The sequence below is a fragment of the Shimia aestuarii genome (genome assembly GCF_900114635.1).
Classification (GTDB): domain Bacteria; phylum Pseudomonadota; class Alphaproteobacteria; order Rhodobacterales; family Rhodobacteraceae; genus Shimia; species Shimia aestuarii.
On the sequence record NZ_FOTQ01000006.1, the window covers coordinates 1 to 53211 of the forward strand.

Genomic DNA, 53211 nt, shown 5'->3' on the forward strand with positions numbered 1-53211 from the left:
ATGGGCAAGGAAAAGTTTGAACGCAGCAAACCGCACTGCAACATCGGCACCATCGGTCACGTTGACCATGGTAAAACCACTCTGACGGCAGCGATCACGAAGCAATTCGGTGACTTCAAAGCCTATGACGAGATCGACGGCGCGCCGGAAGAAAAAGCCCGCGGCATCACCATCTCGACCGCGCACGTTGAGTATGAAACCGACGCGCGTCACTATGCACACGTCGACTGCCCCGGCCACGCTGACTATGTGAAGAACATGATCACCGGTGCGGCGCAGATGGACGGGGCGATCCTGGTTGTGAACGCCGCTGACGGCCCGATGCCGCAGACCCGCGAGCACATCCTGCTGGGCCGCCAGGTGGGTATCCCCGCCATGGTCGTGTTCCTGAACAAGGTTGACCAGGTTGACGACGAAGAGCTGCTTGAGCTTGTCGAAATGGAAGTCCGCGAACTGCTGAGCGAATACGACTATCCGGGCGACGATATTCCGATCATCGCAGGTTCGGCTCTGGCCGCTCTGGAAGGCCGTGACGACAATATCGGTTCGGAAAAGATCGCCGAGCTGATGGCCGCTGTTGACGCGTACATCCCGCAGCCGCCGCGCGCGGTTGACGAGCCGTTCCTGATGCCGATCGAAGACGTGTTCTCGATTTCGGGTCGCGGTACGGTTGTGACCGGTCGTGTTGAGCGTGGTGTGATCAACGTGGGTGACGAGATCGAGATCGTCGGCATCAAGGACACGCAGAAATCGACCTGTACCGGTGTTGAAATGTTCCGCAAGCTGCTGGACCGCGGTGAAGCGGGCGACAACATCGGCGCGCTGCTGCGTGGTATCGACCGTGAAGCGGTTGAGCGTGGTCAGGTTCTGTGTAAGCCGGGTTCGGTGACGCCGCACACCAAGTTCGAAGCCGAAGCCTATATCCTGACCAAGGATGAAGGTGGCCGTCACACGCCGTTCTTCGCGAACTACCGTCCGCAGTTCTACTTCCGCACCACCGACGTGACCGGGACTGTTCAGCTGCCCGAGGGCACCGAGATGGTGATGCCGGGCGACAACCTGAAGTTCAACGTCGAGCTGATCGCGCCGATCGCGATGGAACAGGGCCTGCGCTTTGCCATCCGCGAAGGCGGCCGCACCGTCGGTTCCGGCGTTGTGTCGAAAATCATCGAGTAAAGCCGAGTTTTTCGCAGAAGAACTCTGACGGGCGAAAGGCGATTTGGCTCACGGGCCAAGTCTGCCGAAAGCCACTCAGAAAAAACCAGCCAAGAGCCGCCTCCCGGGGCGGCTCTTTTGCTTGCAAGAGGGGGTGACTTTTCGACGGCCCTCTGTGTCATCCGGTCGCACGCTGCTAGCGCAGCGACTCCGCTGCGCCTGCATAATTGCCCACGAAAAACCCATTTGTCCCAAGCTGTTCAAGCGAACGGTATGCCGTGGTGCGCCCGGTTGGTATGCCGTGGTATTCATGTAAGTCGTTATTTTTATTTGATTTTTGATCGGTCATTCCTCCTTTTGAATGTATTGCAGCGAGGGAGGAAGACATGGACAAGCTGAACCTGATTGCGTGGCACGGCCGCACGGAAACTGCGTTGGGCGGGGTGTCGACACAGCGCGCAGCGCAAATGCACGCCACCCTTGGTCCCCGAAATACCGCGCCGCCGCGAGATGGTGATCTGTTGCCGCCGCTCTGGCATTGGGCTGCTTTTCCGCCCGCTATTCCGATGGAAGAGCTTGGCGACGATGGACATCCCATGCTGGGGGATTTCCTGCCGCCGGTGAATCTCAAACGGCGCATGTGGGCGGGTGGCATGTTGCGGTTCCGCGCGCCGCTGCGGGTCGGGGATAAACTGCAGCGCAGCTCCCTGGTGCGCGACATCACGGAAAAGGAAGGCGCGGCGGGCCCGATGGTGTTCGTGACCGTGGATCACCAGATATTCGGCCCGGCAGGGCTTGCCATCGAAGAGCGGCAGGACATCGTCTATCTGCAGATTCCCGAAAGCTATGACCCGCCGAAAAAACGCGCCATGCCGGAGGCGCCGGTGCTGCGCCAAGATCATGCGACCCCTGCGACCCTGCTGTTCCGCTATTCGGCGATGACCTTCAATGCCCATCGCATTCACTATGATCTCGATTATGCGCGTGAGGTTGAGCATTACCCCGGTCTGGTGGTGCATGGTCCTTTGCAGGCGACTTTGCTGATGCAGGCGGCCTGTGCGCATAAGGGGCGGGTGCCGGATGATTTCCATTTCCGGGGCGTGCATCCGATGTTCGCCGGGAAAGACCTTGAGATTGCGGCTGTCGAGGAAGACGGGGCGCTAGCGCTTTGCACCGGGCAGGGCGGCCACCAGGGCATGCAGGCCACGGCGATCTGGGAGGATACGCAATGAGCATTCTCAAAGGGATGCGCGTGGTCGAGGGATCGGCCTTTGTCGCGGTGCCGCTGGCGGGGATGACACTGGCGCAAATGGGGGCCGAGGTGATCCGGTTCGATCGTCTGGGCGGCGGGCTGGATGCCGGGCGATTGCCGCTGGCCCCGTCGGGGCAGAGCCTGTTCTGGGCCGGGCTCAACAAGGGAAAGAAGTCGATCGCGGTGGATATGAAAGCGCCCGAGGGACGTGAATTGATCACCCGGATCGTGACCGCACCGGGTGATGATGCTGGGCTGTTCCTGACCAATCTCAGGGTGCGGGGATGGATGGATTACGAAAGCCTGTCGCAGCACCGCGACGACCTGATCATGGTGAGCCTGAGCGGGGACCGTCACGGGCGGCCGCAGGTGGATTACACGGTAAACCCGGCGCTTGGCATTCCCGATATCACCGGGCCCGAAGGGTATCCCGATCCTGTCGCCAATGCGCTTCCGGCGTGGGATCTGATCGCGGGGAACCTCGTGGTGTCGTCTCTGTTGGCGGCTGAGCGGCACCGGTTGCGCCGGGGTGTCGGGCAGAATGTGGACTTGTCGCTCAAGGACGTGGCGGCGGCAACGCTTGGGCATTTGGGTATGATCGGGGATGCGGTTGTGAACGAGGCGCCGCGAAGTAAGTCCGGCAATGCGCTTTATGGCGCCTACGGGCAGGATTTCCTGTGTGCGGATGGCCAGCGCGTGATGGTGATCGGGCTGACGGACCGGCAATGGCGCGGTCTGGTTGAGGCAACCGGCATCGCAGATGAGATCTCGGGGCTTGAGGCCCGGAGTGGCAGATCCCTGCGGGAAGAGGGGGCCCGCTGGGATCTGCGCCATGATATCACCGCGATACTGGCGCCATGGTTCGCCGCACGGCGGCTGGCGGATTTTGCCGCGGATTTTGATCGGCGGGGGCTGACGTGGTCGGTGTTTCGTACGGTGAAAGAGGCGGTGGCGCAGGATCCGGACCTGTCGACGGACAATGCAATGTTCAGGATGTTGCACCAGCCGGGGCTGGGGACGTTTCCCGTGCCGGGTATGCCCGCAACATTCTCGGAGGCGGCGCGCAATGCGCCGGTGGCGGCGCCTGTGCTGGGGGAGCACACCGAGGAAATCCTGTCGGAGGTGGCGCAATTGGATGATACCGAGATTGCGGGGCTATTTGATCGCGGTGTCGTCGCGGATCATTCCAGCCTGCAGGGGCGCGCGGCATGACAGGCTGAGCATACTTTCCCATAGGGCAAGTAGTGATTGCAGTTTCACGGGAATTGCCGGATAGAGGCGTTGCGATGCAGCGCCTCTTTTGCATCCACGGCGCTTGCCCTGACGCCCTTCCCGAAATGCCCATGGGCCGGGAGTTCATGGCCACATTGCCCTGGCCGGGCTTTTAGTTTGTCAGGAAGACATGACCACGAATTCAACGTCCCCAGATGCGCCCGTTCAGGCCATTGATCCCTTTTGGCTGCGCCTGATCAAGCGCAGCGTCCTCGTGCTTTTGGGGCCGCTCTATTTCCTGTTCATTGGGTTCGTCCCGTTGCTTTGCGCACGGCGAAAGGGGTTTCGCGGCTGGTACTGGCGGTTGGTCAAGCGCGCCTGTTCGCGGCTTTTGTGGCTGCTGAGCATTCGGGTGGAGATGTCGGAGGCAAACAAGCGGGATCTGGCGGGGGACACGGACAGTGTCATCGTGATCAATCACCGCAGTCACCTTGATGGGTTCACGTTGATGGACGTGGTGCCGGACGAAAAGTGGTTCACCTTTGCCGCCAAGAAAGAGCTGTTTGATGCGAAGCTCTTGAAGACGGGGTTTCTGGGTGCGGGATTGGTCGAGATTGACCGCAAGAGTGGCAAGGTGGCGATGGAAACGCTGAGCAAAGCGGTTCAGGAGATGCCCGCGCGTCGTTCGGTTGTGTTGTTTCCGGAAGGGACGCGCACGAAAACGCAGTCGCTTGGGGAGTTCAAGGCGGGGGCTGTGCTGGTGGCGCGTGAATCCGGGCGCAGTATTCGCCCGATTGTCATTCTGGATTCAGACCGTTTGTTGCCGCGTGGCCAGTTCATGCCCTTGAGCGGGACGGTGCGGGTGGTGGCGTTGCCGCCGTTTCACTGTGACCCGGAGGCCCCTGTGGACGATGATGTGGCGCGTCTCAGGGCCGAAATGATGGCCGTCTTTGACCAGAAGTGAGTGCTGCGGGTCGGGAGGGAACGTCCCACGGGGCAGTGTCGCCTCTGCCCCGTGGGGTGCGCTTAGCCGACGACCCTGTAGCCGCGCTGGCGCATGCAACTTTTGACGATGTTCTCTTTCTTGGTGTTCTGATCGATCGCGCTGGCGGTCAGACCGGCAAGGGCACCGACGGCGGCGGCGTCGCGTACGTTGTTGCCCTTGTTGTTGAACACCGCGGTGGTCGCAGCTGCGACCCCGGCGCCGGCGGCGGCCTTGCCCCCGGCGTTGCTGTCGAGCGCGCCCTGTGACGCGGCGAGGTTCTGACAGGCCGAGAGATCGGCGTAGTAGTTCGGGCCAACGGCCCCATCGATAACGGGTTCGTAGCTGGCGCCGGTGTTATCGCAGGCGGCCAGAAGCCCGGCGACGGGCAAGGCGAGAATGAGTTTAGCGTATGACATGGTGAAATCCTTGTTCTCCAGCCCGCGCGCGATCGCGCGCGCGGTGTCTTTGCCGTGTAAATGGGAAAGCCGGCGGCGATTCCAAGGGCAGTTCCGGTGCTTCAGCCAATAGTCGCCGATGCCATGCGCGATGGCCCGCGCACGGAGGGGGACCCAAGCGGGCCGGTCACATGACGGTTACGGAAATAACCCTTGCCCCCTGCACCAATCCCAACTATACGGCGCGGGTTCTCAAGGAGAACGTGGCGGCGGGGTGATTCCCGCCGTTTGGGTTCGATGAGGGTTTGCGGTGGTCGCAGGTCCTCCTCTCAACTCCAACGCCTATGAAAAGGCTGACGAAATGCAAAGTCAAAACATTCGCATTCGGCTGAAGGCTTTCGATTACCGTGTTCTGGATGCCAGCACACAGGAAATCGTGAACACGGCAAAGCGCACCGGCGCAACCGTCCGTGGCCCGATCCCGCTTCCGAACAAAATCGAGAAGTTCACCGTTCTGCGTGGTCCCCACGTTGACAAGAAATCCCGCGATCAGTTCGAGATCCGTACGCACAAGCGTCTTCTCGACATCGTTGATCCGACTCCCCAGACCGTGGACGCGCTGATGAAGCTCGACCTCGCGGCTGGTGTTGACGTCCAGATCTCGGTCTAAGGAGGGTATCACGGATGCGCTCTGGAATTATCGCAAAGAAAGTGGGCATGACCCGCTTGTTCATGGAAGACGGCAAGCAGATCCCTGTGACCGTTCTTCATCTGGATGGCCTTCAGGTCGTCGCACAGCGGACAGTTGAAAAAGACGGTTACACCGCCGTTCAGCTGGGCGCCGGTTCGGCCAAAGCCAAACGCACCTCGCAAGCCATGCGCGGCCACTTTGCAGCTGCAAAGGTTGAGCCCAAGCGTAAGCTGGTCGAGTTCCGCGTCGAAGAAGATGGCCTGATTGAAGTGGGCGCCGAAATCACGGCGGAGCACTTCCTGGAAGGTCAGAAAGTGGACGTTTCGGGCACCTCGATCGGTAAAGGTTTTGCCGGTGCCATGAAGCGCTGGAACTTTGGCGGTCTGCGTGCGTCGCACGGTGTTTCGATCAGCCACCGTTCGCACGGTTCGACCGGTCAGTGTCAGGACCCCGGCAAGGTGTTCAAAGGCAAGAAAATGGCCGGCCACATGGGTGCTGCCCGCGTGACCACCCAGAACCTCGAAGTCGTCAAAACCGACGCCGATCGTGGTCTGGTGTTCATCAAAGGCGCCGTTCCCGGTTCCAAAGGTGGCTGGGTCACCGTCAAGGACGCCGTGAAGAAAAAAGCGCCCGAAGGCCTGCCGTTCCCGGCAGCCGTGAAGGCAGCTGCAACCGAAGCACCGGCGGAAGAAGCTCCCGCGGAAGGTGGTGAAGCATGAAACTTGATGTGATCAAACTGGACGGCGGTAAAGCCGGCGACATCGAGCTGAGCGAAGACCTGTTTGGTCTGGAGCCGCGCGCGGACATCCTGCACCGTGTGGTGCGCTGGCAGCGCAACAACGCGCAAGCCGGTACTCACAAGGTCAAGACCCGCTCGGAAACCAGCTACTCGACCAAGAAGATCTATCGCCAGAAGGGCACCGGCGGCGCACGCCACGGTGACCGTAACGCGCCGATCTTCCGCAAGGGTGGTATCTATAAGGGCCCGACGCCGCGTTCGCACGGCCACGACCTGCCGAAGAAATTCCGCAAGCTTGGTCTGCGTCACGCACTGTCCGCCAAGGCGAAAGCCGGCGAACTGGTCGTGATCGACGCTGCAGAAGCCGAAGGCAAGACCGCCACACTGGCCAAGCAGGTTGCAAACCTGGGCTGGAAGCGCGCGTTGATCATCGACGGCGCGTCGGTGAACGAAGGTTTCGCCAAGGCAGCCAAGAACATCGAAGGTCTGGATATCCTGCCGACGATGGGCGCAAACGTCTATGACATCCTCAAGCGTGACACGCTGGTGATCACCAAGGCGGGTGTCGAAGCACTGGAGGCTCGACTGAAATGAGCGCGAAGGCAGAACATTACGATGTGATCCGCAAGCCGATCATCACCGAGAAATCGACCATGGCGTCCGAAAACGGCGCGGTTGTTTTTGAAGTGGCAATCGACTCGAACAAACCCCAGATCAAAGAGGCCGTTGAGGCTCTGTTTGGTGTGAAGGTCAAAGCGGTCAACACCACCATCACCAAGGGTAAGGTCAAGCGTTTCCGCGGCCAGCTGGGCAAGCGTAAAGACGTGAAAAAAGCCTATGTGACCCTCGAAGAAGGCAACACGATCGACGTGACCACCGGTCTCTGATCGTGCCGGGGTGAGAGCCCCGTGCCGGAAGAAACAAGAAGCCCTTCGGTTCGCGCCGAGGGGCTTTTTGTTTCGCGGGGCGTTGCGTCTCTTGCCTCAGAGAGGCACGTCGTCATAGGAGCGCGCCGTCCCGGTCGAGGACATGAGCGTCAGCATCCGTGTGGCTTCGTCGGTATAGTCTTTCATGGCATCCTGAAAGAACTCGGTCTGCAGCTGCAGCAGCTCTGCCGGGGATTTGCAGGACAACATCGCCTTTTGCGTTTCCATGTCCTTTTGCAGGCGCTCTGTCATGAAGCGAACGCTTTCGGCCATGATGTCCTGCCAGACCTTGGCGGCGGCCGGGTTGAAGGCGGCCATCGGGTCGAAAGCGGCTTTTTCGGCGGTTTTGGTGTCTTTGGATTTTGTGGCCATCTTGGGGTCTCCTCATGATGTGGTGCTTGACCTTGGGGAAGGTTCATGGGGAAGTCTAGCACGATGGCGGGGGAGGGGATTTGATTTGGATCGTGTTTTGGGTATTGGCGTTGATCACACGACGATCCTGTCGAAGAACGCGTGTCGTGCTTGTGCCCTGACTATTTTCGAGCCGGATGGGGCACCTTACGTGGCCTACCCGGTCCGTCCGTAGAATGTCATCCGGGCTTCCTCCGACAACGATATGCCCGGTTCCGCATTGTAGGCGAGTACCGCCAGCATGCGCGTTCGACTGCCTTCGTTCGGCGCGACCCGATGGATCGAATTACGGCCCCGGAAGAATACAAGCGTTCCGGCCTCGGCTTTCAGTTCCTTGACTGGCCTGCGACCCGAAAGGATACCGTCTACCGCATCAAATCCCATTTCTCCGGCATCAGCATTCCTTACATTCTCAACATACTCGAACTGCCCGCCCTTTTCAGGGGCCTGAACCATGAGGGTAATTGCAAAAGAGGAGTTGTCAAAATGCCAACCGAGCTCTTGTCCGGTATTGGCGAAGTGCAGATTTATTGATGACAACGGATCGGCGTATTCATACAGCGCCTCCTCCCCGAGAACTTCGCACAAAAACGCCTGAAACAGAACTGAGCTATAGAGCGCTCTGAGTGCAGACCCTTCGGGGATCAGATCATCCGTAATGCAGCCTTTGGACGACGTGACCAATCGGTTGCGCGGATGGTTGGCATCAAAGGCTGGATCCGGTGCACTAAGATAGACGGTGTGCTGTTCAGTCTTGGCATAAACCTTGTCTTGGTTGGCGAGTCCCTCCTCCCGGATCGCGGATATGGCGGCCTCGCGCACGAATCCCGGCATCGTTAACACCCCGGTGGCGTCAAAGGCGGCTTTGCAAGAGGCCCGAAAATCCGTGTCTCCGATAGGATAGGCGGAGAGGTCGACGATATCTTCGAGTGTCATGGTGCGTCCTTGAATGTGTTGGGGTTTTGGCGAGTGAGAGAAAAGGCTAACAACCCAACCATTGAATGAAAATCGATTCATTGCAAATGCTTGGCCAATCGTCACTTGCCACTCACCCCCGCCCCTGCTAAAGACCCTCATCTTCTCGGCCTCAGATTCGTTCTGGGGCCGGTTGTTATTTAGTCGGGCACCTACGGGGGCCTATACCACTGGCACCTTAGTAGTGAGTTTTTTCCAAGAAAACTTGCGGGCGGGGGCCTCAAACATAGCCAGGGGACCACCTCTGGTACTGTAAAACGGAAGACAGAAAGCATGGCACTCAAGTCGTATAAGCCGACGACGCCGGGCCAGCGCGGGCTGGTGCTGATCGACCGTTCGGAGCTTTGGAAAGGACGTCCTGTCAAAGCCCTCACCGAGGGTTTGACCAAGTCGGGCGGCCGGAACAACACCGGACGGATTACATCGCGTCGTCGCGGTGGTGGGGCAAAACGCCTTTACCGGATTGTTGACTTCAAACGGAACAAATTTGATGTGGCGGCCACCGTCGAACGGATCGAATACGACCCGAACCGGACCGCATTCATCGCCCTGGTCAAATACGAAGACGGCGAGCAGGCCTATATCCTCGCTCCGCAGCGTCTGGCGGTTGGTGATCAGGTGATCGCGTCGGCCAAGGCCGACATCAAGCCGGGCAACGCAATGCCGTTCTCGGGCATGCCGATCGGTACCATCATCCACAACATCGAACTGAAGCCCGGCAAGGGTGGTCAGATCGCACGTGCCGCAGGTACGTACGCACAGTTCGTTGGTCGTGACGGTGGCTACGCCCAGATCCGCCTGAGCTCGGGCGAACTGCGCCTGGTGCGCCAGGAATGCATGGCAACCGTTGGTGCCGTGTCGAACCCCGACAACTCGAACCAGAACTACGGTAAAGCCGGTCGTATGCGCCACAAAGGCAAGCGCCCGTCGGTCCGTGGTGTGGTTATGAACCCGATCGATCACCCCCATGGTGGTGGTGAAGGCCGGACCTCGGGTGGTCGTCACCCGGTTTCGCCCTGGGGTAAGCCGACCAAGGGTGCCCGCACCCGCAACAAGAACAAAGCGTCGCAAAAGCTTATCATTCGCTCGCGTCACGCCAAGAAGAAGGGGCGTTAATATATGTCTCGCTCTGTATGGAAAGGCCCCTTTGTCGATGCTTACGTGCTGAAAAAAGCCGAAGCAGCGCGCGAGTCGGGCCGCAACGAAGTTATCAAGATCTGGTCGCGCCGCTCGACGATCCTGCCCCAGTTCGTGGGTTTGACGTTTGGCGTTTACAACGGCCAGAAGCACGTTCCCGTGCTGATTACCGAGGACATGATCGGTCAGAAATTCGGTGAGTATTCGCCGACCCGTACCTACTACGGGCATGCTGCCGACAAGAAAGCGAAGCGGAAGTAAGTCATGGGCAAGGCAAAGAACCCCCGCCGCGTGGCTGACAACGAAGCAATGGCCAAAGTCCGTATGCTTCGCACGAGCCCGCAGAAACTGAACCTGGTGGCCGCGATGATCCGTGGCAAGAAAGTTGAGAAGGCGCTGACCGACCTGACTTTCTCGAACAAGCGGATCGCGCAGGATGTGAAGAAATGTCTTCAGTCCGCAATCGCCAACGCCGAGAACAACCACAACCTGGACGTCGACGAGTTGATCGTTGCCGAAGCCTACGTGGGCAAGAACCTGGTCATGAAGCGCGGTCGTCCGCGTGCCCGTGGCCGTTTCGGCAAGATCATGAAGCCGTTCTCGGAACTCACCATCACGGTGCGCCAAGTTGAGGAGCAAGCCTAATGGGTCAGAAAGTCAATCCGATCGGCATGCGCCTCCAGGTCAACCGCACCTGGGACAGCCGTTGGTACGCAGATACCAAGGACTACGGTGATCTTCTTCTGGAAGACCTGAAAATCCGTGAGTTCATCAAGAAAGAGTGCAAGCAAGCTGGTGTTGCACGTGTGATCATCGAGCGTCCGCACAAGAAGTGCCGCGTCACGATCCACACTGCACGTCCCGGCGTCATCATCGGCAAGAAAGGCGCGGACATCGAAACCCTGCGCAAGAAAATTGCCGCGATGACCGACTCGGAACTGCACCTCAACATCGTTGAAGTGCGTAAGCCCGAGCTGGACGCTCAGCTGGTTGGCGAGTCGATCGCTCAGCAGCTGGAACGCCGTGTCTCGTTCCGCCGCGCGATGAAGCGTGCCGTACAGAACGCCATGCGCATGGGCGCCCTGGGTATCCGGGTGAACGTTGCTGGTCGTCTGGGTGGTGCCGAGATCGCACGGACCGAATGGTACCGTGAAGGCCGTGTGCCGCTGCACACGCTGCGCGCCGACATCGATTACGCCGCATCCGAAGCGATGACCCCCTACGGGATCATCGGGATCAAGGTCTGGATCTTCAAAGGTGAGATCATGGAGCACGATCCGTCGGCACGCGACCGTAAAGCACAGGAACTCCAGGATGGCCCTGCACCTCGCGGTGCTGGCGGTCGTCGCTAAGGAGGAAGAGAGATGCTTCAACCAAAGCGTACTAAATTCCGCAAGATGCACAAAGGCCGGATCAAAGGCCTCGCAAAAGGCGGTTCGGACCTCAACTTCGGCTCTTACGGCCTGAAAGCCACCACGCCCGAGCGCGTGACGGCTCGTCAGATCGAAGCAGCACGTCGTGCCATGACGCGTCATATGAAACGTCAGGGCCGCGTTTGGATCCGTATCTTCCCCGACACTCCGGTCACCTCGAAGCCGACCGAAGTTCGTATGGGTAAAGGTAAGGGTTCGGTTGATTATTGGGCATGCAAGGTCAAACCCGGCCGCGTGATGTTCGAAATCGATGGCGTATCCGACGAAATCGCCCGTGAGGCTCTGCGTCTGGCAGCGATGAAACTGCCGATCAAGACCCGCATCGTGGTTCGTGAAGACTGGTAAGTTGGCGAACGGGTGATCCCGTTCTGTCGCAAAAGATTGAACCCCTGCCATGAAAATGGCGGGGGTTTTTCCCGTTTGAAGTGTGCGGGATTCTGATAGGGTGCGTCTGGGTAGCAGAATGCGGGTATTTGCGTGAAAATCGGCGCAGATGCATTCGGTCTGTGATAGGCTGCGCACAGTTTTGTTTTGGAGGCCTCATGCGCGTAGAAAGCCACCGCACTAGTGTACGTTATATTCTTGATAATTACCCGGATTGCCCACAGCGGGACATGGCGCTCAATATTCTGAGGAAAGGCAATGTCGATCTCGCAGAAGCCTGGCTTGATGCTCTGGACGAGATGATTGCAAAGGGGCAGTCGGCCTTAGCTGCTGACGATACAAAGGTCCGGCGCAGCACCGGATAAGGAATACAAGGGAAAAAGTGTCCCCTCGCATCGGGGGCTGGGCTGGGCTATGACACCGGGATGGCCCAGATCGAATCTCTCTTTGTGACCCGGCTTTACCGCGCCAAGCTCTCTGAATACGGCAAGCCCGTTGATCCTGAGGAGCTGGAGGTGTCCTGTTACTCCATCGCCGAAGATGACGAGGCCGGGCAGGCCTGGTGCGAGGAAAACGGATATCCGGGATACACCTCTTATGCGTCGCTGACGGACCTTGCGTGGCGGTTTCCGATCTTTGCGGATATTGTCGAGGCGCTGGACCAGCATGTTGCGGCTTTTGCCGAAGATCTTGAGTTTGATCTCGATGGGCGAAAGCTGAAGCTTGAAGACCTGTGGATCAATATCCTGCCCGAAGGCGGTACGCACAGTTCGCACTTGCATCCCCATTCGGTGATCTCGGGCACGACCTATGTGTCGATGCCGGGCGGTGCCAGTGCGCTGAAGCTCGAAGACCCGCGTTCGGGCCGCATGATGGCGGCGCCGGTTCGCAAGAAGGATGCGCGGCGCGATCTGCAACCGTTCATCTATATGAAGCCCGAGGTCGGGGACGTCCTGCTTTGGGAAAGCTGGCTGCGCCACGAAGTGCCCATCAACATGGCCGAGGATGAGCGGATTTCGGTGAGCTTCAACTATAAGTGGGAATAGTGCGGGAGTCTCAATATCCAACGCATTTGTCTCGACATCCAATACGCCAAGTGGACGTGAATGCCATATTTCTTTCATCAGACAACAAACAACCCGATGGAAGGAAATCAAGATGTTCACCAAGGCCGCAGTTTTCACCGCCGCAACCCTGTTCACCGCATCGATGGCCGCTGCATTTCCGGCAGATCTTCAGAATGGTGATGCCACCAGCTCCGTCGAAGTCAGCTCCAGCTACGACGTCGCCGATACGCGCGGCATGGATAACCGCCAGGATCGCCGTGACACACGTCAGGATTGCCGTCAATCCGAAGGCGTCGGCGCCGACAAACGCCAGTGCAAACAGAATGGCCGTGGCTGACCCCTCACTCCTTTGCGAATTCCACCCCGGCTGCTGTTCGTAGCCGGGTTTGCTTATTGCGTCAGTGCGCTAAGGTGAGGACATGATGACCGCACGCAGCGAGCGCTTTACATTTGTCAGCCAGAAATTGCAGTCCGAACTGGGATCTGCGGTGCAACAGCGTTTGTTGCGGCGTGTCGGTCGCGCGCCGGGGATGCGCACGCTTGCCACTGTGATGCAGGAGGCCGAGCTTGTGCGCCTTGCCTGTCAAGAGGCGCAGGACCCGACACTGGCGGCGCGGCTCGGTGCCCAGTTTCGTGATGCGCAGACCCTGGTGGCCTATGTGTCCCGGAGCGCACGGAGTTTGCGCGAGGCCGTAACCTATGCAGCGCAGTTCATTTCCCTGTCGGACGACACGCTTGAATTGACCTTGCAAAAGGTTGGCGAAATGGACGTGTTGCAGCTGCGGTGCACCCAAAACGCGCTGGCGCTGAACCACCGTTACCAGGAATTTCTGATGTTTGCGTTGCTGACCCGGATCCGCGCGGTTGCCGGACGTATTCTGCGACCGCAGGCCGTGCTTCTTGCCCACCCGCTGCCGGATGGCAGGGAAACCTTCGAGCACATAGCCGGGTGCCCGGTGCATTTCGGGGCCGAGGCAAATGGTATTCATTTTGTGCAGGGTGCCCTGGATGCGAAGCTCGACACACATGACCCGGCACTTGTGGATCATCTGCGCGCTTTAGGGGATGCGAAACTGTTAGAACAGGCGCGCCCCAAGATGTCGTTGAGCGGCCGCGTCGAGCGCATGTTGATTGACGCTTTGCCGGGGTCTTTTCTGGGGGCGGACGAGGTGGCTGCCCGTTTGGGGATGACGCGCCGAACTCTTGTGCGAAAGTTGACCGCAGAGGGGACTTCGTTTCGCGACTTGTCCGCTGCGCTGAGATATGCGCTTGCGCAAACCTATCTGCGAGAAGGTTTTGGCGTGTCGGAAACCTCATTCCTTTTGGGGTATGCTGATCAGGCGACGTTTTCGGCCGCCTTTCGAAAGTGGTCGGATACAACGCCAACGACTTTTGCCAAGAGCGGCTGACAGTCCCGGTTGCTTCAAATCATTTGGCGCCAGATGCGCGGGGGTGCAGGATAGTCTTGGGTAACCAATCGAGAGCCAATGACCGGTTTTGACACGAGTTTCATTACTGAAGGGTGGGCAGGGCATTTGTCCTACCTTCTTTTGGTATTGTCGATGCTCATGCGCCGGATGCTGTGGCTGCGGATTTTCGTGATTGCATCGGCCCTCGCTGGAATCGCGTTTGATCATTTCTGGCTGAACAATCCGGTGGGCGTGTTCTGGCAATCGCTGCTGGTCATCGTAAATCTCGCCGAGTTGACCATCCTCTGGCGGAATGACAGGAAAGCCGTGTTCTCGGAAGAGGAGAACAGGTTCCGGGCGCAGTTCCTGTTGGCCTTGTCCCCCGGTCAGACGCGCCGGTTTCTTGATCTGGGACGGTGGGAGGATCTGCCGGAGGGGCGGGTTCTGACGGTCGAGGGAGTTCAGCCCGAATTCCTGTGTTACCTGTCGGACGGCGAAGTGGCAGTTCACACGGACGGGCGGTTGGTGCGTGTCGTTGGCGGCGGGCATTTCATCGGAGAGATGTCTCTGATCGGGGAAGAGGTTGCCGCGGCGACAGTGATCCTGCAAACGCCGGCGCGGGTCTGGCGGATCGAGCGGGCCAAGGTGGTGCGCCTGCGCCAGACGAACCACGCGACAATGGCGGTTCTGGAAGCCGCATTTGCGCGCGACATGCGTACGAAGCTTATGTTTCAGAACGCCCGGACGGAGGGCGGCTCTTCGGTGTGAAGGGCGTTTCCGACGACCGGGAGGTTAACCCGTGCCAGTATGCGCAGCGAGTTTCAGATCGCGCGTAATCCGTTCGATAAAATCAACTTGACGCCTTGGGGACACGAACGCGCGTTTGGAAACCTCGAACAATTCGAACATGACCAGCACGGGCGTACCATCCCGGTAAACAAGGCCGACTTCCTCGATTTGATTTCGAATGTCGGTTGAATGATCCTCGACCAGCCCGGCAAGACGGCCGGTGATCGCGATGCCAAAGATACCGCCACCAAAATAGGCGATCATGGGGGCATGGTGGCGCATCGCATCCGAGATGCATTCAGCAATATCGGTGATCTGATCGCAGAACTCATGCGACGTGCATCTTTCATAGATGTCGACGATATTCGTAACCGTCAGGATTTCCAGCCGTGTTCGGCTGAACTCCAGCCGCCCCATCTGGGCGAGGTAGTTTTCAAAGGCATGAACGCGCAGAACGCCATCCACATCATTGATGGGCAGTGCGTCTTCGAGCGCAAGTTTGGGAAGGTCGCCATGGCTCGTATCCTCGGCTGCATGGGCGACGGCGTTCCTGTCCAGCTGTTCGGCCTGGAACGACGCCCGTTCTGCGAGGCTGATCCTGAGTTTGATATCCTCGAATTGGAACGGTTTGGTTATGTAATCGGTAGCTCCGGCAGCAAAGGCGGCATCAACGTGCGACTTGCCCGACATGGCCGTTACCATGATGATCGGTGTAAAATGGTATTCGGGCATGGACCGGATCAGCGCACAGAGTTCGACCCCGGTCATTATGGGCATCTGGATGTCCAGCAAGAACAGGGAATAGGGCCGGGAGGCAGTTTCCAGCAACTCGAGAGCGTCCGCACCGGAGGTGGCGGTATCTATGTCCTGGTGTCCAAATGCTTCGAGAGAAGCCGACAGAATGGACAGAATATCCGGATCATCGTCGACGATCAGTATTTTCATAAATCCTCTCCTATATGCGCGGCGAGGGCCGGGCGAAATACCTATGGCAGCATGGTCAACTAATCGAGCGGATGCACTACAACATCAGGGAAAGTTTACGATAGGTAAATACTCGCATAAATTGCATTGAAGGCAAGGCCGATTTTTTGCGGGATTGGTCGTGTGGTGTTTTGTTGCACTATGTGCCATGCAAGATCCGGCAACCGGATATCAATCTACAAGTGTGCGGCGTGGATGTTCCTTTCCTTACCAGCGGGCTTTTTCTTCAAGGCCCCTTGCCAACCCCACCCGTGACCCGTATAGAGCGCCATCTCACGGATTCCCGTTTCGACGGGATTCGTGTGTTTGTCATTTGTCCATCAGGTGCAAGGTCACCCCTCACATAACCCAGGGGGCCTTCTGATGTATGAGAAAGGAAGAGGCGCATGAACGCCAAAGAACTGCGTGAAAAAACGCCGGATCAGCTTCGTGAAGAGCTGGCCAATCTGAAAAAGGAAAGCTTCAACCTGCGTTTCCAGGCCGCCACCGGCGCGCTTGAGAACCCGGCGCAGATCCGTAAGGCGCGTCGCAACGCGGCCCGCGTGAAGACGATCCTGAACGAAAAAGCAAAAGCAGCCGAGTAAGAGGAGCCGAATAGATGCCCAAACGTATCCTGCAAGGCACCGTGACCTCGGACGCCAACGCCCAGACCATTACCGTGTCGGTCGAACGTCGCTTCACCCACCCGGTTCTGAAGAAGACCATTCGTAAGTCCAAGAAATACCGGGCTCACGATGAGAACAACGCCTACAAAGTAGGGGATTCTGTTCGCATTATCGAATGCGCACCGCGTTCGAAAACCAAACGCTGGGAAGTTTTGGAAGCCTAAGAGTCTCTTCACAGAGGCTCCTGGCGACTAGACTTAACAGTTAGTCGAAACCCTGGGGGCAACGCCACGCATCGGCGCCCCAAAGGTCGGGAGAAACCACATGATCCAGATGCAAACCAACCTGGATGTTGCTGACAACAGCGGCGCGCGCCGTGTTCAGTGCATCAAGGTTCTGGGTGGTTCCAAGCGTAAATACGCATCCGTGGGCGACATCATCGTCGTCTCGGTCAAGGAAGCCATTCCGCGTGGTCGCGTTAAGAAGGGTGACGTCCGCAAGGCCGTCGTCGTACGCACCGCTAAAGAAGTCCGTCGTGAAGATGGCACCGCGATCCGTTTTGATCGCAACGCAGCCGTTATTCTGAACAACAACAACGAGCCGGTTGGTACCCGTATCTTTGGCCCGGTTGTTCGTGAGCTGCGCGCCAAGAACTTCATGAAGATCATCTCGCTCGCGCCGGAGGTGCTGTAAGATGGCTGCTAAGCTGAAAAAAGGCGACAAGGTCGTCGTTCTGGCCGGTAAGGACAAGGGCAAGGAAGGCACCATTGCTTCCGTTGACCCGAAAGCCGGCAAAGCTGTTGTGGACGGCATCAACATCGCCATCCGCCACACCCGCCAGACCCAGACCGCACAGGGCGGCCGCCTGCCCAAGGCCATGCCGATCGACCTGTCGAACCTGGCAATCCTGGACGCAAATGGCAAACCGACCCGCGTTGGCTTCCGCATGGAAGGCGACAAGAAGGTCCGCTTTGCCAAGACCACGGGGGACGTGATTGATGCTTGATAACACCGACTACACCCCGCGTCTCAAGGCCGCGTACAAAGACACCATCCGTGCCGCTCTGAAAGAAGAGTTCGGCTACAAGAACGACATGCAGATCCCGCGTCTGGAAAAAATCGTTCTGAACATCGGTTGTGGTCGTGCGGCTGTCAAAGACAGCAAGAAAGCCAAGTCCGCACAGGCAGACCTGACCCTGATCGCCGGTCAGAAAGCTCTGACCACCGTGGCAAAGAACTCGATCGCAGGCTTCCGCGTACGCGAAGGCATGCCGATGGGTGCCAAGGTGACGCTGCGTGGCGACCGTATGTACGAATTCCTCGATCGTCTGATCACCGTTGCGATGCCGCGTATCCGCGACTTCCGTGGTGTGAAGCCGAGCTTTGACGGCCGCGGCAACTTTGCCACCGGTCTGAAAGAGCACATCGTGTTCCCCGAGATCGATTTCGACAAGGTCGATGAGAACTGGGGCATGGATATCGTGATCGCCACCACCGCTGAAACCGACGCCGAAGCCAAGAGCCTGTTGAAGCATTTCAACATGCCCTTCAACGCGTGATCGGGAAGGAAAAGAGACATGGCTAAAAAAGCAATGATCGAACGCGAGAAGAAGCGCGAGCGTCTGGTGGCGAAATACGCAGCCAAGCGCGCCGAGCTGAAAGAAATCGCGAATGACGAAAGCCGCCCGATGGAAGAGCGTTTTAAAGCGCGTCTGAAACTGGCGAAACTGCCGCGCAACTCGTCGGCAACCCGTCTGCACAACCGCTGCCAGCTGACCGGCCGCCCCCACGCTTACTATCGTAAGCTGAAGGTATCGCGGATCGCTCTGCGGGAACTGGGCTCGAATGGCCAGATCCCCGGCATGGTGAAATCGAGCTGGTAAGGAGAGAACGATATGAACGATCCTATCGGTGATATGCTGACCCGTATCCGCAACGGCCAACTGCGTGGCAAGTCGACCGTGTCGACCCCCGCATCGAAGCTGCGCGGCTGGGTTCTAGATGTTCTGGCCGACGAAGGCTACATCCGCGGCTACGAAAAGTCTGAAGAGAACGGCCACCCGGCGTTCGAAATCAGCCTGAAGTATTACGAAGGCGCTCCTGTCATTCGCGAACTGAAGCGGGTTTCGACCCCCGGCCGTCGCGTTTACATGAACGTCAATGACATCCCCGTTGTCCGTCAGGGCCTCGGTGTGTCGATTGTCTCCACCTCGAAAGGTGTGATGTCGGATGCAAGCGCACGCTCCAACAATGTTGGCGGCGAAGTGCTCTGCACGGTGTTCTAAGGAGAAGCAGATGTCTCGTATTGGTAAAAAACCGGTCGAGCTGCCCAGCGGCGTTACTGCCTCTGTCTCCGGCCAGACCATCGAAATCAAAGGTCCGAAGGACACCCAGTCGTTCACCGCAACTGACGATGTCACGATTGCAGTGGAAGACAACGTTGTGACCGTGACTCCGCGTGGCATGTCCAAGCGTGCACGTCAGCAATGGGGCATGTCGCGTACCATCGTTGCCAACATGGTAACCGGCTGCACCACCGGCTTCAAAAAAGAGCTGGAAATCCAGGGTGTTGGTTATCGTGCGCAGATGCAGGGCAATGTCCTGAAACTGTCGCTTGGCCTGTCGCATGACGTCAACTTCGAAGTGCCCGCGGGTATTACCGTGACCGCTCCGAAGCCGACCGAAATCATCATCGAGGGCACCGACTCTCAACTGGTGGGTCAGGTTGCAGCGAACATCCGCGAATGGCGTAAGCCCGAGCCCTACAAAGGCAAAGGTATCCGCTATAAAGGTGAATTTATCTTCCGCAAGGAAGGTAAGAAGAAGTAAGGACCAGACAGATGGCAAACAGCAAACGGACACTGTTCCTCAAGCGCCGCCTGCGCGTCCGGAACAAGCTTCGCAAGGTAAACTCGGGCAAGATGCGCCTGTCGGTACACCGTTCCAACAAGAACATCAGCGTTCAGCTGATCGACGATGTGAACGGCGTGACCCTGGCATCGGCATCTTCGCTGGAGAAGGATCTTGGCATCATGGGCAAGAACAACGTGGAGGCCGCCGCAAAGGTGGGCGCCGCGATTGCCGAGCGCGCCAAGAAAGCCGGCGTCGAAGAAGCATATTTCGATCGCGGCGGCTTCCTCTTCCACGGAAAGGTGAAGGCTTTGGCCGACGCCGCGCGTGAAGGTGGCCTGAAGATCTAAGATCTGTGGGGGACGTTCGCGTCCCCCCGATGATCCGGGGGCCCTCTGGCCCACCAGGATTGGACAAAATCAGGCGCAAAGCGCCAAAAGTTTATGGAGTGCCTCATGGCAGAACGTGAAAACCGCCGGGGTCGTGGCCGCAACCGCGAAGAAGAAACCCCGGAATTCGCCGATCGTCTCGTTGCGATCAACCGTGTGTCGAAAACCGTGAAAGGTGGTAAGCGTTTTGGCTTTGCCGCACTCGTGGTTGTTGGCGACCAGAAGGGCCGCGTTGGTTTCGGCAAAGGTAAAGCGAAAGAGGTCCCCGAGGCCATCCGCAAAGCCACCGAACAAGCCAAGCGCCAGATGATCCGCGTGCCGCTGCGCGAAGGCCGCACCCTGCACCACGACATCGAAGGCCGTCACGGCGCCGGTAAAGTGGTCATGCGCACCGCGCCGGAAGGTACCGGGATCATCGCCGGTGGTCCGATGCGTGCCGTTTTCGAAATGCTGGGCGTCAAGGACGTTGTTTCGAAGTCGATCGGTTCGCAGAACCCCTACAACATGATCCGTGCCACCATCGACGGTCTGCAGAAAGAAAGCAGCCCCCGTCACGTGGCAGCACGCCGTGGCAAGAAGGTTGCCGACATCCTGCGCAAGGATGACGCACCGGCTGCCGAAGCCGCTGAAGCGTAAGGAGACAAGCACATGGCCAAAACCATCGTCGTCAAGCAGGTCGGTTCGCCGATCCGCCGTCCGCAGGACCAGCGCGCCACTCTGATCGGCCTGGGCCTGAACAAGATGAACCGTACCCGTGAGCTGGAGGATACTCCTTCGGTCCGCGGCATGATCAACAAGATTCCGCATCTGGTGGAGATCATCGAAGAAAAAGGCTGAGTCCTTTTCTGACGGTTTGAGAAATTGAGCGCCCCGCAGGACACTGCGGGGCGCTTTTCATTTCCCACAGTGTATTTGATTGCCTTGTTATGCGTTTGCTGCATGGCGGGCTTGCTTGGGTGATACTTGTTGCGCCCAATAATCAGCCTTATCTGAGCCTCATCGCTGAAACAGCAATCAAACGCATCGGGTTGACAGAGGTTTGTCCCCGAACCGACCAAAAGGAAATTGACAATGGCTTATGCAAGCACTTCGCGTGCCTCCTCGGGCATTCTTGAAACCATCCGCTCTGCAATCGCGTCGCTGTTCAGCGGCTTTGCCCAGCGTTCGGTGTACAACCGCACCTATAACGAACTGTCGCGCCTCACGGATCGCGAACTGGAAGACATCGGCCTGCACCGCTGCGACATCAAGGCGACCTGCACGGCGGTTGCGTATCGCTAAGTCGCTCGGACATGACTATCTTTCAAACGCCCTCGGACATGTCCGGGGGCGTTTTGTTTTTGCCGGCGGTCTTTTCGGTTGCAAAAAAGACAGGGATCGGCGCGGGCACACCTTTCACGGCGTATGGACCCAGGCGATTGTCCAGAAGGTCCACCCGCCGCGCTAAGTCTTCCGACATGAGGATGGTTTGGCCGGTCTCGGCGCACAGCGCTTCGATACGGGCGGCAAGGTTGACGGCTTGTCCCATGACGGTGAAATCAAGCCGCCGCTCCGAGCCGATGTTGCCATAAAGAACGTCCCCAAGGTGCAATCCGATGCCGAAGCGGAGATTCCGCGTCTGTTGTGACGAGGCATCCAGGGCGGCCTGCAAGGCCTTGTGTCCGGCATTGACCGGATTGTCGGTCACCGGAAAGATGGCGAGGACCCCATCCCCCATGAATTTCAGGATTTCGCCGCCATTTGCGCGTACGGCGGTGTCAAGGAGGTCGAAATAGGCGTTGGCGATGGCGACGGATTCCTCGACGGGGAGTTCCGCGTTCATCTGGGTCCAACCGCGAAGGTCACTGATCAGGATTGCGGCGTCGAGATGATCGACGTGCCCCCGCGTGATCTCGCCCCCCAGAACCCGTTTCGCGGTGCCGGGGCCAAGGTAGGATGTGGCCACCGCTTCGGACAGGATGGACAGGCGCATGACCTCGACAAGTGGCGCGGTGGCGAGGGCGACGTCGCAGAATCCGCGAATATGGTCCGCGCTGAACCCGTCCGCCGCGTCAGTGACAAAGATCATAATGCCGCTCAGGTGGTCGCCAAACCGAAGCGGCAGGCCAAAATAGTCCGTTGCGCCGCGTGCGCGCAATTCGAGAAAAGCAACGTGATCGTCAGACGTGAGCGCCGTCAGATCCTGACGCACGGGTGCACGGGTTTGAATGATCCGGGCCATGGGGCTTCCGGCGTAAGCGCTGCGTTGTTCGAGGCCGTGCGGGCTTGCAAAAACATCGTTGGTGGCGGCGTCACGGTCCCAAATCGTGCTTACCGCGGTCATGAGCGGATGGACCGTCCGCATGGCCAGCCGAACGCGCAGGAGGGGCACTCCGTCCTCGGCAATCCGGTCGGCCAACGCCAGAGTCAAAGCTTCGAGATCAGGTATGTCGGGGCCGACGCTGAGAAGCCAGTCGGTGATTTTCGCGTGATTCCAAGCCATGGTCCAAGAGTAGCCCATCAAGAGGCGGCGCGCATCGGCCCCGGTGAATTTCAGGGTGCTTGCATCGGTGCGCCGCCTCGTCTATACGCGCCCGGTGGCGTGCTGCGCCACAGAATCAACAAGCAAGAAAAGCCGTGTTTGACCCGCTTACGCTTCAGGGGTCAGTTCCGGCAAAGGAGAAGCGATATGAAACTGCACGAACTTCGTGACAATCCCGGCGCAACCAAGAAACGTATGCGTGTTGGCCGTGGCCCCGGCTCTGGCAAGGGTAAAATGGGTGGCCGTGGTATCAAGGGTCAGAAATCCCGTTCGGGTGTGGCAATCAATGGCTACGAGGGTGGCCAGATGCCGCTCTACCAGCGTCTGCCCAAGCGTGGCTTCAACAAGCCGAACCGCAAGAAATTTGCCGTTGTGAACCTGGGCCTGATCCAGAAGTTCGTCGACGAAGGCAAGCTGAACGCCGGCGAAACCGTGACCGAAGAAGCGCTGGTGGCCTCGGGCCTCGTGCGCCGCGCTCTGGACGGTGTGCGCGTTCTGGCCAAGGGCGACGTGACCTCCAAGCTGAACATCGAAGTGACCGGTGCTTCCAAGTCGGCCGTTGCGGCTGTGGAAAAAGCAGGCGGCTCGCTGACGGTCAAAACCGCGCAAGCGGCTGAATAAGAGGTTGTGAGCGGGTCCGCATCCGCTTACATACCCTACCAAGTTTTCCTAACGCCGCCTGACCGGAAAACGGTTCTGGCGGCGTTTTCATTCTAAGAGAGATCCGCATGGTATCTGCAGCTGAACAAATGGCGGCCAACACGAGCTGGGCCGCGCTTGGAAAAGCAACCGACCTTCGCAATCGCATCCTTTTCACGCTGGGCCTGCTGATTGTCTATCGTCTGGGTACCTGGATTCCGGTGCCCGGCATAGATGGGCTCGCGCTGCGCGAATTCATGGAAGGCGCGGCGGCGGGTCTCGGGGGCATCCTGTCGATGTTCACCGGGGGCGCACTGGGCCGGATGGGGATCTTTGCCCTCGGCATCATGCCTTATATCTCGGCCTCGATCATCGTTCAGCTTCTCGGCTCAATGGTGCCTGCTCTTGAGCAGCTCAAGAAAGAAGGCGAGCAAGGCCGCAAGAAAATGAACCAGTACACCCGCTATGGCACGGTGGCGCTGGCAACTCTGCAGGCCTACGGTCTTGCCGTGAGCCTTGAGGCCGGTGAGCTTGTCACCGATCCGGGCATGTTCTTCCGGTTCTCGTGCCTTGTGACGCTGGTTGGGGGCACCATGTTCCTGATGTGGCTGGGTGAGCAGATCACCGCACGCGGCATCGGTAACGGGATCTCGCTGATCATCTTCGTTGGTATCGTTGCAGAATTGCCTGCGGCTCTGGGTCAGTTCCTTGCCTCGGGGCGCTCGGGCGCGATCAGCCCGGCGGTAATTATCGGCGTGATTGTCATGGTTGTGGCCGTGATTGCTTTCGTGGTGTTCATGGAGCGCGCGCTGCGCAAGATCCATATCCAGTATCCGCGCCGTCAGGTGGGCATGAAAGTCTATGACGGTGGCTCGAGCCATCTTCCCGTCAAGGTCAACCCGGCAGGTGTGATCCCGGCCATTTTTGCCAGCTCGCTTCTGCTGCTGCCGACGACGATCTCGACCTTCTCGGGGGCGCAGACCGGCCCCATCATGTCGACACTTCTGGCCTATTTCGGTCCCGGCCAGCCGCTGTACCTGTTGTTCTTCGTGGCGATGATCGTGTTCTTCGCCTACTTCTACACCTTCAATGTCAGCTTCAAGCCTGACGAAGTGGCGGACAACCTGAAGAACCAGAACGGCTTTGTGCCCGGCATCCGCCCCGGCAAGCGCACGGCGGACTACCTTGAATACGTGGTTAACCGCATTCTTGTGCTTGGCGCGGCCTATCTTGCGGCAGTTTGTCTCCTTCCGGAGATTCTGCGTGGTCAGTTTGCGGTTCCGTTCTATTTTGGCGGGACGTCGGTTCTGATTGTGGTCTCGGTGACGATGGACACCATTCAGCAGGTTCAGAGCCATCTTCTGGCCCATCAGTATGAAGGGCTGATCGAGAAATCGCAGCTGCGCGGAAAAAGCAAGAAGCGCGGCAAGAAGGGAGCTGCTCGTCGATGAATATCATTCTGCTTGGCCCGCCGGGTGCCGGTAAAGGAACCCAGGCCGCGTTTTTGGTCGAAGATCGTAACATGATCCAGTTGAGCACTGGAGACATGCTGCGTGAAGCCAAGAGCAGCGGTTCGGAAATGGGCAAGCGCGTTGCCGAGGTCATGGATAGGGGCGAGCTGGTCACGGACGAGATCGTGATCGGCCTGATCCGTGAGAAACTGGAAGGCGACAAGAAGGGTGGTTTCATCTTTGACGGGTTCCCGCGCACTCTGGCACAGGCCGATGCGCTGGGGGCGTTGCTGGACGAGATGGGCGAGACACTGGACGTTGTGATCGAGATGCAGGTCAATGACGACGTACTGGTCGATCGCATCGTGAACCGTGCCAAGGAAGCCGTCGCAGCGGGTGGTACGGCGCGTGCGGATGACAACGAGGAAAGCCTCAAAGTGCGCCTGATGGCGTACTACAAGCAGACCTCGCCGCTGATCGGATATTACCATGCCAAGGGTAATCTCAAGGGTGTTGACGGTCTGGGCGAGATTGCCGAAGTCAAGGCCAGCATCGCGGGCGTGCTCGGTTGATGACCGACGACATCGGGAAACACTCAAAGAGCGGCTTGGGAAAGCGGCTCTTTTTCATTTTTGGTGGCATTGGCCTCCTGTGCCTGATCGGGCTCTTGGTGTTTGGCCATTACTTCAGAGAGTATGCGTACCGCTGTATTGATGTGACGGCGGATACCTACATTCATGATGCGACGGAACGCGCAGCCGAATGTGGCTGATTTCGCAAACCCGTAGTGGATGAAAAAGGGCCCCGGCGCGATGCGCGGGGCCCTTTTCCTTTTCCGGCCGCAGCGTCTAGTGGTGCTTGCGCTCGGCCTTGAGACCGCGCCAGATTGACCAGCACATCAGCAACAGGACCAGCGTGAAGGGCAGGCCGGTTGAAATCACCATGGCCTGAAGCGAGGCAAGGCCGCCCCCGATCAGGAGGGCAATGGCGACGGCACCTTCGAAGATGCACCAGAACACGCGCTGGGGCACCGGGGCGTCGACCTTGCCACCGGCGGTGATCGTGTCGATCACCAGCGAGCCGGAGTCCGAGGACGTCACGAAGAAGACCACGACAAGGATGATACCGATGAAGCTGGTGATGCCTGCGAGGGGCAGTTCGGCCAGCATCTCGAACAGTTTCAGCTCGAGAGGCGCGTCCTTGACTGCCGTGACACCGTCATTGATGAACTGGGTGATCGCGGTGCCGCCAAATACAGACATCCAGAGCACGCAGACAAAGGTCGGGATCAGCAGTACGCAGATGATGAATTCACGCACGGTGCGACCACGGCTGACACGGGCGATGAACATGCCGACAAAGGGAGACCACGAAATCCACCACGCCCAGTAGAAGGCGGTCCAGCCCTGGCTGTAATTGGCGTCTTCGCGGCCGAACGGGATCGACAGCGGCACGAGGTTGGCAAAGTAGGATACGATGCTGTCCCAGAAGAGCGCGAGAAGGGCTGCGGTGGGTCCGACGATCAGCACGAAGATCAGGAGCAGGAAGGCCAGCCCCATGTTGATCTCGGACAGAACCTTGACCCCGCCATCCAGTCCACGCACCACCGACACCAACGCGATGGCGGTGATCCCGGTGATCAACAACACTTCGGATGTAGTGCCAACCGGCAGACCGAACAGGAGATTGAGCCCGGCATTGGCCTGCGTCGCGCCGTAGCCAAGGGAAGTGGCCAGGCCAAACAGCGTAGCAAACACCGCCAGAATATCGATGATATGCCCGGTCCAACCCCAGACCCGTTCACCGAAGATCGGATAGAAGGCCGAGCGGATCGTCAGCGGCAAGCCCTTGTTATAGGTGAAGAGCGCCAGTGCAAGGGCGACAACCGCGTACATGCCCCAGGGGTGCAAGCCCCAGTGGTAGATGGTCGCTGCCATGCCGAGCGAGACCGACGCGGCCTGATCGCCTGCAGCAGCGCCAAGCGGCGCCCAGTCGGTGCGCACGCCGCCTTCTTCGGAGATACCGCCGAGCGAGGTGGAAAAATGGCTCATCGGTTCGGATACGCCATAGAACATCAGGCCGATGCCCATACCGGCGGCAAAGAGCATCGCGAACCACCCCGGATAACTGTAATCCGGCGTTGCTTCTGCCCCGCCAAGGCGGATCTTGCCATAGGGGCTGATGATCAGGAACAGGCAGAAAATGACAAAGATGTTGCCCGCGCCAAGGAAGAACCAGTCAAAATTGCTGGTCAGCCATGGGCGCAGCGCGCCAAAAATGGATTCCGCCTGTTCCGGCAAGGCCAGCGCGTAAAACACGAAGGCGACGATGGAGAGCCCGGAAATCAGGAAGACCGGGTTGTGAATGTCGAGTCCGAACGGACCCACCTGGGTTTCGATATTGTCCTGACCAATCTCGTATTGGGTATCGATCAGTTCCGACGCCCCTTCCGGGTTCGGTATCCCCTGATCGTTGCTGGTATCGGCCATGGTTGGCCTCCTCTCATAGGGTATGGATGAATGGAAATGTCTGTTTCCGCCGGGGCGCGATCAGCGCACCACGAGCACCGAGACCTTGGCGTGCCCGGCAATTGTGCCGCCATTCGAAGGCCAGATGTAATCGGTGAGGTTGGGAATATGGCTTGCCATGACCACAAGGTCCGCTCCGGTATCCGAGACCGCCTTGAGCAGGGTTGGATCCAGATCAATGGTCGGATCGTGGCTGGTGACGGCGTGCGCGCCGGTGGCAATGCCACGTGCGGCCCCTTCTTCCTTTGCAAACGCGTCGAGTTTCGCTGCGAACTCCTCTGGCGTGTGGGCCACCGATCCGGGCGTGTTCGCCGTCACGGCAACATAGGTCACGCGCGAACCATAAAGCTTGGCAATATCCGCGGCACATTTGAGCGCCCTGTCCAGTCGCCCGACATGGGCAAGATCGACAGGGACCATGATGTGTTCAAACACAATTTCTCCCCTTTTTTTCTGGCGCGTGGCGCAATGGGGCGGAAGCCGGCACAGGGGCGGGTCAGTCCCGATGCGCGCGCGCGGTTCACTTGCATCGGCCTTTTGGTGGGCCAATGGAGCCAGCCTAGCGACGAAAATGCCTAAGAAACGGGCAGACCCGGCCAATCGGTGCCAAAATGCGACGTGTGGGGGACGGATTTGGTAAGGGAACAGCCGCGCACAGGAGGGGGCGCCGGTGAATGCCTTGACCAGTGGACGTGCAATCTCGGGAGTATGCGGGGGATTCCACGCGCGTTTGCGGCGCGGATGATACTACTTGACGATGTCCTTGAGGGTGTTTTTGACAAGCCGGGGAACAAAGATGTGTTCGCGGTCCTTGAGGTACGTCTTGGAAAGCAGATCAAAGACATCGCGCGACAGGATCACCGGGAGGTACTGATCGCGCGCGCGAGAAACGATCTGGTGCTCGGTTTCGAAGTCCGAGATGTCATAGCCCACGGTAAGCGTGCCATCGCGGGTCGGCGTGTATCCCAATAGCGAAAGCCGATGGTAGAAGCTGGCACTGTATTTTTCGACGCCCTGAGCCGATGCCCTGAAGTGGATTTGGCGTCCGTCGGCAATCTCGATGATCCGCAGAAGGACGATGTCGGTCGGATCGGCAATGATGACGTCGTCGTATTCCCGCCCGATGCTGCGCAGGCTGACGTCATCATTGAAATCGCTGAGCTCGCCTTCTCGGCTGGCGGTCATGAAACAGCTGGATTGTTCCTGATCCCCGACTATGACGATGCGCTTGGGTGCATATCCAAGTTCCTGTTCGTAAGAACGGATACGGCGGACAGCGATTTCGACGCGATGTGGTGGCATGTCGTAATCTTGGGGGCCCGGTAGGAACAATTGATCGTCCTTGACCGGGAACAGAACATATTCGCCAGCCTCGGAGGTGTTGATCTGGTCGAGCACTCGCTCAAATCCCGCATCGCCCTCGGCGGGGGCGAACTTGCCCCAGAGCGGCGTATAGGCGGGGCGCACGGATGAAAGCGTCAAGCCAATCATCGGATCGTCGAGGGTCAGGCTTTTGCCGACCTGATCTCCATCTCCGACAAACAGCAACGAAAACCCCGGTGGGAAGGAATACCGGGCGGTTCCGGCGTCGATCTGGCTGCGCAGCTTTTCCTGTGCGCCTCCGACATGGTCCTTCCAGTTGTTCTTGTTGATGCGGCGCCAGAGTTGCCGCAGGCCAACCACGCCAAAAGAGTAGATGATGATATTGGGCACATGATACATCAGGTGCTGTTTCTTGACCGGCTTGCCGATCAACCCCCAGACATAATCAAGAGCCTTGGCCAGCCGCTCTGGCAAAAGAAAGAAACCCGGCAGAACCTCGATCAGCCATTCGCCAACCTCGGGAAAAATGACGAGGACTGACGCGAAGAAGAGCGATATCCAAGCCGCAACCCGCAGCATGAACTTGCCGAATGTCGATGTTTCCGGAAAGCTGTGATCGAGAAACGATGTGACCTGATCTGCGGCGATACGGTCGCCGTTGCGGACCTGTCCGGCAAGCTTGATGAGGGTTTTCTTGGTAAGGGGAGCTTCCATGGCGATTGGTTCGTTCCGGGTCATATCTGCGGAGGCAAGGCTGGTAAAAAAGTTTCAAAAACCGTAATTCTCGCGGCCCGTGACTATGAACCGGGTTCGGGCCAGCTTTGGTAATGTTGGCGGGGATCGGCCGCAAGTGCAAGGGCTGGGTTGACCCGCGGGGCAGGGGATGTAGAAGGCCCCGGACCCGATGCCCATTACGTCATGGGAAGTTTGTCGCCCGCACCCTCTTGACGTATTGGGAAAAACCCCATATCGACCCCCATCCCTTCGGGGAATCGTTTTTGCGGACAGGATTCGTCTGTCTGCAGACCACCTCGTAAATGCTGGACCTGCCGGCGGTTCTCGCCAGGGTCAAGTGTTGTGAAAAAAGGTTCCGGGGCTACGGAACCGCAACGAAAAGGAAAGTGACACGTGGCACGTATTGCCGGCGTAAACATCCCGACCCACAAACGGGTCCCGATCGCCCTGACTTATATCACTGGTATTGGCCCCGCATCGGCCAAAGAAATCTGCGCCTCGGTGAACATCGACGAAACCCGTCGTGTGAACGAGCTGAGCGACGCGGAAGTTCTGGCCATCCGTGAGCACATCGACGCCACCTACACCGTTGAAGGTGACCTGCGTCGTGAAGTGCAGATGAACATCAAGCGTCTGATGGACCTTGGCTGCTACCGCGGCCTGCGTCATCGCCGCAACCTGCCTGTCCGCGGTCAGCGCACGCACACCAACGCGCGCACCCGTAAAGGCCCCGCCAAGCCGATCGCCGGCAAGAAGAAGTAAGGAGGGTTTAGGACAATGGCACGCGATAAGACTCGTATGAAGAAAAAAGAACGCAAGAACATTGCTTCGGGCGTTGCGCATGTGAACTCGTCATTCAACAACACCAAGATCCTGATCTCGGACGTGCAGGGCAACGCGATCTCGTGGTCGTCGGCCGGCACCATGGGCTTCAAAGGTTCGCGGAAATCGACCCCCTACGCCGCTCAGATGGCTGCAGAAGATGCAGGCAAGAAGGCACAGGATCACGGCGTCAAAACGCTGGAAGTCGAAGTTCAGGGCCCCGGTTCGGGTCGTGAATCGGCTCTGCGCGCACTGGCTGCAATCGGCTTCAACATCACCTCGATCCGTGATGTGACCCCGATCGCACACAACGGCTGCCGCCCGCCGAAGCGCCGCCGCGTATAAGCACATATTTTTCTTTCTGGGGCCGCGTGTTTTTCACGGCCCCAGTTTGTCGTTTGAAACCTCGGGCGTCTGGCTCTTTTTGGACATGGGAGACAGGCAGGAATGGAGGGACGCATGATCCACAAGAATTGGGCAGAACTGATCAAGCCGACCCAGCTTGAAGTCAAGCCGGGCAACGATCCCGCGCGTCAGGCTACCGTCGTGGCCGAGCCGCTGGAACGTGGCTTTGGTCTGACCCTTGGCAACGCGCTGCGTCGCGTTCTGATGTCGAGCCTGCAGGGCGCGGCGATCACCAGCGTTCAGATCGACAACGTGCTGCACGAGTTTTCCTCTGTGGCCGGTGTACGTGAAGACGTGACCGACGTGATTCTGAACCTCAAGGGCGTGAGCCTGCGCATGGAAGTCGAAGGCCCCAAGCGCCTGTCGATCAATGCAAAGGGTCCGGGAGAAGTCACCGCTGGCGACATCAGCGACAGCGCAGGTATCGAGGTTCTCAACAAGGACCACGTGATCTGTCACTTGGATGACGGCGCCGATCTTTACATGGAACTGACCGTCAACACCGGTAAGGGCTATGTGTCGGCCGACAAGAACAAGCCGGAAGACGCCCCGATCGGTCTGATCCCGATCGACGCGATCTATTCGCCGGTCAAGAAGGTCTCCTATGACGTTCAGCCGACCCGTGAAGGCCAGGTTCTGGACTATGACAAGCTGACCATGAAGATCGAAACCGATGGCTCGATCACGCCGGAAGACGCCGTGGCGTTTGCCGCACGCATCCTGCAGGACCAGCTGTCGATCTTCGTGAACTTCGACGAGCCGGAAGCGGCTGGTCGCCAGGAAGAAGACGATGGTCTCGAGTTCAACCCGCTGCTGCTGAAGAAAGTGGACGAGCTGGAACTGTCGGTGCGTTCGGCCAACTGCCTGAAGAACGACAACATCGTTTACATCGGTGATCTGATCCAGAAGACCGAAGCCGAGATGCTGCGCACGCCGAACTTCGGCCGCAAGTCTCTGAACGAGATCAAGGAAGTGCTTTCGGGCATGGGGCTGCACCTTGGCATGGATGTCGAGGACTGGCCGCCGGACAATATCGAAGACCTCGCCAAGAAATTCGAGGATTCGTTCTAAGGATCGGTTAGGTGCGTGCGAGCACGCACCCTACCACCACGCCGTAGGGTGCGTGATGTCACGCACTGTTGGTTAAATGCCCGGGAGAGCCGGGGAAAGCATGGGCAAATCCGCCCCAAGGAGAGCGGCTGACACGCATCGGCCGCCAGACAAAGCAAAACCGCCCGTAGAGGGCAACAATTGGAGTAAGACACATGCGTCACGCACGAGGCTATCGCCGACTGAACCGTACCCACGAGCACCGCAAGGCGCTCTTTGCAAACATGGCCGGCTCGCTGATCGAACATGAACAGATCAAGACGACCCTTCCCAAGGCAAAAGAACTGCGTCCGATCATTGAAAAGATGATCACGCTTGCCAAGCGCGGCGACCTGCACGCCCGCCGTCAGGCACGTGCCCGCCTGAAAGAAGATCAGTACGTCACCAAACTGTTCGACATCCTTGGCCCGCGCTATGCCGACCGCCAGGGTGGTTATGTCCGCATCATGAAGGCCGGCTTCCGCTATGGTGACATGGCACCGATGGCAATCATCGAATTCGTGGACCGCGATGTGGACGCCAAAGGCGCCGCAGACAAGGCCCGCGTCGCGGCCGAAGAAGCGGCCGCTGACGAAGAATAAGTTCTCTCGGGAGTTTCCCGTTTGACTGGCCCCCGCCTGCGTCGCAGGTGGGGGTTTTCTTTTGCTTGCGAGGCCGAACAGGGTGGTGGGGTGGCTTGTAAATCTTTGACGCGCTTTGCATATCTCTTGGCAAAGGCCGAGAGGAGAGATCATGTTCCGAATTGCCGTGACCGCATTGGCCATTTCGCTGGCCGGGATTGCCGGGGCCGAAACCAAGGTGCCCCAGAACCAGACAGAGATTGCCCTTGGATTTGCGCCGCTTGTAAAAGAGGCCGCGCCCGCCGTGGTCAATATCTATGCCAAGCGCGTGGTCAACGTGCGCAACAGCCCGTTTGGCGGCGATCCCTTCTTTGAAAACCTGTTCCGGGATTTTGGAAATGCCCGCCCGCAGGTGCAGAACTCGCTGGGGTCTGGCGTGATACTGAGCGATGACGGAATTGTGGTGTCGAACTATCACGTGGTCGGCATGTCGACCGATATTCGCGTGCACCTGAAGGATCGGCGCGAGTTCACGGCCAGGGTTCTTTTGGCTGACGAAGAGGCCGATCTTGCGATCCTGCAACTGGAAGACGCGCGCGATATGCCGTTTCTGAACCTTCGCGACAGCGATACGGTTGAGGTCGGCGAACTGGTTCTGGCCATTGGCAACCCTTTCGGGGTCGGTCAGACCGTGACCAGCGGGATTGTTTCAGGGTTGGCGCGTTCCGGCGTGGCCACGGGCAATGCGCGCGGGTACTTTCTGCAGACCGACGCGCCGATCAACCCGGGGAACTCCGGCGGTGCGCTGATCGACATCAACGGCGACCTGATTGGGATCAATACGTCGATCCTGACCCGCTCGGGTGGTTCGAACGGGATCGGCTTTGCGATTCCCGCGCGGCTTGTGGCGCAGTTTGTCGAACAGGCGCGCGCCGGGTTCACAACGTTTCAGCGTCCGTGGGCCGGGATGTTTGGACAGCCCGTGGATGCGGACATGGCACAGGGGCTTGGGCTTGAGCGGCCGGGCGGGATCGTCGTGTCCGACCTGCACCCGGAAAGTCCGTTCCACAAGGCAGGTATTACCCCCGGAGACGTGATTTTGGAGGTGGACGGCCAGCCGGTGAACACGCCTTCGGAGATGATCTTCCGCATGTCGGTGGCCGGTTTGGGAGAAGAGGCGGATATCCTGATGGTGCGTGACGGCGACGAAGATCACCGCAAAGTTCAGCTTGATGTGGCACCCGAGACCCCGGCGCGCGAAACCGTGACGACGGGGCGGCGCTCGGCTGTGCCGGGGCTGGTCCTGTCGAATATCAATCCGGCGGTATTGGGCCAGTTTGGTTTACCGCTGAGCATTGAAGGTGTTGTTGTGGAGCAGCCCGGCGAGATCGGGACACGGATGGGGCTGGCGCCGGGGGATGTGCTGCGTGCGATAGATGGTACCGAGATTGCGACCACCCGCGATGCGGATCAGGCTTTGCGCGCGGCGAAGAAGCGGCTTACGCTGGATGTGCAGCGTGGCACGCAGCGCGTTGTGATGCGTTTCAGACTGTAGGGCAGATGGCTGATCTTTTTGACATGACACCCGAACCTGCGGAGGGCGGAAAGGAAGCGCCCCGCCCGCTGGCGGATCGATTGCGGCCCCGCGCCTTGTCCGAGGTGATCGGGCAGGATCAGGTGTTGGGGCCGGAAGCGCCCCTGGGCGTGATGCTGGCGTCGGGGTCTTTGTCGTCACTGGTATTCTGGGGGCCGCCGGGCGTGGGTAAAACCACGATCGCACGGCTTCTGGCGGATGAAACGGACCTGCATTTTGTGCAGATCAGCGCGATTTTTACCGGCGTGCCGGAGCTGCGCAAAGTCTTCGAAGCGGCCAAGCTGCGGCGGGCCAATGGCAAGGGTACCTTGTTGTTCGTGGACGAAATTCACCGGTTCAACAAGGCCCAGCAGGACGGGTTTCTGCCGTATATGGAAGACGGCACGATTCTTTTGGTGGGGGCGACAACAGAGAACCCGTCTTTTGAGTTGAATGCCGCCTTGCTCAGCCGGGCGCAGGTGCTGGTGCTGGAGCGGTTGAGCCTTGCCGATCTTGAACGTCTGGCGCAGCGCGCGGAAGGGGAACTGGGGCGCGGATTGCCCCTGGACGGCCCGGCGCGCGAGGCGCTGTTGGAGATGGCCGATAGTGACGGGCGTGCGCTGTTGAACCTGATCGAGCAGGTGATGGCGTGGAAAGTGACCGGCAAGCTGGATACGGACGCGCTCTCGACCCGGCTGATGCGGCGGGCGGCCAAGTATGACAAGTCGGGAGATGAGCACTACAACCTGATTTCCGCCCTGCACAAATCGGTGCGCGGATCGGACCCGGATGCGGCGCTTTATTGGTTTGCCCGAATGCTTGAAGGTGGGGAAGACCCGCGGTTTCTGGCGCGGCGGCTGACCCGGATGGCGGTGGAAGATATCGCGCTCGCCGACCCGCAGGCGCAGTCGATCTGTCTTGGCGCGTGGGAAGCCTATGAGCGGCTGGGTTCGCCCGAAGGGGAGCTGGCATTGGCACAGGCGGTGATCTACCTCGCGCTCGCCCCCAAGACCAATGCAGGCTATGCGGCGTACAAGGCGGCACGAGCGTTGGCAAAGAAAACCGGATCGGAGATGCCGCCCAAGCATATCCTGAATGCGCCGACCTCGCTGATGTCGGAGCAGGGTTATGGCGCCGGGTATCAGTATGACCACGACGCCAAGGACGGGTTTTCGGGGCAGAACTACTTTCCGGAGGGGGTGAAGCGGCCGGTGCTCTATTCCCCGGTCGAGCGTGGGTTTGAGCGTGAGTTGAAGCGGCGGCTGGATTATTTCACCAAGTTGCGGTTGCAGCGGGATGTTTAATGGGGGCGCTGCCCCCGTCGCAGCGCGGCTGCGACTCCCCCGGGGTATTTCTGGAAAAAGAAAGTCAGGGGTGCTGCGCTTGACATCCGGCGTGGCGCGCGCGATGGACCGGGCATGGTGACATCTTTGGCATATGTGGCGCTGGGCGGCGCGATGGGCGCGAGCCTGCGATACCTTGTAGGACTGGGCGTCGTGCGTCTTGTCGGGCACGGGTTTCCAATGGCGATCATCACTGTGAACATCCTCGGGTCGTTCCTGATGGGAATGTTCGTGGTCGCTGCTGCATATCGCGGTTTGACGCATTTGTCGCCGCTGGTGATGACCGGGTTGCTTGGGGGCTTCACGACGTTCTCGGCGTTTTCGCTTGAGGCGGTGAACCTGTTTGAGCGGGGGCAGGTTGGGGCCGCGGTAAGCTATGTGCTGATCTCGGTTTTGGGATCGATTGGCGCGCTGGTCCTTGGAGTCATTGTCGCGCGAGGAGTATTTGCATGAACCGTGTACAGACAATCATCGTCGGTCCGGGTGATACGGATCAACGGCTGGACCGCTGGTTCCGGCGGATGTTTCCGCATGTTGGGCAAGGGCGGATCGAGAAGATGTGCCGCAAGGGGGAAATCCGCGTCGATGGCGCGCGGGCCAAGGCCTCGACGCGGCTGAGCACCGGGCAACAGGTGCGCATTCCGCCGCTGCCGGAACCCGGGGAGCGGCCCGAACCGGGCAAGATGCGGATCTCGGACAAGGACGCGCGGATGATCCGCGACTGCGTGATCTATCGCGATGACCACATCATTGCGCTCAACAAGCCGCCAGGTTTGCCCACGCAAGGTGGCAGCAAACAGACCAAGCATGTGGACGGATTGGCCGAGGCGCTGACATTTGGTTACGAGGAAAAACCCCGGCTTGTGCATCGGCTCGACAAGGACACGTCCGGTGTTCTGTTGCTTGCGCGGACTCGGCCGATGGCGGCGGCGCTGACAGCGGCGATCCGGCATCGGGAGACACGCAAGATCTATTGGGCGGTGGTGGCCGGGGTGCCAACACCGTATCTCGGCGAAATCAAGTATGGGCTGGTCAAGGCGCCGGGCCATGGCAAGCGCGGTGAGGGCGAAAAGATGCATTGCGTGCATCCACGCGATGTAGAGTCCACGTCCGGTGCCAAACGTGCGATCACGCAATATGCCACGCTCTACCGGGTGGCGAGCCGCGCGGCATGGGTGGCGATGGAACCGATCACCGGGCGCACACACCAGCTTCGCGCCCACATGGCCGAGATCGGGCATCCGATCATCGGGGATGGCAAGTATGGCGGTTCCGGGCAGGAAAACCTTGGCGATGGTTGGGGCGCGCATCTAGGTGGGATCATCAGCAACAAGCTTCATCTGCACGCGCGCACAATGCGCTTTGAGCATCCGGTGACCAAGAAGCTGATCACGGTGGAGGCGCCGTTGCCCGAGCACATGGAGCATACGTTCGAGACCTTTCAGTGGACACCGGACCTCGCTGCGGATGATCCGTTCGAGGCGCTGCAATGAGCGATTTGCGCCTTGTCGTCTTCGACGTGGACGGGACGCTCGTGGACAGCCAGGCCGATATTCTGGGGGCCATGATGTCGGCTTTCGAGGCTGTCGAAATCGCCGTACCGGAGCGTGAAGACGTGCTGGGTATCGTCGGGTTGTCCCTGCCGGAGGCGATGGAGCGTCTGGCGCCGGACGCACCTGCGCGCATGCGGGAGAAAATGGTTGAGGCCTACAAGTCGAGCTATATGCAGCGGCGTCGGGATGCGGGGACGCAAGTGTCGTCGCCCTTGTATCCGGGGGCGGCGGCTGCACTCGCACGTTTGCGGGCCGTGGACGAGGTTCTGTTGGGGGTGGCCACCGGCAAATCCCGGCGGGGTCTCGATAAGCTGATCGAAGGGCATGGTCTGCAAGGGATTTTCGTGACCGAGCAGGTGGCCGACCATCATCCCTCGAAACCGCATCCAGCGATGCTGCATGCGGCGATGCGGGAAACGGGTGTCGCTGCAGACGCGTCGGTGATGATCGGCGATACGAGTTTTGACATGGAAATGGCACGGGCTGCGGGGATGCGGGCCATCGGGGTCAGCTGGGGCTATCACGACCGCAAGGCCTTGCAGGCGGCGGACGTGGTGATCGACCGGTTTGACGACCTGGACCGGGCCTTGGAACAGATTTGGGAATGACGGAATGAGCGGCTGGGCAAAAAAGCGATTCTGGAAGGAAGCATCGGTAGGCGCCGAGGAAGACGGGTATTCGGTGCAACTTGACGGGCGGGCGCTCAAGACGCCGGCCAAGGCAAGCCTGATTGTCCCGACCGAGGACATGGCGCAGGGTATTGCCGCGGAATGGGACGCGCAGGAAGGGGAAATCGATCCGACGACCATGCCGGTCACACGGTCGGCGAATGCCGCAATTGACAAGGTCGCGATCCAGCACGCCGAGGTCGCGGACATGTTGGCTGAGTACGGGGGCAGTGATCTGCTTTGTTACCGTGCCACTGCGCCGGAAGAACTGATCGCCCGGCAGGCAGAGGCCTGGGACCCGCTGTTACGCTGGGCGTCCGAGTCTCTGGGGGCCGACCTGAGGGTTGTCGCAGGGGTGGTCCACGAAGCCCAGGACCCGGCGAGCCTTGGGCGGTTGCGCGAACGGGTTCATGGGTTCAACAATTTCGAACTGGCCGCCTTTCACGATCTGGTCAGCCTTTCGGGTTCGCTCGTAATCGGCTTTGCAGCGACTCGGAATGAGCGGCCAATCGAAGAGCTTTGGCGGCTCTCCAGAATCGATGAAACCTGGCAGGAAGACCAATGGGGCGTCGACGAAGAAGCCGCTGCGCAGGCCAAAACCAAAGAACTGGCATTCCTGCACGCCCATCGCTTTTTCAATATGTCGCAAAAATAAACTGAATTGTCTGATACTTGCGTGGCGGATTGTTTGGCGCAAGCAATGATTGAATTCGTTGATGGAGCCCTTGACGTTTCGCGATGAATGCGCCCAAACTGTGACAGTGGGGTGTAGGGGCTTGTGTCCCGTTGCCTCCTATACGGCTATCCAAGGCCGACAATCCGCCCGAAAACGGGTGGAACATCAGGAAGAGGTAAAAATGAAAAAATCCGTAATTTTTGGTGCGCTGACCGTAGCGGGCCTGGCTGCTGGTGCTGCGGCCGCTGGAACGCTTGACGATGTAAAAGCGCGCGGCAAGCTGAACTGCGGTGTGACCACCGGTCTGGTCGGCTTTGCTGCACCGGACGCGAATGGCGAGTGGGGCGGCTTTGACGTCGGTGTTTGCCGCGCGGTTGCTGCTGCTGTTCTGGGGGATCCCAAAGCTGTTGAGTTCGTGCCGACCACCGGTAAGACCCGTTTCACCGCGCTGGCGTCGGGCGAGATCGACATGCTGGCCCGCAACACCACCTGGACCTTCTCGCGTGACGTGGACCTGAAGTTCACCTTCGTGGGCGTGAACTATTATGACGGTCAGGGCTTCATGGTTCCCAAGGAGCTGGGTGTGTCCTCGGCCAAGGAACTGGACGGCGCAACCGTTTGTATCCAGACCGGCACCACAACCGAGCTGAACCTGGCGGACTTCTTCCGCTCGAACAACATCAGCTATGAGCCGGTTCCGATCGAAACCAATGCAGAAGCACAGCAGCAGTACCTTGCCGGTGCCTGTGACGTGTACACCACCGACGCTTCGGGCCTCGCGGCAACTCGCGCGACCTTTGAAGATCCGTCGGCGCATGTCCTGCTGCCCGAGATCATTTCGAAAGAGCCGCTGGGCCCGCTGGTCCGTCACGGCGACGACAACTGGGGTGACGTTGTGCGCTGGACGCTCAACGCTCTGATCACTGCAGAAGAACTGGGCGTGAGCTCGGCAAATATCGGCGAAATGTCCGCCGGCACCAACAACCCCGAAGTGAACCGTCTTCTGGGCAGCGAAGGCAACTTGGGCGAAATGCTCGGTCTGTCGGCTGACTGGGCCAAGAACGCCATCATGGCGAGCGGCAACTATGGCGAACTGTTCGAGAAGAACATCGGTGAAAACACTCCGATCGGTCTGGCCCGTGGCCTGAACGCTCAGTGGACCGATGGCGGCCTGATCTACTCGCCGCCCTTCCGGTAAGATCCAATCAATGAAGGGCGCGAAGGAAACTTCGCGCCCTTGTCACATAAGGTGACACAACAAACCAAAATTCGGCCACGGCACAACGTTGTCAAAGAATACTCAATCGGCCGAGTAACGGGGAAGTATCCAAATGACCACTTTGACCGACCCTCCCAAGGCGTCGTTCCGGCTGTCTATGCTCATATACGACACCCGGTATCGTTCCTTGACGATCCAGGCTGTCGCGATGCTGGGCTTCATGTTGCTGGCGGCCTGGCTGCTCAACAACACGCTGACCAACCTTGCCACGCTGGGCAAACCCATCGACCTCGGCTTTCTGGGCGAACCTGCGAGCTATGACATCAACCAGCGCCTGCTGGATTATAATAGTCGCGACACGCATCTGCGTGCCTCCTTCATCGGATTGATCAACACGCTTGTCGTCGCTGTCCTGGGCTGTATCACGGCCACGATCGTCGGCGTTTTGGTAGGTGTCCTGCGCCTTTCCAAGAACTGGCTGGTTGCCAGGATCATGACCGTCTACGTGGAAATGTTCCGCAACGTGCCGGTGCTGCTCTGGATCGTGCTGGCGATGGCCATCCTGATCGAAAGCCTGCCCGCGCCGCGCGCATTCAGGGGGGACAACCCGGAAGCCACAATGAAGGTTTTCGACAGCGTGGCGATCACCAATCGCGGGGTTTACGTCCCCGAGCCGCTGTTTTCCAACAGCCTTGGCAGTATCCACCTGTTCGGTGACTCGTCGCTGCGTTTCGACGTTTCCCTGGATCTCATGGCTATTCTGGTCGTTCTGATTGCCAGCATCTTTGCCGTGCGCAAGGTTACGTCCCGCGCCGCCCACATTCAGGAGACGACAGGGGTCCGGCCCAAGACGTGGCACGTCAACCTTGCCATCCTGTTCGTGCCGATGATCGCGCTTTTGGCGGTGTTGGGCTTTCATCTGGGCTATCCGGAGTTGAAGGGTTTCAACTTCACGGGCGGTACCCATATGCGCAACTCGCTCATTGCACTCTGGCTGGCGCTGTCGCTCTATACGGCGGCCTTCATTGCCGAGATCGTGCGGGGTGGTATCCTTGCCATCAGCCATGGTCAGACCGAGGCGGCAAACGCGTTGGGCCTGCGTCCGGGCAAGACGATGCGCCTCGTGATCCTGCCGCAGGCGCTGCGGGTGATCATTCCGCCGATGATCTCAAACTATCTGAACCTCACCAAGAACTCGTCGCTGGCGATCGCGGTGGGCTACATGGATATCACGGGTACGCTGGGCGGCATCACCATGAACCAGACAGGCCGCGAGCTTGAATGCGTTCTGATGCTGATGGGCTGTTACCTTCTCATTAGCTTGAGCATCTCGATGGTGATGAACTGGTACAACGCACGCGTCGCATTGGTGGAGAGATAAGATGAGTGATCAAGCTTTTGTCCGCACCGAAATGCTCCCTGAAAAGGAGCCGCCGGCGTCGACCGTTGGTATCGTCGGCTGGCTGCGTGAAAACCTGTTCTCGGGCTGGTTCAACTCGATCCTGACCGTCGTGGCGCTGGGGTTTATCTACTATGTGCTCTCTGGGCTGGTGCCGTGGGTTTTCCAATCGGTCTGGAACGCGGACTCGCTGAATGAATGTCGCGAGATCATGACCGAGACCTGGGGCAGCACACATGGGCATGCCTGTTGGGGCGTGGTGAACGAGCGCTGGTTGCAGCTCTTGTACGGGTTCTATCCGGATCATCTCTACTGGCGCGTTAACCTTGCGCTGGTGCTGACGCTGGTTGCCCTGGCGCCGGTGCTGTTCGCGGAGCAAAGCCCACGCCAGCTCTGGTACCTGACTGCGGCCTATCCGTTCCTGATGCCCTGGCTCTTGTGGGGTGGTTCGATCTGGGGGCCGATCATGGTGGCTGCCGGGTTTGCGATCGGCTATCTGGGATACCGCATTCTGGTGCCTGTCGCGGGTGGCCTTGTCGCGATCATCGCGGCGTTTGCCCTACCGATCATCTGGTGGCTGTTCCTTGCGGGCGGCGTGGCCGGTGCCATTGACAGCGTCATCCCGATCGGGATCGAGGCCGTCGAGAGCCGCAAGTTCGGGGGCTTCATGCTGGCCGTGTTGCTCGGGATCGTAGCGATTGGCTGTTCGTTGCCCATCGGCATCGTCCTGGCACTGGGCCGTCAGTCGGACCTGTTCATCGTCAAGACGCTGTGCGTCGGGTTCATCGAGTTCATCCGGGGCGTGCCACTGATCACGCTGTTGTTCGTGGCATCGCTCTTGCTGAACCTGTTCCTGCCGCCGGGCACCAACTTTGACATCATCTTGCGGGTGATGATCATGATGACCCTGTTTGCCGCGGCCTATATGGCCGAGGTGATCCGGGGTGGTCTCGCCGCGCTGCCCAAGGGCCAGTACGAGGGGGCTGACAGTCTTGGTCTCAACTACTGGCAGGCGCAGCGTCTGATCATCATGCCCCAGGCGTTGAAAATCTCGATCCCTGGCATCGTGAGCACGTTTATCGGCATCTTCAAGGATACCACCCTTGTGTCGATCATCGGGCTTTTCGATGTGATCGGTTTGTCCAACGCCATCCGGGCCGATACCGCGTGGAACGGCATCTACTGGGAACTCTTCGCGTTCATCGCGTTCCTGTTCTTCATCGTGTGCTTCTCCATGTCCCGCTATTCCATGTACCTGGAGCGCAAGCTTCATACAGGTCACTAATTAGGAGTTCATGAAATGTCTGAACTTATGACTGACCGCGAGATTGACCGCTCCAAGATGCACGTCTCGGACAATGTCGCGATTGAAATCACCAATATGAACAAGTGGTACGGATCGTTCCACGTTCTGCGCGACATCAACTTGACGGTGAACGAGGGGGAGAGGATCGTGATCGCCGGGCCGTCCGGCTCTGGGAAATCGACCCTGATCCGCTGCATCAACCGTCTGGAAGAGCACCAGCAGGGCAGCATTGTCGTGGATGGGACCGAGTTGACCTCGGACCTGAAAAACATCGACAAGATCCGGTCTGAAGTTGGTATGTGCTTCCAGCACTTCAACCTGTTCCCGCACCTTACCATTCTGGAAAACTGTACGCTGGCCCCGATTTGGGTGCGCAAGACGCCCCGTAAAGAGGCGGAAGAAACGGCAATGCATTTCCTTGAGAAGGTGAAGATCCCCGAACAGGCCGACAAGTATCCCGGCCAGTTGTCCGGTGGTCAGCAGCAGCGTGTGGCCATTGCCCGCTCGCTGTGCATGCGTCCGCGCATTATGCTGTTCGACGAACCGACCTCGGCGCTTGACCCGGAGATGATCAAGGAGGTGCTCGACACCATGATCGAGCTCGCCGAAGAGGGCATGACCATGCTCTGCGTGACGCACGAGATGGGCTTTGCCCGTCAGGTGGCGAACCGCGTGATCTTTATGGACGCGGGTCAGATCGTGGAACAGAACGAGCCGGAAGAGTTCTTCAACAACCCGAAGAGCGACCGGACCAAGCTGTTCCTCAGCCAGATCCTCGGTCACTGATCATATTGAAAATAGAAAGAAAAGGCGGGGTTTTCCCCGCCTTTTTCACGTTCGGACCAATTCACGTGGAATGACGAATTCTTCGACATTGCCGGTGCCAAAGGCAACATCCTGCCAATGGTCTATATTGAAATTGAAGACGGTTGTGGCGCCGGTCGGGTAGTCGAGAAAACGGGGATGAGAAGGCAGCTTTGCAGCCAGTCTTTGCGCGAATTCTCCGTTTCCCGGATTGTGCCCTATCATCATGACCTTGGACCCCTTGGCCTGCTTCAGGACGTGGAGCATTGTAACGGCCTCTGCCAGATAGAGTTCCGGAAAACTCTCGGGTGCCAGATCAAAACCCATCAGGTCAAATGTTTCCAGCGTGCGTTGCGCCGAGGAGGTCAGCACCTGATCCGGTTGCATGTTTTCACCGCGCAACCAGTCCCCCAGAGCCTTGGCAGATTCACGGCCGCGTTTGTTGAGCGGGCGGTCGTGATCGGAAAGCGTTGGCATGCTCCAGCTTGATTTTGCGTGCCGGGTGAGGATGAGCTTAAGGGCCATTGGTTAAGAAAGCCTGCATATGAAGCGCGGATTGTGCCTCTACCCTGCCATAGCCCTGCGAAACGGGGCAAGCGCGGCGGGCCGCGCAGCCCTGCGACATGCAACTGCCCTGACGATTTTGGGTGAGGTATGCGCGACAGGCGTCAACGTCATAAGCGCCGCCGGAAAAGGCGTCTACGGGGCAGGATGTGCGGCAAGGCTGCGCCGTGCAGGTAGTGCAGGGATTGGGCAGAGGGGCTGGCAGGTCAAGCGTTTGCTGGAAGGCCAGCGCGCCGCGGAAGCTTACGAAAAGACCCGCAGTGTCGTGTGCGAGGAGGGATATTGGAGAGGGGTGACACCGCCCGGTGCGCAGGGCCCATTGGTAGAAGGGCTGATAGGGCGGCCCGCCATAGGGGAAAAGGGGATGGGCATTGAAGGCTACGGCAAGGCTTGTGATGACGCGTGAGGACCAGCGGTCGACCGGGTTGGGCGTGCCGTCGAGATACTCGGATTGAGCTGTGAAGGCCTCCCAAAAGCCTGGCTCGCGCGGGCCGAACATCAAGAGCGTGCCAAAGCCGGAGAGATGTTCGTCGTCAGGAGCGGGGTGAAATCCGCCAAGGATTTCAAGATGTTTGGCCCGAGCAGCCTTTTCGATCAAGGCATAGGTCATTTGCGGAAGAACGGCAGGGCAAGGCTCCAGCCAAGTTTGTTGGGGCGTTTGTCCTGCCATTGCAGGCCGATGGTCATGCCCTCATGGCCCTTGGCAGGTTGGGCGATATAGGTGCCGAAAAGGCGATCCCAGATCGACAGGGCAAAGCCGAAATTGCTGTCATGTTCGTGGCGGTGAATCGAATGGTGGACGCGGTGCATGTCCGGCGTAACCAGCACCAGCCGCAGGGCACGATCCAGCGGCAGGGGTAGCTTGATATTGGCGTGGTTGAACATGGCGGTCCCGTTCAGGATGATCTCGAACAGGATGATGGCAAGGGCCGAGGGGCCAAGCAAGTAGACAAGCCCGATCTTGAGCAGCATGGACAGGGCAATCTCGACCGGGTGAAAACGGATGGCGGTGGTCACATCGATGTCGCGATCGGCATGATGGACCCTGTGCAGACGCCAGAGGAACGGGATTTTATGGGTGACAAGGTGCTGAAACCAAATAGCAAAATCAAGGATCAGGATGGCGAGGACAAGTTCGATCGGTCCGGGCAGAGCGATGAGGTTGAAGAGGCCCCAGCCCTGTTGGCCCGCATCCACAGCCGCACCAACGGCAAGAAGCGGCAGGGCCAAAGCCAGCACGCGCAGGGTTACCGTGTCGATGATGGAGAGCGCCCAGTTGGTCAGCCAGCGGTGCCCGCGCGGCTGGGAGCGGGCGCGGCGCGGGGCGAGGGCCTCGATAGTGGCGAAGAGGGCAAACAGGCCGCCAAAGATGGACAGTCGGATCAGGGTTTCATGTTCCATGCAGGGCCTCATGTGCCGGGGATGGCACATGATATATTCCACCCGAAGAATATTTAAACCCCTCGCGTGATCAGTCGCCCCGGATCAGCGACCCTGCACCGTGTTCGGTGAAGAGCTCAAGCAGGCAGGCATTGGGGGCGCGGCCATCAAGAATGACCACGGCGCGTACGCCGCCTTCGATCGCGTCCAGTGCGGTTTCAGTCTTGGGGATCATGCCGCCCGCAATCACACCTTCGGCTGTAAGGTCCCGGATTTGCTGGGCTTTCAGCTCGGTCATGACGTCACCTTCGGCGTTCTTGACCCCTGCGACATCGGTCAGCAGAAGCAGGCGGTCCGCCTTGAGCGCGGCGGCAATCGCACCGGCGGCTGTGTCGCCATTGACGTTGAAAGTTTCCCCGTTGCGGCCCGCGCCAAGCGGGGCAATCACCGGGATCGTGTCATTGGCAAAGAGATCCTTGAGGAATTTCGGGTTCATCTCGGCGGGGGTGCCGACGAATCCGAGATCGGGATTGGTCTGGTCACAGACCATGAGGTTGGCGTCCTTGCCTGAAAGACCCACGGCCTTGCCGCCCTGACCGTTGATGGCCTGAACGATGCGTTTGTTGACGACACCGGAGAGCACCATCTCGACCACCTCGACGGTGGCCGCATCGGTGACACGTTTGCCGTTGACGAATTCCGATTTGATATCAAGGCGTTCCAGCATCGCGTTGATCATCGGGCCGCCGCCATGCACGATTACCGGGTTGACGCCGACCTGCTGCATGAGCACCACGTCGCGGGCAAATTCTTCCATGGCTTCATCGCTGCCCATGGCGTGGCCGCCGAGCTTGATGACGACAATCGCATCCGTGTAGCGCTGCAGGTAGGGCAGGGCCTGGGACAGGGTGCGGGCGGTGGCGATCCAATCGCGGTTCATGTCTTGTTTCTTCATCTCGGCTGACCTCTTTGGAGGAAGTAGTTACCGATTTGCTAAGGTGCTGCCAAGTGCGCGTTGCCGTCGCGGCAGGAGAGCGAGGTGCGAATCGGGTGTAAAGAGTTGGGTTAACAGAGAAAAGGCGCTTCGGTATCGCGTCGGCATCACGTCGGTATTGCGTCGGTATTTTTGCGCAGGGTTTGCGGGTTAAGGCTGCGGACGCATCATTCGCGGAGGGAAGGTGACGGGATGTGTGAAATTTCGGGCGAGAATTTCATCGGACGGGAGGGGGGCGCTGCCCCCGTCGCAGCGCGGCTGCGACTCCCCCGGGGTATTTCCGGAAAAAGAAAGAAGGGGGCTCAGCGCGCGGCGTGGACCTTGCGCAGGGCATATTTCAGGTCGGATTGCAGGGCGTCAAAATCGCGGGCGGCGGTTTCGGTTGCGCGGCCGATCAGAACGTAGTCCCAGCCCGGTTTGCCGTGGACGGGCAGGACCAGCCGGGCAATTTCGCGCAGGCGGCGTTTGGCGCGGTTGCGGGCGACGGCGTTGCCGACCTTTTTCGAGCAGGTGAAGCCGACGCGGATCATGTCGGGCGCAACGTCTTCGTTGTCGCGGCGCGGGCGGGCCTGAAGCATCATGGCCTTGGTGCCCTGTTTGCGGGCCCGGGCGGCGGCGACGAAATCGCGGCGCTTTTTCAGGACCTCCAGACGCGCAGAAACCGCCGGAGGCTTTGTCCCCGGGCTCTGTGAGCCTTGTGCGGGGGCCTCCGGCGGTGTCATCTGCGTCAGAACGTCAGATCGGTGAGCTTATGCGCTCAGCGACTTGCGACCGCGTGCGCGGCGTGCGTTCAGAATCTTGCGGCCTGCTTTGGTGGCCATGCGCGCACGGAAGCCGTGGCGGCGTTTGCGAACCAGGTTCGAGGGTTGATAGGTGCGTTTCATCGCTCCGGTCTCCGTATTATCAGGGCGCCCAGGCGAGGAATCGCGGGCCCATGTGCTATTCGAAGCCCGGTCTATAGGCGGGTGCCGGACTTATGTCAAACGCGAGATGGCGGTTTTGCTACAAAAAAGCAAGCCCAGGGATGCGGGATTGTTACAGTTCGCCGGGTTGGGGCGATTTTCTTCACGAAACCGGGGTTTTGCGATCAAGGAGCCGTGAGTTGACTGTTGTTTCCCGGTTGGTTGGCGCATTTTGAAGCCACAGGTCAAAAGACGGAAAGAAGATGGTTCAGGTGACGGAAACGGACAGAGACGAGAAAACGGGATGGGGACGGCTGGTGCCGTTGCTGGCGATTCTCGCCGTTGCGGTTCTGGGCGCGTTCACGTTGAAGGATGTGTTGAGTTTCGAAAGCCTGAGCCAGCATCGCGAGGCGCTGATTGCGTATCGGGATACGCATTACCTCGGGGCCGTGCTGGTCTTCATGGCGGTTTACGTTGCCATAGTGAGCTTTTCGCTGCCCGGTGCAACGGTGGCGACGCTGACCGGGGGGTTCCTGTTCGGCACTTTCCCCGGTGCTCTGTTCAATGTCGGTGCGGCCACGGTGGGTGCGGTGGTGATCTTTCTGGCTGCGCGCTGGGGGCTGGGTGAGCGGCTGGCAGCGCGGATGGATGCGTCGGAGGGGCGTGTGAAGGCGATCAAGCGGGGCATTGATGAAAACCAGTGGTCGATGCTGTTCCTGATCCGGCTTATGCCGCTGGTGCCTTTTTTCGTGGCGAACCTTGTGCCTGCGCTGGTTGGGGTGTCGCTGTGGCGGTTTGCCCTTTCCACCTTTGTCGGGATCATCCCCGGCGCGCTTGTCTACACGTCGGTGGGGGCGGGGCTGGGCGAGGTTTTTGCCCGCGGAGAGACACCGGACCTTGGGGTGATCTTCGAGCCGCATATCCTGTGGCCGATCCTTGGGCTTTGTGCGCTTGCCGCCCTGCCGATGGTGATCAGGGCCGTGCGTGGCCGGGAGGCGCTTTGATGGAAGAGATCAAGACCGATCTGCTGGTTATCGGGGCCGGGTCCGGGGGGTTGTCCGTGGCGGCGGGGGCCGCGCAGATGGGCGCGCGAGTCGTGCTGCTGGAAGGGCACGAGATGGGCGGGGATTGCCTTAACTGGGGCTGTGTGCCGTCCAAGGCGCTGATTGCGAGCGGTAAGGCGGCGTTTGGGCAGGCGCATGCCCGCGCCTATGGCGTGGCCGATGTGACGCCCCAGGTGGACTATGCGGCGGCCAAGGCCCATGTGGCGGACGTGATTGCGCAGATTGCCCCGGTCGACAGCCAGGAACGCTTTGAAGGGTTCGGTGTGCGGGTGATCCGGGACTATGGCCGTTTCGTTTCACCCAGGGTGGTGGAGGCCGGGGGGCACAGGATCACGGCGCGGCGGGTGGTGATTGCCACCGGGTCGAGCCCGCTGGTGCCGCCGGTGCCGGGGCTGGAGGATGTGCCGTACCTGACCAATGAAACCTTGTTCGAGTTAAAGGAAAAGCCCGACCACCTGTTGATCATCGGCGGTGGGCCGATCGGCATGGAGATGGCGCAGGCGCATGTGCGGCTGGGCTGCAAGGTGACGGTGATCGAAGGGGAACGGGCGCTGGGCAAGGATGACCCGGAAATGGCGGCGTTCGTGCTTGCGGCGCTGAGGGGCGAAGGCGTGGAGATAGCGGAAGGCGCGATGGCGGCGCAGGTGTTGTCGGAGCAGGGCCGGATCACGGTCGAGACCAAGGATGGGCGCAGCTTTACCGGATCGCATCTTTTGATGGCAGTGGGGCGCAAGGCCAATACCGACAGGCTGGACCTTGGGGCGGCGGGGATCGAGACCACCCGGACCGGGATCAAGGTGGACGCCGCGCTGAAGACCACGAACCGGCGGGTTTATGCGATTGGAGATGTTGCGGGGGGCATGCAGTTTACCCATGTGGCCGGGTATCAGGCCGGGGTGATCATCCGGTCGGCGCTGTTTGGGCTGCCGGCCAAGGCGCGGACCGACCATATTCCCTATGCGACCTATACCGACCCGGAGCTTGCGCAGATTGGTCCGACCGAGGCCGAGGCGCGTAGGGTTCATGGAGACCGGTTGACGGTCGCGCGATTCGAGTTCGATCACAACGACCGTCTGATTGCCGAGCGCAAGGCGAAGGGGCTGATCAAGGTGATGGTGGTCAAAGGGCGGCCCGTGGGCGTGTCGATTGCTGGGCCGCAGGCCGGGGAACTGATCAATCTCTGGGCCCTGGCGATTGCCAACAAGCTCAAGATGTCGGCGGTGGCGGCGATGGTGGCGCCCTATCCGACCGTCGGGGAAATCAACAAGCGGGCGGCAGGGGCCTATTTCTCGCCGCAACTGTTTGATAATCCTAAAGTCAAACGGGTGGTCGGGTTGGTACAACGCTGGCTGCCCTGAACCGGGATAGGCAATAGGTCATGCTCAACACGCTTTCAGGCCGTTTCCTGATTCTGACCGTCATCTTCGTGATGCTGGCGGAAGTGCTGATCTTTGTGCCATCCGTGGCGCGGTATCGCGAGGATTACCTGCTGTCGCGGTTGGAGCGGGCGCAGATCGCGTCGCTGGCGCTTTTGGCGGATGACATGATCGACGCCGAGCTTGAGGAAGAACTTCTCAAGAATGCCGAGGTCTATAACGTGGTTCTGCGGCGGGACGAGGTGCGCCAGCTGATGCTGAGCAGCCCGATCCCACGCCCGATTGATGCGACCTATGACATGCGCAATGCCGGAGCCGTCGAGTTGATCCGGGACGCGATGATGCAGCTTTTTCACAGCGAGGACCGGGTGATCCGGGTGATCGGAGCGCCGGTGCGCGAGGCCGGATTGCTGATCGAGATCACCATGGCGACCAGCGGACTGCGCATGGCGATGTTGGATTACGGGGTGCGTATCCTTGTGCTGTCGGCGGTGATTTCGGTGGTGACGGCGTTCCTGTTGTTCCTGGCGGTGCGGGCGATTCTCGTGCGCCCGATCAAGGGTGTGGTCGGGTACATGCAATCCTATGCCGCCGCGCCGGAGGATGCGCGCCGCATCATCCAGCCGACCGCCGGTGTGAGCGAGCTGCGGGAGGCGGAAGAGGCGCTGCAGAGCCTGCAGATCGAGCTGACCGCGGCGCTGAAGCAGAAGGAGCGGCTGGCGCAGCTGGGCGGGGCTGTGGCCAAGGTGAGCCATGACCTGCGCAATATCCTCACGTCGGCGCAGCTATTCACCGACCGGATCGAAACCAGCGAGGACCCGCTGGTGCGCCGCCTTGCGCCCAAGCTGGTGAATTCGATCACCCGCGCGGTGCATCTGTGCGAATCGACTCTGGCCTTTGGCAGGGCCGAGGAGCCGCCCCCCAAGCTGACCCGCCTGCCATTGCTGAATGTCGTGTCGGATGTGTTCGAGGGCGAACGGCTGGCAGTGGGGGAGAATGACTTGAGCTTTGCCGAAGATGTTCCGGCGGGGCTGATGGTGCGCGCCGATGCGGAACAGCTTTACCGCGTGATTTCGAACCTCGTGCGCAATGCGCGTCAGGCAATCGTGGCCACCGGCAAGCCGGGCGAGATCGCCGTGAGCGCGCATGAAGACGACATGGCATGGTTCATCGAAGTGCGCGATACCGGGCCGGGCCTGCCGCCCAAGGCGCAGGAACACCTGTTCCAGCCCTTCCAGGGCGGGATTCGCAAGGGCGGGTCGGGTCTTGGGCTGGCGATCTCGGCCGAACTGGTGCGCGGACACGGCGGAACCCTGACATTGAAGGGCACCGGGGAGGACGGTACGTGCTTTGAAATCTGCCTTCCCAAGGGGGATGTGGCAGATCAATGAATTTTCTTGAATTTTGCCCTTGCATACCCCGGGCGTTGGGACTAAATCCCACTCCACCGCGCTCTGGTAGCTCAGCTGGATAGAGTACTTGACTACGAATCAAGGGGTCGGGGGTTCGAATCCTCCCCAGAGCGCCATTACCTTTCCATTGAATGTCATACGGCCCTGACCCACGTGTCATGACGTGACCCAATTCACGATTTTGTCCGTGTAGTCTGTTCCTGCTGAGCGGCCACGTGGCGCAGGCGGGAAGGAGCGCGGCAATGCTATTTGGCATGGGTGATATGGCCCGCAGGCGCAGCTGATGGAGTTGCCCGATGAGAAGGGCGGCGCTTTCCCTATGACGGCCTGGGGGCTTGCCCTAATCCCCTGATCCAAAGGAAAAGTGCGGCCAGCTACAATCGGGTCCAAATGTTGCCTGAGAATGGTGAGCGGCAACTCGGTCAGAGCGCGGCGAAAGCGGGCTGTGAGCCCGAAGTCGACGTTTTTTCGCTTCGCGTTCCTGACGCTCAAAAAGCTTTGCGGTTGGGTGATGGCCCGCTAACGTGGAGTTACGGACAGGGGAGAAGTCCAATGCAGACAGTCCAAACCGAACGTCACCGCGATTATCTTGGCCCGGTCACGAATACCGACATTTGGGATGAATTTCAGCTGCGGCCAAATGACGTGATTGTTTGCACGCCCCCTAAATGTGGCACGACATGGACGTTGAATATCGTCATGATGCTGATACATGGCAGGGTCGTTCCGGATGCCGGCAACAGAGAAGAAGCACCTTGGCTCGATTGTGGATTTCGCGACCGAAAGGCAATCGCCGCAAAGCAAGCCAGCCTGACGCGTCGGCGCTGCCTCAAAAGCCATACGCCCATGGACGGCATCTCATATGGTTCAGAGCCAACCTATATCGTTGTGTATCGTCATCCGGTCGATGCCCACTTCTCGTTTCGTAGCCACGTTGAGAACATGAAAGATGCTGGCCCTCTTTTAGAGATGTTCCCCGACGATATACGGACAGGTTTCAACAGATTTGTTGAGGGACCACTGACCGATACGGGCACGGATGATCTTACTGTGCACTCCATTATACATCATTACCAGCAGGCCAGAGCGCGTGAGGGCAAGGGGAACGTGCATTTCTTCCATTACGCCGATTTGAGCAAAGACCTGCACGGACAGATTGCGCGGCTTGCTCGAATTTTGGAAATCGATCTGTCACCGGAAACACTGACTGCGCTGACAGAGGCAAATACATTTGCCAGTATGCGCAAGGTAGTCGAAGCCAGCGAAAGACGCTTTCACAAAGATTCGCCCTTCGTGGACCAAGCGAAGTTCTTTGCGTCCGGCACATCCAATAAGTGGGAAGGCCGCCTTAGTGATAATGAATTCGCACGCTACCATGAAAGCTGCGCTTCGCTCCTGTCGCCCGAGCACGCTGCCTGGTTGAACTGGGGGGATCAGCGAGAACCGTGAGGCTGTCGTAATTTGATATGACGCCTCGGTCATACACAAACGCTTAACAGAATCTTCGTCCCGCTCAGCATTGTCATGAGACGGCGCCAGCGAATGGCGGCTTCGTCCACATAACCGCCAATGCTTGTGTCGCGCGCAGCGCTTTGATTTGCGGGACTTTGCCGCCGTTGCGACCCGTCACAACACAAGCCAGCGCCCGACCGTGGGTGGGCGCCGCCGGGACGGGTTATGAGTGCATGGCCCGGGCGCGGTCGCGGAGCTGGAATTTCTGAATCTTGCCGGTCGAGGTCTTGGGCAGGGTTTCGAACAGGACCGCCTTGGGGGCCTTGAACCCCGCGAGGTGGGTGCGGCAGAAGGTGATGATCTCGTCGCCGGTGGCCGCGGCCCCGTCGCGCAGTTCGATGAAGGCACAGGGGACTTCGCCCCATTTCTCGTGTGGCATGGCAACCACGGCGGCGGCTTGCACGGCGTCGTGCCGGTAGAGCACCGCTTCGACTTCGACCGACGAGATGTTCTCGCCGCCCGAAATGATCACGTCCTTGAGGCGGTCGCGGATCTGGACATAGCCGTTTTCATGCTGGACCGCGCCATCACCGGACCAGAACCAGCCGTCTTCGAAAGCCTTCGCCGTGGCCTCGGCGTCTTTGTAGTAGCCCGCCATGACCGTGTTGCCCCGGATGGCGATTTCCCCCTGCGAAGTGCCGTCACGCGGGACGGGCGCGCCTCTGTTGCGGTCGATCACCGTGACCTCTTCGACCATGGGGAAGGCAATGCCCTGCTGGGCCTGCAGTTCGGCCTGTTCCGCCGGGGTGAGGGTGTTCCAGTCCTCCTGCCAGAGGCATTGGGAGATGTGGCCATAGGTTTCCGTCAGGCCATAGACCTGCATGACGTCAAAGCCCATGGAGCGGGTCTTTTCCAGAACCGAAGGCGGCGGTGGCGCCCCGGCGGTCAGGACGCGGATTGCCGGATCGAACGGTGCGGCGTCGCTTTCGGCTTCGGCCAGCATCTGCAACACGATGGGGGCGGCACCGAAATGGGTCACGCCGTGGGTGCGGATGGCCTCCAGGATCAGGTGGGCCGCTGGCGCGCGGGTGAATACCACGGTGGCCCCGAGCATGGCCATCAGCCATGGGTGCCCCCAGCCGTTGCAGTGAAACATGGGCACCACCGACAGGTAGACCGGGTAGGGGGGCACCTGCCACGCGGTCCCGGTGCCGAGCGCCATCAGGTAGGCGCCGCGATGGTGGTAGACGACGCCCTTGGGCCGCCCCGAGGTGCCCGAAGTGTAGTTCAGGGCAATGGCATCCCATTCGTCATCGGGCAGGGCGATGGGCATGGGATTGGCGGCGGTCAGGTCGTCATAGGTCGGACCACCAAGCGGGGCTTCGTCCACCGCGTTCGGATCGACGATTTCAACCACCGGCAGGGTCCGGCCCAGCAGCGCGAATGCCTTTGACAGGAGCGGAGCAAGCTCGCGGTCCACGATCACCAGCTTGGTATCGGCGTGATCCAGGATATAGGCGATAGTGTCCGGTTCCAGCCGGGTATTGAGCGTGTTGAGCACCCCGCCGCAGAGCGGCAGGGCAAAGTGCAGTTCGAAGAGTTCCGGGATGTTCGGGCTGAGCACCGACACGGTGTCGCCCTTTT

At 59.6% G+C, this 53211-nt stretch carries 68 protein-coding genes and 1 tRNA gene (1 of these 69 only partly in view); 53 read left to right on the forward strand and 16 right to left on the reverse strand.

The window, feature by feature from the left end; translation table 11 throughout:
* Positions 1-1176: an elongation factor Tu gene (gene tuf / locus BMZ35_RS13920; RefSeq protein ID WP_093094480.1), complete on the forward strand. Its 1176-nt coding sequence runs from the start codon at positions 1-3 to the stop codon at positions 1174-1176.
* Between the two features lie 175 nt (positions 1177-1351).
* Here tuf and BMZ35_RS20960 read toward each other — a convergent pair whose 3' ends face one another.
* Complete coding sequence (locus BMZ35_RS20960; protein ID WP_165610089.1) at positions 1352-1504, reverse strand: hypothetical protein; 153 nt, start codon at positions 1502-1504, stop codon at positions 1352-1354.
* A 37-nt stretch (positions 1505-1541) separates the two neighbouring features.
* On the opposite strand from BMZ35_RS20960, the gene BMZ35_RS13925 reads away from it, so the two are divergent.
* The 3 genes from BMZ35_RS13925 (at position 1542) to BMZ35_RS13935 (ending at position 4583) form a co-directional block, all read left to right on the forward strand.
* Positions 1542-2387 (forward strand): HTD2 family dehydratase, encoded by an 846-nt coding sequence (locus BMZ35_RS13925; RefSeq protein ID WP_242654805.1) that lies wholly within the window; start codon positions 1542-1544, stop codon positions 2385-2387.
* Entirely contained in the window at positions 2384-3619 is a 1236-nt protein-coding gene (locus tag BMZ35_RS13930) for a CoA transferase (protein ID WP_242654807.1), read from the forward strand. The genes BMZ35_RS13925 and BMZ35_RS13930 overlap by 4 nt, the downstream gene beginning before the upstream one ends.
* 190 nt (positions 3620-3809) lie before the next feature.
* On the forward strand, positions 3810-4583 hold the full coding sequence (locus tag BMZ35_RS13935; protein ID WP_093094481.1) for a lysophospholipid acyltransferase family protein: 774 nt from the start codon (positions 3810-3812) through the stop codon (positions 4581-4583).
* A gap of 62 nt (positions 4584-4645) precedes the next feature.
* On the opposite strand, the gene BMZ35_RS13940 is transcribed toward BMZ35_RS13935, so the two are convergent.
* Positions 4646-5020 (reverse strand): glycine zipper family protein, encoded by a 375-nt coding sequence (locus BMZ35_RS13940; RefSeq protein WP_093094482.1) that lies wholly within the window; start codon positions 5018-5020, stop codon positions 4646-4648.
* A gap of 340 nt (positions 5021-5360) precedes the next feature.
* Here BMZ35_RS13940 and rpsJ point away from each other — a divergent pair, with 340 nt between their 5' ends.
* From rpsJ to BMZ35_RS13960, 4 genes are read left to right on the forward strand one after another with little or no spacing between them, the layout of a single operon-like run.
* Positions 5361-5669, forward strand: a complete 309-nt coding sequence (rpsJ, locus tag BMZ35_RS13945; protein ID WP_093094483.1) for a 30S ribosomal protein S10 — start codon at positions 5361-5363, stop codon at positions 5667-5669.
* Between the two features lie 14 nt (positions 5670-5683).
* A complete protein-coding gene (rplC, locus tag BMZ35_RS13950; protein ID WP_093094484.1) occupies positions 5684-6409 on the forward strand; it encodes a 50S ribosomal protein L3 in 726 nt (241 codons plus the stop codon).
* Positions 6406-7023 carry a 50S ribosomal protein L4 gene (rplD, locus tag BMZ35_RS13955; protein ID WP_093094485.1) on the forward strand — a complete coding sequence of 206 codons (618 nt, stop codon included), beginning with the start codon at positions 6406-6408 and terminating at the stop codon, positions 7021-7023. Before rplC ends, rplD begins: the two co-directional genes overlap by 4 nt.
* Positions 7020-7316: a 50S ribosomal protein L23 gene (locus BMZ35_RS13960; protein WP_093094486.1), complete on the forward strand. Its 297-nt coding sequence runs from the start codon at positions 7020-7022 to the stop codon at positions 7314-7316. Before rplD ends, BMZ35_RS13960 begins: the two co-directional genes overlap by 4 nt.
* 96 nt (positions 7317-7412) lie before the next feature.
* Here the strand turns inward: BMZ35_RS13960 and BMZ35_RS13965 are convergent, their stop codons facing one another.
* Positions 7413-7727 carry a phasin family protein gene (locus tag BMZ35_RS13965; protein WP_093094487.1) on the reverse strand — a complete coding sequence of 105 codons (315 nt, stop codon included), beginning with the start codon at positions 7725-7727 and terminating at the stop codon, positions 7413-7415.
* 195 nt (positions 7728-7922) lie between these two features.
* Positions 7923-8702, reverse strand: a complete 780-nt coding sequence (locus BMZ35_RS13970) for a HalD/BesD family halogenase (protein ID WP_093094488.1) — start codon at positions 8700-8702, stop codon at positions 7923-7925.
* A gap of 312 nt (positions 8703-9014) precedes the next feature.
* Between BMZ35_RS13970 and rplB the strand changes: the two genes are divergently transcribed.
* The 10 genes from rplB (at position 9015) to BMZ35_RS14015 (ending at position 14939) form a co-directional block, all read left to right on the forward strand.
* A complete protein-coding gene (gene rplB / locus BMZ35_RS13975; RefSeq protein WP_093094489.1) occupies positions 9015-9857 on the forward strand; it encodes a 50S ribosomal protein L2 in 843 nt (280 codons plus the stop codon).
* Between the two features lie 3 nt (positions 9858-9860).
* Positions 9861-10139 carry a 30S ribosomal protein S19 gene (rpsS, locus tag BMZ35_RS13980; RefSeq protein ID WP_093094490.1) on the forward strand — a complete coding sequence of 93 codons (279 nt, stop codon included), beginning with the start codon at positions 9861-9863 and terminating at the stop codon, positions 10137-10139.
* 3 nt (positions 10140-10142) lie between these two features.
* On the forward strand, positions 10143-10523 hold the full coding sequence (rplV, locus tag BMZ35_RS13985; RefSeq protein WP_093094491.1) for a 50S ribosomal protein L22: 381 nt from the start codon (positions 10143-10145) through the stop codon (positions 10521-10523).
* Positions 10523-11230 carry a 30S ribosomal protein S3 gene (gene rpsC, locus BMZ35_RS13990; protein WP_093094492.1) on the forward strand — a complete coding sequence of 236 codons (708 nt, stop codon included), beginning with the start codon at positions 10523-10525 and terminating at the stop codon, positions 11228-11230. Before rplV ends, rpsC begins: the two co-directional genes overlap by 1 nt.
* 12 nt (positions 11231-11242) lie before the next feature.
* Positions 11243-11656 carry a 50S ribosomal protein L16 gene (gene rplP / locus BMZ35_RS13995; RefSeq protein ID WP_093094493.1) on the forward strand — a complete coding sequence of 138 codons (414 nt, stop codon included), beginning with the start codon at positions 11243-11245 and terminating at the stop codon, positions 11654-11656.
* A gap of 197 nt (positions 11657-11853) precedes the next feature.
* On the forward strand, positions 11854-12060 hold the full coding sequence (locus tag BMZ35_RS20790) for a hypothetical protein (RefSeq protein ID WP_131814382.1): 207 nt from the start codon (positions 11854-11856) through the stop codon (positions 12058-12060).
* Positions 12061-12120: 60 nt separating this feature from the next.
* Positions 12121-12741 carry a 2OG-Fe(II) oxygenase family protein gene (locus BMZ35_RS14000; protein WP_093094494.1) on the forward strand — a complete coding sequence of 207 codons (621 nt, stop codon included), beginning with the start codon at positions 12121-12123 and terminating at the stop codon, positions 12739-12741.
* 112 nt (positions 12742-12853) lie between these two features.
* Complete coding sequence (locus BMZ35_RS14005; protein ID WP_093094495.1) at positions 12854-13099, forward strand: hypothetical protein; 246 nt, start codon at positions 12854-12856, stop codon at positions 13097-13099.
* A gap of 85 nt (positions 13100-13184) precedes the next feature.
* Positions 13185-14171 (forward strand): AraC family transcriptional regulator, encoded by a 987-nt coding sequence (locus tag BMZ35_RS14010; protein ID WP_165610090.1) that lies wholly within the window; start codon positions 13185-13187, stop codon positions 14169-14171.
* A gap of 78 nt (positions 14172-14249) precedes the next feature.
* Positions 14250-14939, forward strand: coding sequence for a Crp/Fnr family transcriptional regulator (locus BMZ35_RS14015; protein WP_093094497.1), 690 nt, complete (start codon positions 14250-14252; stop codon positions 14937-14939).
* A gap of 24 nt (positions 14940-14963) precedes the next feature.
* Here BMZ35_RS14015 and BMZ35_RS14020 read toward each other — a convergent pair whose 3' ends face one another.
* Complete coding sequence (locus BMZ35_RS14020) at positions 14964-15905, reverse strand: response regulator (protein ID WP_093094498.1); 942 nt, start codon at positions 15903-15905, stop codon at positions 14964-14966.
* Positions 15906-16330: 425 nt separating this feature from the next.
* Between BMZ35_RS14020 and rpmC the strand changes: the two genes are divergently transcribed.
* From rpmC to BMZ35_RS14080, 12 genes are all read left to right on the forward strand, one after another.
* The gene (gene rpmC, locus BMZ35_RS14025; protein ID WP_093094499.1) at positions 16331-16528 is read left to right on the forward strand and encodes a 50S ribosomal protein L29; all 198 of its coding nucleotides are present in this window, start codon (positions 16331-16333) and stop codon (positions 16526-16528) included.
* Positions 16529-16542: 14 nt separating this feature from the next.
* Positions 16543-16773: a 30S ribosomal protein S17 gene (gene rpsQ / locus BMZ35_RS14030; protein WP_093094500.1), complete on the forward strand. Its 231-nt coding sequence runs from the start codon at positions 16543-16545 to the stop codon at positions 16771-16773.
* 100 nt (positions 16774-16873) lie between these two features.
* Positions 16874-17242, forward strand: coding sequence for a 50S ribosomal protein L14 (rplN, locus tag BMZ35_RS14035; protein WP_005621870.1), 369 nt, complete (start codon positions 16874-16876; stop codon positions 17240-17242).
* A 1-nt stretch (position 17243) separates the two neighbouring features.
* The gene (rplX, locus tag BMZ35_RS14040) at positions 17244-17555 is read left to right on the forward strand and encodes a 50S ribosomal protein L24 (protein ID WP_093094501.1); all 312 of its coding nucleotides are present in this window, start codon (positions 17244-17246) and stop codon (positions 17553-17555) included.
* A complete protein-coding gene (gene rplE / locus BMZ35_RS14045; RefSeq protein ID WP_093094502.1) occupies positions 17548-18108 on the forward strand; it encodes a 50S ribosomal protein L5 in 561 nt (186 codons plus the stop codon). The genes rplX and rplE overlap by 8 nt, the downstream gene beginning before the upstream one ends.
* An 18-nt stretch (positions 18109-18126) precedes the next feature.
* Positions 18127-18432 carry a 30S ribosomal protein S14 gene (gene rpsN / locus BMZ35_RS14050; RefSeq protein ID WP_005621844.1) on the forward strand — a complete coding sequence of 102 codons (306 nt, stop codon included), beginning with the start codon at positions 18127-18129 and terminating at the stop codon, positions 18430-18432.
* 12 nt (positions 18433-18444) lie between these two features.
* A complete protein-coding gene (gene rpsH, locus BMZ35_RS14055; RefSeq protein WP_093094503.1) occupies positions 18445-18834 on the forward strand; it encodes a 30S ribosomal protein S8 in 390 nt (129 codons plus the stop codon).
* A gap of 10 nt (positions 18835-18844) precedes the next feature.
* Positions 18845-19378 carry a 50S ribosomal protein L6 gene (rplF, locus tag BMZ35_RS14060; protein WP_093094504.1) on the forward strand — a complete coding sequence of 178 codons (534 nt, stop codon included), beginning with the start codon at positions 18845-18847 and terminating at the stop codon, positions 19376-19378.
* 11 nt (positions 19379-19389) lie between these two features.
* Positions 19390-19749, forward strand: a complete 360-nt coding sequence (gene rplR, locus BMZ35_RS14065) for a 50S ribosomal protein L18 (RefSeq protein ID WP_093094505.1) — start codon at positions 19390-19392, stop codon at positions 19747-19749.
* A 105-nt stretch (positions 19750-19854) separates the two neighbouring features.
* Positions 19855-20424, forward strand: coding sequence for a 30S ribosomal protein S5 (gene rpsE / locus BMZ35_RS14070; RefSeq protein ID WP_093094506.1), 570 nt, complete (start codon positions 19855-19857; stop codon positions 20422-20424).
* A 12-nt stretch (positions 20425-20436) separates the two neighbouring features.
* Positions 20437-20625: a 50S ribosomal protein L30 gene (gene rpmD / locus BMZ35_RS14075; protein ID WP_093094507.1), complete on the forward strand. Its 189-nt coding sequence runs from the start codon at positions 20437-20439 to the stop codon at positions 20623-20625.
* 234 nt (positions 20626-20859) lie between these two features.
* On the forward strand, positions 20860-21069 hold the full coding sequence (locus BMZ35_RS14080; RefSeq protein ID WP_093094508.1) for a DUF1127 domain-containing protein: 210 nt from the start codon (positions 20860-20862) through the stop codon (positions 21067-21069).
* Positions 21070-21091: 22 nt separating this feature from the next.
* On the opposite strand, the gene BMZ35_RS14085 is transcribed toward BMZ35_RS14080, so the two are convergent.
* Complete coding sequence (locus BMZ35_RS14085) at positions 21092-22270, reverse strand: adenylate/guanylate cyclase domain-containing protein (protein WP_165610091.1); 1179 nt, start codon at positions 22268-22270, stop codon at positions 21092-21094.
* A gap of 186 nt (positions 22271-22456) precedes the next feature.
* On the opposite strand from BMZ35_RS14085, the gene rplO reads away from it, so the two are divergent.
* The 4 genes from rplO to BMZ35_RS14105 all read left to right on the forward strand — a co-directional run bounded on the left by rplO (position 22457) and on the right by BMZ35_RS14105 (position 25171).
* Positions 22457-22930 (forward strand): 50S ribosomal protein L15, encoded by a 474-nt coding sequence (gene rplO / locus BMZ35_RS14090; protein ID WP_093094510.1) that lies wholly within the window; start codon positions 22457-22459, stop codon positions 22928-22930.
* Between the two features lie 107 nt (positions 22931-23037).
* Entirely contained in the window at positions 23038-24399 is a 1362-nt protein-coding gene (gene secY, locus BMZ35_RS14095; protein ID WP_093094511.1) for a preprotein translocase subunit SecY, read from the forward strand.
* Positions 24396-24971: an adenylate kinase gene (locus tag BMZ35_RS14100; RefSeq protein WP_093094512.1), complete on the forward strand. Its 576-nt coding sequence runs from the start codon at positions 24396-24398 to the stop codon at positions 24969-24971. Before secY ends, BMZ35_RS14100 begins: the two co-directional genes overlap by 4 nt.
* Positions 24971-25171, forward strand: coding sequence for a hypothetical protein (locus BMZ35_RS14105; protein ID WP_093094513.1), 201 nt, complete (start codon positions 24971-24973; stop codon positions 25169-25171). The genes BMZ35_RS14100 and BMZ35_RS14105 overlap by 1 nt, the downstream gene beginning before the upstream one ends.
* Before the next feature lie 76 nt (positions 25172-25247).
* On the opposite strand, the gene BMZ35_RS14110 is transcribed toward BMZ35_RS14105, so the two are convergent.
* From BMZ35_RS14110 to BMZ35_RS14120, 3 genes are all read right to left on the reverse strand, one after another.
* Positions 25248-26888 carry a BCCT family transporter gene (locus BMZ35_RS14110; RefSeq protein WP_093094514.1) on the reverse strand — a complete coding sequence of 547 codons (1641 nt, stop codon included), beginning with the start codon at positions 26886-26888 and terminating at the stop codon, positions 25248-25250.
* Positions 26889-26948: 60 nt separating this feature from the next.
* A complete protein-coding gene (locus tag BMZ35_RS14115) occupies positions 26949-27362 on the reverse strand; it encodes a universal stress protein (protein ID WP_093094515.1) in 414 nt (137 codons plus the stop codon).
* 312 nt (positions 27363-27674) lie between these two features.
* On the reverse strand, positions 27675-28988 hold the full coding sequence (locus BMZ35_RS14120; protein ID WP_093094516.1) for a hypothetical protein: 1314 nt from the start codon (positions 28986-28988) through the stop codon (positions 27675-27677).
* Positions 28989-29378: 390 nt separating this feature from the next.
* Here BMZ35_RS14120 and rpsM point away from each other — a divergent pair, with 390 nt between their 5' ends.
* The 14 genes from rpsM to BMZ35_RS14190 all read left to right on the forward strand — a co-directional run bounded on the left by rpsM (position 29379) and on the right by BMZ35_RS14190 (position 42405).
* Positions 29379-29747 (forward strand): 30S ribosomal protein S13, encoded by a 369-nt coding sequence (rpsM, locus tag BMZ35_RS14125; RefSeq protein WP_093094517.1) that lies wholly within the window; start codon positions 29379-29381, stop codon positions 29745-29747.
* Between the two features lie 15 nt (positions 29748-29762).
* Positions 29763-30152, forward strand: coding sequence for a 30S ribosomal protein S11 (rpsK, locus tag BMZ35_RS14130; RefSeq protein WP_093094518.1), 390 nt, complete (start codon positions 29763-29765; stop codon positions 30150-30152).
* A gap of 114 nt (positions 30153-30266) precedes the next feature.
* On the forward strand, positions 30267-31283 hold the full coding sequence (locus BMZ35_RS14135; protein WP_093094703.1) for a DNA-directed RNA polymerase subunit alpha: 1017 nt from the start codon (positions 30267-30269) through the stop codon (positions 31281-31283).
* 194 nt (positions 31284-31477) lie between these two features.
* The gene (rplQ, locus tag BMZ35_RS14140) at positions 31478-31903 is read left to right on the forward strand and encodes a 50S ribosomal protein L17 (RefSeq protein WP_093094519.1); all 426 of its coding nucleotides are present in this window, start codon (positions 31478-31480) and stop codon (positions 31901-31903) included.
* 151 nt (positions 31904-32054) lie between these two features.
* Complete coding sequence (locus BMZ35_RS14145; RefSeq protein ID WP_093094520.1) at positions 32055-33437, forward strand: trypsin-like peptidase domain-containing protein; 1383 nt, start codon at positions 32055-32057, stop codon at positions 33435-33437.
* A 5-nt stretch (positions 33438-33442) separates the two neighbouring features.
* Entirely contained in the window at positions 33443-34759 is a 1317-nt protein-coding gene (locus BMZ35_RS14150; protein WP_093094521.1) for a replication-associated recombination protein A, read from the forward strand.
* A 114-nt stretch (positions 34760-34873) separates the two neighbouring features.
* Positions 34874-35251 (forward strand): fluoride efflux transporter CrcB, encoded by a 378-nt coding sequence (gene crcB, locus BMZ35_RS14155; RefSeq protein ID WP_093094522.1) that lies wholly within the window; start codon positions 34874-34876, stop codon positions 35249-35251.
* Positions 35248-36291, forward strand: a complete 1044-nt coding sequence (locus tag BMZ35_RS14160) for an RluA family pseudouridine synthase (RefSeq protein ID WP_093094523.1) — start codon at positions 35248-35250, stop codon at positions 36289-36291. The genes crcB and BMZ35_RS14160 overlap by 4 nt, the downstream gene beginning before the upstream one ends.
* Positions 36288-36959 (forward strand): HAD-IA family hydrolase, encoded by a 672-nt coding sequence (locus BMZ35_RS14165; RefSeq protein WP_093094524.1) that lies wholly within the window; start codon positions 36288-36290, stop codon positions 36957-36959. Before BMZ35_RS14160 ends, BMZ35_RS14165 begins: the two co-directional genes overlap by 4 nt.
* Positions 36960-36963: 4 nt before the next feature.
* Positions 36964-37674, forward strand: a complete 711-nt coding sequence (locus BMZ35_RS14170; RefSeq protein ID WP_093094525.1) for an ATP12 family chaperone protein — start codon at positions 36964-36966, stop codon at positions 37672-37674.
* Positions 37675-37876: 202 nt separating this feature from the next.
* Positions 37877-38893, forward strand: coding sequence for an amino acid ABC transporter substrate-binding protein (locus BMZ35_RS14175; protein WP_093094526.1), 1017 nt, complete (start codon positions 37877-37879; stop codon positions 38891-38893).
* 133 nt (positions 38894-39026) lie between these two features.
* Positions 39027-40295 carry an amino acid ABC transporter permease gene (locus BMZ35_RS14180; RefSeq protein ID WP_093094527.1) on the forward strand — a complete coding sequence of 423 codons (1269 nt, stop codon included), beginning with the start codon at positions 39027-39029 and terminating at the stop codon, positions 40293-40295.
* A gap of 1 nt (position 40296) precedes the next feature.
* Entirely contained in the window at positions 40297-41598 is a 1302-nt protein-coding gene (locus tag BMZ35_RS14185; RefSeq protein ID WP_093094528.1) for an amino acid ABC transporter permease, read from the forward strand.
* Between the two features lie 15 nt (positions 41599-41613).
* Positions 41614-42405, forward strand: a complete 792-nt coding sequence (locus BMZ35_RS14190; RefSeq protein ID WP_093094529.1) for an amino acid ABC transporter ATP-binding protein — start codon at positions 41614-41616, stop codon at positions 42403-42405.
* Positions 42406-42450: 45 nt separating this feature from the next.
* Here the strand turns inward: BMZ35_RS14190 and BMZ35_RS14195 are convergent, their stop codons facing one another.
* The 6 genes from BMZ35_RS14195 to rpmH form a co-directional block, all read right to left on the reverse strand.
* Positions 42451-42948, reverse strand: a complete 498-nt coding sequence (locus BMZ35_RS14195) for a SixA phosphatase family protein (protein WP_093094530.1) — start codon at positions 42946-42948, stop codon at positions 42451-42453.
* Positions 42938-43597: a ferredoxin gene (locus BMZ35_RS14200; RefSeq protein WP_093094531.1), complete on the reverse strand. Its 660-nt coding sequence runs from the start codon at positions 43595-43597 to the stop codon at positions 42938-42940. The genes BMZ35_RS14195 and BMZ35_RS14200 overlap by 11 nt, the downstream gene beginning before the upstream one ends.
* Positions 43594-44388, reverse strand: a complete 795-nt coding sequence (locus tag BMZ35_RS14205) for a sterol desaturase family protein (RefSeq protein WP_093094532.1) — start codon at positions 44386-44388, stop codon at positions 43594-43596. Before BMZ35_RS14205 ends, BMZ35_RS14200 begins: the two co-directional genes overlap by 4 nt.
* Before the next feature lie 70 nt (positions 44389-44458).
* Positions 44459-45322 carry an acetylglutamate kinase gene (gene argB, locus BMZ35_RS14210; protein ID WP_093094533.1) on the reverse strand — a complete coding sequence of 288 codons (864 nt, stop codon included), beginning with the start codon at positions 45320-45322 and terminating at the stop codon, positions 44459-44461.
* Between the two features lie 341 nt (positions 45323-45663).
* Positions 45664-46083, reverse strand: coding sequence for a ribonuclease P protein component (rnpA, locus tag BMZ35_RS14215; RefSeq protein ID WP_093094534.1), 420 nt, complete (start codon positions 46081-46083; stop codon positions 45664-45666).
* Positions 46084-46110: 27 nt separating this feature from the next.
* Positions 46111-46245: a 50S ribosomal protein L34 gene (rpmH, locus tag BMZ35_RS14220; protein ID WP_005980833.1), complete on the reverse strand. Its 135-nt coding sequence runs from the start codon at positions 46243-46245 to the stop codon at positions 46111-46113.
* A gap of 281 nt (positions 46246-46526) precedes the next feature.
* Here rpmH and BMZ35_RS14225 point away from each other — a divergent pair, with 281 nt between their 5' ends.
* The 5 genes from BMZ35_RS14225 to BMZ35_RS14245 all read left to right on the forward strand — a co-directional run bounded on the left by BMZ35_RS14225 (position 46527) and on the right by BMZ35_RS14245 (position 51564).
* A complete protein-coding gene (locus BMZ35_RS14225; protein WP_093094535.1) occupies positions 46527-47267 on the forward strand; it encodes a TVP38/TMEM64 family protein in 741 nt (246 codons plus the stop codon).
* The gene (locus BMZ35_RS14230; RefSeq protein WP_093094536.1) at positions 47267-48685 is read left to right on the forward strand and encodes a dihydrolipoyl dehydrogenase family protein; all 1419 of its coding nucleotides are present in this window, start codon (positions 47267-47269) and stop codon (positions 48683-48685) included. Before BMZ35_RS14225 ends, BMZ35_RS14230 begins: the two co-directional genes overlap by 1 nt.
* A 20-nt stretch (positions 48686-48705) precedes the next feature.
* The gene (locus tag BMZ35_RS14235) at positions 48706-50094 is read left to right on the forward strand and encodes a sensor histidine kinase (RefSeq protein ID WP_093094537.1); all 1389 of its coding nucleotides are present in this window, start codon (positions 48706-48708) and stop codon (positions 50092-50094) included.
* Between the two features lie 60 nt (positions 50095-50154).
* Positions 50155-50231: transfer RNA gene (locus BMZ35_RS14240), tRNA-Arg, on the forward strand.
* Between the two features lie 436 nt (positions 50232-50667).
* On the forward strand, positions 50668-51564 hold the full coding sequence (locus tag BMZ35_RS14245) for a sulfotransferase domain-containing protein (RefSeq protein WP_165610092.1): 897 nt from the start codon (positions 50668-50670) through the stop codon (positions 51562-51564).
* A 226-nt stretch (positions 51565-51790) separates the two neighbouring features.
* Here BMZ35_RS14245 and BMZ35_RS14250 read toward each other — a convergent pair whose 3' ends face one another.
* Positions 51791-53211: the 3' portion of an AMP-binding protein gene (locus BMZ35_RS14250; RefSeq protein WP_093094539.1), read on the reverse strand. It continues 196 nt past the right edge of the window; only the last 1421 of its 1617 coding nucleotides appear in the window; its start codon lies off the right edge, out of view — the gene reads right to left on this strand; it ends in the stop codon at positions 51791-51793.

Coding starts and splice junctions, on each gene's coding strand:
- tuf (WP_093094480.1), top strand. CDS start 1: ATGGGCAAGGAAAAGTTTGAACGCAGCAAACCGCACTGCAACATCGGC.
- BMZ35_RS20960 (WP_165610089.1), bottom strand. CDS start 1,504: ATGACCGATCAAAAATCAAATAAAAATAACGACTTACATGAATACCAC.
- BMZ35_RS13925 (WP_242654805.1), top strand. CDS start 1,542: ATGGACAAGCTGAACCTGATTGCGTGGCACGGCCGCACGGAAACTGCG.
- BMZ35_RS13930 (WP_242654807.1), top strand. CDS start 2,384: ATGAGCATTCTCAAAGGGATGCGCGTGGTCGAGGGATCGGCCTTTGTC.
- BMZ35_RS13935 (WP_093094481.1), top strand. CDS start 3,810: ATGACCACGAATTCAACGTCCCCAGATGCGCCCGTTCAGGCCATTGAT.
- BMZ35_RS13940 (WP_093094482.1), bottom strand. CDS start 5,020: ATGTCATACGCTAAACTCATTCTCGCCTTGCCCGTCGCCGGGCTTCTG.
- rpsJ (WP_093094483.1), top strand. CDS start 5,361: ATGCAAAGTCAAAACATTCGCATTCGGCTGAAGGCTTTCGATTACCGT.
- rplC (WP_093094484.1), top strand. CDS start 5,684: ATGCGCTCTGGAATTATCGCAAAGAAAGTGGGCATGACCCGCTTGTTC.
- rplD (WP_093094485.1), top strand. CDS start 6,406: ATGAAACTTGATGTGATCAAACTGGACGGCGGTAAAGCCGGCGACATC.
- BMZ35_RS13960 (WP_093094486.1), top strand. CDS start 7,020: ATGAGCGCGAAGGCAGAACATTACGATGTGATCCGCAAGCCGATCATC.
- BMZ35_RS13965 (WP_093094487.1), bottom strand. CDS start 7,727: ATGGCCACAAAATCCAAAGACACCAAAACCGCCGAAAAAGCCGCTTTC.
- BMZ35_RS13970 (WP_093094488.1), bottom strand. CDS start 8,702: ATGACACTCGAAGATATCGTCGACCTCTCCGCCTATCCTATCGGAGAC.
- rplB (WP_093094489.1), top strand. CDS start 9,015: ATGGCACTCAAGTCGTATAAGCCGACGACGCCGGGCCAGCGCGGGCTG.
- rpsS (WP_093094490.1), top strand. CDS start 9,861: ATGTCTCGCTCTGTATGGAAAGGCCCCTTTGTCGATGCTTACGTGCTG.
- rplV (WP_093094491.1), top strand. CDS start 10,143: ATGGGCAAGGCAAAGAACCCCCGCCGCGTGGCTGACAACGAAGCAATG.
- rpsC (WP_093094492.1), top strand. CDS start 10,523: ATGGGTCAGAAAGTCAATCCGATCGGCATGCGCCTCCAGGTCAACCGC.
- rplP (WP_093094493.1), top strand. CDS start 11,243: ATGCTTCAACCAAAGCGTACTAAATTCCGCAAGATGCACAAAGGCCGG.
- BMZ35_RS20790 (WP_131814382.1), top strand. CDS start 11,854: ATGCGCGTAGAAAGCCACCGCACTAGTGTACGTTATATTCTTGATAAT.
- BMZ35_RS14000 (WP_093094494.1), top strand. CDS start 12,121: ATGGCCCAGATCGAATCTCTCTTTGTGACCCGGCTTTACCGCGCCAAG.
- BMZ35_RS14005 (WP_093094495.1), top strand. CDS start 12,854: ATGTTCACCAAGGCCGCAGTTTTCACCGCCGCAACCCTGTTCACCGCA.
- BMZ35_RS14010 (WP_165610090.1), top strand. CDS start 13,185: ATGACCGCACGCAGCGAGCGCTTTACATTTGTCAGCCAGAAATTGCAG.
- BMZ35_RS14015 (WP_093094497.1), top strand. CDS start 14,250: ATGACCGGTTTTGACACGAGTTTCATTACTGAAGGGTGGGCAGGGCAT.
- BMZ35_RS14020 (WP_093094498.1), bottom strand. CDS start 15,905: ATGAAAATACTGATCGTCGACGATGATCCGGATATTCTGTCCATTCTG.
- rpmC (WP_093094499.1), top strand. CDS start 16,331: ATGAACGCCAAAGAACTGCGTGAAAAAACGCCGGATCAGCTTCGTGAA.
- rpsQ (WP_093094500.1), top strand. CDS start 16,543: ATGCCCAAACGTATCCTGCAAGGCACCGTGACCTCGGACGCCAACGCC.
- rplN (WP_005621870.1), top strand. CDS start 16,874: ATGATCCAGATGCAAACCAACCTGGATGTTGCTGACAACAGCGGCGCG.
- rplX (WP_093094501.1), top strand. CDS start 17,244: ATGGCTGCTAAGCTGAAAAAAGGCGACAAGGTCGTCGTTCTGGCCGGT.
- rplE (WP_093094502.1), top strand. CDS start 17,548: ATGCTTGATAACACCGACTACACCCCGCGTCTCAAGGCCGCGTACAAA.
- rpsN (WP_005621844.1), top strand. CDS start 18,127: ATGGCTAAAAAAGCAATGATCGAACGCGAGAAGAAGCGCGAGCGTCTG.
- rpsH (WP_093094503.1), top strand. CDS start 18,445: ATGAACGATCCTATCGGTGATATGCTGACCCGTATCCGCAACGGCCAA.
- rplF (WP_093094504.1), top strand. CDS start 18,845: ATGTCTCGTATTGGTAAAAAACCGGTCGAGCTGCCCAGCGGCGTTACT.
- rplR (WP_093094505.1), top strand. CDS start 19,390: ATGGCAAACAGCAAACGGACACTGTTCCTCAAGCGCCGCCTGCGCGTC.
- rpsE (WP_093094506.1), top strand. CDS start 19,855: ATGGCAGAACGTGAAAACCGCCGGGGTCGTGGCCGCAACCGCGAAGAA.
- rpmD (WP_093094507.1), top strand. CDS start 20,437: ATGGCCAAAACCATCGTCGTCAAGCAGGTCGGTTCGCCGATCCGCCGT.
- BMZ35_RS14080 (WP_093094508.1), top strand. CDS start 20,860: ATGGCTTATGCAAGCACTTCGCGTGCCTCCTCGGGCATTCTTGAAACC.
- BMZ35_RS14085 (WP_165610091.1), bottom strand. CDS start 22,270: ATGGCTTGGAATCACGCGAAAATCACCGACTGGCTTCTCAGCGTCGGC.
- rplO (WP_093094510.1), top strand. CDS start 22,457: ATGAAACTGCACGAACTTCGTGACAATCCCGGCGCAACCAAGAAACGT.
- secY (WP_093094511.1), top strand. CDS start 23,038: ATGGTATCTGCAGCTGAACAAATGGCGGCCAACACGAGCTGGGCCGCG.
- BMZ35_RS14100 (WP_093094512.1), top strand. CDS start 24,396: ATGAATATCATTCTGCTTGGCCCGCCGGGTGCCGGTAAAGGAACCCAG.
- BMZ35_RS14105 (WP_093094513.1), top strand. CDS start 24,971: ATGACCGACGACATCGGGAAACACTCAAAGAGCGGCTTGGGAAAGCGG.
- BMZ35_RS14110 (WP_093094514.1), bottom strand. CDS start 26,888: ATGGCCGATACCAGCAACGATCAGGGGATACCGAACCCGGAAGGGGCG.
- BMZ35_RS14120 (WP_093094516.1), bottom strand. CDS start 28,988: ATGACCCGGAACGAACCAATCGCCATGGAAGCTCCCCTTACCAAGAAA.
- rpsK (WP_093094518.1), top strand. CDS start 29,763: ATGGCACGCGATAAGACTCGTATGAAGAAAAAAGAACGCAAGAACATT.
- BMZ35_RS14135 (WP_093094703.1), top strand. CDS start 30,267: ATGATCCACAAGAATTGGGCAGAACTGATCAAGCCGACCCAGCTTGAA.
- rplQ (WP_093094519.1), top strand. CDS start 31,478: ATGCGTCACGCACGAGGCTATCGCCGACTGAACCGTACCCACGAGCAC.
- BMZ35_RS14145 (WP_093094520.1), top strand. CDS start 32,055: ATGTTCCGAATTGCCGTGACCGCATTGGCCATTTCGCTGGCCGGGATT.
- BMZ35_RS14150 (WP_093094521.1), top strand. CDS start 33,443: ATGGCTGATCTTTTTGACATGACACCCGAACCTGCGGAGGGCGGAAAG.
- crcB (WP_093094522.1), top strand. CDS start 34,874: ATGGTGACATCTTTGGCATATGTGGCGCTGGGCGGCGCGATGGGCGCG.
- BMZ35_RS14160 (WP_093094523.1), top strand. CDS start 35,248: ATGAACCGTGTACAGACAATCATCGTCGGTCCGGGTGATACGGATCAA.
- BMZ35_RS14165 (WP_093094524.1), top strand. CDS start 36,288: ATGAGCGATTTGCGCCTTGTCGTCTTCGACGTGGACGGGACGCTCGTG.
- BMZ35_RS14170 (WP_093094525.1), top strand. CDS start 36,964: ATGAGCGGCTGGGCAAAAAAGCGATTCTGGAAGGAAGCATCGGTAGGC.
- BMZ35_RS14175 (WP_093094526.1), top strand. CDS start 37,877: ATGAAAAAATCCGTAATTTTTGGTGCGCTGACCGTAGCGGGCCTGGCT.
- BMZ35_RS14180 (WP_093094527.1), top strand. CDS start 39,027: ATGACCACTTTGACCGACCCTCCCAAGGCGTCGTTCCGGCTGTCTATG.
- BMZ35_RS14185 (WP_093094528.1), top strand. CDS start 40,297: ATGAGTGATCAAGCTTTTGTCCGCACCGAAATGCTCCCTGAAAAGGAG.
- BMZ35_RS14190 (WP_093094529.1), top strand. CDS start 41,614: ATGTCTGAACTTATGACTGACCGCGAGATTGACCGCTCCAAGATGCAC.
- BMZ35_RS14195 (WP_093094530.1), bottom strand. CDS start 42,948: ATGGCCCTTAAGCTCATCCTCACCCGGCACGCAAAATCAAGCTGGAGC.
- BMZ35_RS14200 (WP_093094531.1), bottom strand. CDS start 43,597: ATGACCTATGCCTTGATCGAAAAGGCTGCTCGGGCCAAACATCTTGAA.
- BMZ35_RS14205 (WP_093094532.1), bottom strand. CDS start 44,388: ATGGAACATGAAACCCTGATCCGACTGTCCATCTTTGGCGGCCTGTTT.
- argB (WP_093094533.1), bottom strand. CDS start 45,322: ATGAAGAAACAAGACATGAACCGCGATTGGATCGCCACCGCCCGCACC.
- rnpA (WP_093094534.1), bottom strand. CDS start 46,083: ATGACACCGCCGGAGGCCCCCGCACAAGGCTCACAGAGCCCGGGGACA.
- rpmH (WP_005980833.1), bottom strand. CDS start 46,245: ATGAAACGCACCTATCAACCCTCGAACCTGGTTCGCAAACGCCGCCAC.
- BMZ35_RS14225 (WP_093094535.1), top strand. CDS start 46,527: ATGGTTCAGGTGACGGAAACGGACAGAGACGAGAAAACGGGATGGGGA.
- BMZ35_RS14230 (WP_093094536.1), top strand. CDS start 47,267: ATGGAAGAGATCAAGACCGATCTGCTGGTTATCGGGGCCGGGTCCGGG.
- BMZ35_RS14235 (WP_093094537.1), top strand. CDS start 48,706: ATGCTCAACACGCTTTCAGGCCGTTTCCTGATTCTGACCGTCATCTTC.
- BMZ35_RS14245 (WP_165610092.1), top strand. CDS start 50,668: ATGCAGACAGTCCAAACCGAACGTCACCGCGATTATCTTGGCCCGGTC.